This is a genomic window from Vibrio sp. RW (assembly GCF_027587105.1).
GTDB lineage: Bacteria > Pseudomonadota > Gammaproteobacteria > Enterobacterales > Vibrionaceae > Vibrio > Vibrio toranzoniae.
This window is the reverse complement of record NZ_JAPPTM010000003.1, coordinates 173015-230423: the sequence shown is the minus strand read 5'-3', so window position 1 is coordinate 230423 and position 57409 is coordinate 173015. Positions and strand designations below refer to the sequence as shown.

At 44.4% G+C, this 57409-nt stretch carries 58 protein-coding genes (1 of these 58 only partly in view); 29 read left to right on the top strand and 29 right to left on the bottom strand.

The window, feature by feature from the left end; translation table 11 throughout:
* Window positions 1-137: 137 nt before the first annotated feature.
* Window positions 138-905 carry an EAL domain-containing protein gene (locus tag OCT63_RS04040; protein ID WP_161685491.1) on the bottom strand — a complete coding sequence of 256 codons (768 nt, stop codon included), beginning with the start codon at window positions 903-905 and terminating at the stop codon, window positions 138-140.
* Window positions 906-1301: 396 nt separating this feature from the next.
* On the opposite strand from OCT63_RS04040, the gene OCT63_RS04035 reads away from it, so the two are divergent.
* The 12 genes from OCT63_RS04035 (at window position 1302) to rlmJ (ending at window position 15834) form a co-directional block, all read left to right on the top strand.
* Window positions 1302-1982 carry a hypothetical protein gene (locus OCT63_RS04035; protein WP_269983258.1) on the top strand — a complete coding sequence of 227 codons (681 nt, stop codon included), beginning with the start codon at window positions 1302-1304 and terminating at the stop codon, window positions 1980-1982.
* 67 nt (window positions 1983-2049) lie between these two features.
* Entirely contained in the window at window positions 2050-2748 is a 699-nt protein-coding gene (locus tag OCT63_RS04030; protein WP_269983257.1) for an ABC transporter ATP-binding protein, read from the top strand.
* Window positions 2736-4034, top strand: a complete 1299-nt coding sequence (locus OCT63_RS04025; protein WP_269983256.1) for an ABC transporter permease — start codon at window positions 2736-2738, stop codon at window positions 4032-4034. The genes OCT63_RS04030 and OCT63_RS04025 overlap by 13 nt, the downstream gene beginning before the upstream one ends.
* Window positions 4027-4809, top strand: a complete 783-nt coding sequence (locus OCT63_RS04020) for an outer membrane lipoprotein-sorting protein (protein WP_269983255.1) — start codon at window positions 4027-4029, stop codon at window positions 4807-4809. The genes OCT63_RS04025 and OCT63_RS04020 overlap by 8 nt, the downstream gene beginning before the upstream one ends.
* A 9-nt stretch (window positions 4810-4818) precedes the next feature.
* Window positions 4819-6111, top strand: coding sequence for a hypothetical protein (locus OCT63_RS04015; RefSeq protein WP_269983254.1), 1293 nt, complete (start codon window positions 4819-4821; stop codon window positions 6109-6111).
* Window positions 6111-7145: a sensor histidine kinase gene (locus OCT63_RS04010; protein ID WP_269983253.1), complete on the top strand. Its 1035-nt coding sequence runs from the start codon at window positions 6111-6113 to the stop codon at window positions 7143-7145. The genes OCT63_RS04015 and OCT63_RS04010 overlap by 1 nt, the downstream gene beginning before the upstream one ends.
* A gap of 72 nt (window positions 7146-7217) precedes the next feature.
* A complete protein-coding gene (locus tag OCT63_RS04005) occupies window positions 7218-8066 on the top strand; it encodes a LytR/AlgR family response regulator transcription factor (protein WP_269983252.1) in 849 nt (282 codons plus the stop codon).
* 181 nt (window positions 8067-8247) lie between these two features.
* On the top strand, window positions 8248-11010 hold the full coding sequence (locus tag OCT63_RS04000) for a M16 family metallopeptidase (protein WP_269983251.1): 2763 nt from the start codon (window positions 8248-8250) through the stop codon (window positions 11008-11010).
* A gap of 279 nt (window positions 11011-11289) precedes the next feature.
* Window positions 11290-11772 carry a hypothetical protein gene (locus OCT63_RS03995; RefSeq protein ID WP_269983250.1) on the top strand — a complete coding sequence of 161 codons (483 nt, stop codon included), beginning with the start codon at window positions 11290-11292 and terminating at the stop codon, window positions 11770-11772.
* 238 nt (window positions 11773-12010) lie between these two features.
* Window positions 12011-13810 (top strand): protein translocase subunit SecD, encoded by a 1800-nt coding sequence (gene secD / locus OCT63_RS03990; RefSeq protein ID WP_269983249.1) that lies wholly within the window; start codon window positions 12011-12013, stop codon window positions 13808-13810.
* A gap of 2 nt (window positions 13811-13812) precedes the next feature.
* Window positions 13813-14769 (top strand): protein translocase subunit SecF, encoded by a 957-nt coding sequence (gene secF / locus OCT63_RS03985; protein WP_269983248.1) that lies wholly within the window; start codon window positions 13813-13815, stop codon window positions 14767-14769.
* A gap of 198 nt (window positions 14770-14967) precedes the next feature.
* The gene (gene rlmJ, locus OCT63_RS03980) at window positions 14968-15834 is read left to right on the top strand and encodes a 23S rRNA (adenine(2030)-N(6))-methyltransferase RlmJ (protein WP_269983247.1); all 867 of its coding nucleotides are present in this window, start codon (window positions 14968-14970) and stop codon (window positions 15832-15834) included.
* Window positions 15835-16121: 287 nt separating this feature from the next.
* Here the strand turns inward: rlmJ and OCT63_RS03975 are convergent, their stop codons facing one another.
* From OCT63_RS03975 to OCT63_RS03965, 3 genes are all read right to left on the bottom strand, one after another.
* A complete protein-coding gene (locus OCT63_RS03975) occupies window positions 16122-17210 on the bottom strand; it encodes an alkene reductase (RefSeq protein ID WP_269983246.1) in 1089 nt (362 codons plus the stop codon).
* Between the two features lie 71 nt (window positions 17211-17281).
* Complete coding sequence (locus OCT63_RS03970; RefSeq protein ID WP_269983245.1) at window positions 17282-18490, bottom strand: MFS transporter; 1209 nt, start codon at window positions 18488-18490, stop codon at window positions 17282-17284.
* An 80-nt stretch (window positions 18491-18570) separates the two neighbouring features.
* Window positions 18571-19254 (bottom strand): SDR family oxidoreductase, encoded by a 684-nt coding sequence (locus OCT63_RS03965; RefSeq protein WP_269983244.1) that lies wholly within the window; start codon window positions 19252-19254, stop codon window positions 18571-18573.
* A gap of 125 nt (window positions 19255-19379) precedes the next feature.
* Here OCT63_RS03965 and OCT63_RS03960 point away from each other — a divergent pair, with 125 nt between their 5' ends.
* The 4 genes from OCT63_RS03960 to OCT63_RS03945 all read left to right on the top strand — a co-directional run bounded on the left by OCT63_RS03960 (window position 19380) and on the right by OCT63_RS03945 (window position 21821).
* Entirely contained in the window at window positions 19380-20315 is a 936-nt protein-coding gene (locus OCT63_RS03960; protein WP_060469092.1) for a LysR family transcriptional regulator, read from the top strand.
* 105 nt (window positions 20316-20420) lie between these two features.
* Window positions 20421-20813, top strand: coding sequence for a GFA family protein (locus OCT63_RS03955; RefSeq protein WP_050645917.1), 393 nt, complete (start codon window positions 20421-20423; stop codon window positions 20811-20813).
* 29 nt (window positions 20814-20842) lie between these two features.
* Complete coding sequence (locus OCT63_RS03950) at window positions 20843-21310, top strand: OsmC family protein (protein ID WP_269983243.1); 468 nt, start codon at window positions 20843-20845, stop codon at window positions 21308-21310.
* Between the two features lie 166 nt (window positions 21311-21476).
* Window positions 21477-21821, top strand: coding sequence for a ribosome recycling factor family protein (locus OCT63_RS03945; protein ID WP_269983242.1), 345 nt, complete (start codon window positions 21477-21479; stop codon window positions 21819-21821).
* Window positions 21822-21979: 158 nt separating this feature from the next.
* On the opposite strand, the gene OCT63_RS03940 is transcribed toward OCT63_RS03945, so the two are convergent.
* The 15 genes from OCT63_RS03940 to OCT63_RS03870 form a co-directional block, all read right to left on the bottom strand.
* A complete protein-coding gene (locus OCT63_RS03940; protein WP_017057644.1) occupies window positions 21980-22219 on the bottom strand; it encodes an RNA recognition motif domain-containing protein in 240 nt (79 codons plus the stop codon).
* 124 nt (window positions 22220-22343) lie between these two features.
* On the bottom strand, window positions 22344-22607 hold the full coding sequence (locus OCT63_RS03935) for a hypothetical protein (RefSeq protein WP_017057643.1): 264 nt from the start codon (window positions 22605-22607) through the stop codon (window positions 22344-22346).
* Window positions 22608-22835: 228 nt separating this feature from the next.
* Window positions 22836-23378 (bottom strand): DUF3833 domain-containing protein, encoded by a 543-nt coding sequence (locus OCT63_RS03930; RefSeq protein ID WP_269983241.1) that lies wholly within the window; start codon window positions 23376-23378, stop codon window positions 22836-22838.
* Entirely contained in the window at window positions 23375-23950 is a 576-nt protein-coding gene (locus OCT63_RS03925) for a chalcone isomerase family protein (protein WP_269983240.1), read from the bottom strand. The genes OCT63_RS03930 and OCT63_RS03925 overlap by 4 nt, the downstream gene beginning before the upstream one ends.
* Window positions 23951-23953: 3 nt before the next feature.
* Window positions 23954-24478, bottom strand: a complete 525-nt coding sequence (locus OCT63_RS03920; protein WP_269983239.1) for a DUF2878 domain-containing protein — start codon at window positions 24476-24478, stop codon at window positions 23954-23956.
* Entirely contained in the window at window positions 24456-25736 is a 1281-nt protein-coding gene (locus tag OCT63_RS03915) for an SAM-dependent methyltransferase (protein ID WP_060469086.1), read from the bottom strand. The genes OCT63_RS03920 and OCT63_RS03915 overlap by 23 nt, the downstream gene beginning before the upstream one ends.
* 119 nt (window positions 25737-25855) lie before the next feature.
* The gene (locus tag OCT63_RS03910) at window positions 25856-26662 is read right to left on the bottom strand and encodes a DUF1365 domain-containing protein (protein ID WP_269983238.1); all 807 of its coding nucleotides are present in this window, start codon (window positions 26660-26662) and stop codon (window positions 25856-25858) included.
* Window positions 26659-27930 (bottom strand): NAD(P)/FAD-dependent oxidoreductase, encoded by a 1272-nt coding sequence (locus OCT63_RS03905; protein WP_269983237.1) that lies wholly within the window; start codon window positions 27928-27930, stop codon window positions 26659-26661. The genes OCT63_RS03910 and OCT63_RS03905 overlap by 4 nt, the downstream gene beginning before the upstream one ends.
* A 2-nt stretch (window positions 27931-27932) precedes the next feature.
* Window positions 27933-28664 (bottom strand): SDR family NAD(P)-dependent oxidoreductase, encoded by a 732-nt coding sequence (locus tag OCT63_RS03900; protein ID WP_161748862.1) that lies wholly within the window; start codon window positions 28662-28664, stop codon window positions 27933-27935.
* A complete protein-coding gene (locus OCT63_RS03895) occupies window positions 28664-29095 on the bottom strand; it encodes a nuclear transport factor 2 family protein (RefSeq protein ID WP_161752618.1) in 432 nt (143 codons plus the stop codon). The genes OCT63_RS03900 and OCT63_RS03895 overlap by 1 nt, the downstream gene beginning before the upstream one ends.
* Before the next feature lie 14 nt (window positions 29096-29109).
* Window positions 29110-30525, bottom strand: coding sequence for a deoxyribodipyrimidine photo-lyase (gene phrB, locus OCT63_RS03890; RefSeq protein ID WP_269983236.1), 1416 nt, complete (start codon window positions 30523-30525; stop codon window positions 29110-29112).
* Window positions 30522-31469: a YbgA family protein gene (locus tag OCT63_RS03885; RefSeq protein WP_161671931.1), complete on the bottom strand. Its 948-nt coding sequence runs from the start codon at window positions 31467-31469 to the stop codon at window positions 30522-30524. The genes phrB and OCT63_RS03885 overlap by 4 nt, the downstream gene beginning before the upstream one ends.
* Window positions 31470-31646: 177 nt before the next feature.
* On the bottom strand, window positions 31647-32336 hold the full coding sequence (locus OCT63_RS03880; protein ID WP_269983235.1) for a ChrR family anti-sigma-E factor: 690 nt from the start codon (window positions 32334-32336) through the stop codon (window positions 31647-31649).
* Entirely contained in the window at window positions 32329-32976 is a 648-nt protein-coding gene (locus tag OCT63_RS03875; protein WP_161671932.1) for a sigma-70 family RNA polymerase sigma factor, read from the bottom strand. The genes OCT63_RS03880 and OCT63_RS03875 overlap by 8 nt, the downstream gene beginning before the upstream one ends.
* Before the next feature lie 110 nt (window positions 32977-33086).
* Window positions 33087-33698 carry an LON peptidase substrate-binding domain-containing protein gene (locus OCT63_RS03870; RefSeq protein WP_333482689.1) on the bottom strand — a complete coding sequence of 204 codons (612 nt, stop codon included), beginning with the start codon at window positions 33696-33698 and terminating at the stop codon, window positions 33087-33089.
* Between the two features lie 275 nt (window positions 33699-33973).
* Here OCT63_RS03870 and OCT63_RS03865 point away from each other — a divergent pair, with 275 nt between their 5' ends.
* The 3 genes from OCT63_RS03865 (at window position 33974) to gltS (ending at window position 36360) form a co-directional block, all read left to right on the top strand.
* Window positions 33974-34360, top strand: coding sequence for a tautomerase family protein (locus tag OCT63_RS03865; protein ID WP_161671934.1), 387 nt, complete (start codon window positions 33974-33976; stop codon window positions 34358-34360).
* A gap of 112 nt (window positions 34361-34472) precedes the next feature.
* Entirely contained in the window at window positions 34473-34829 is a 357-nt protein-coding gene (locus tag OCT63_RS03860; RefSeq protein ID WP_017057627.1) for a YibL family ribosome-associated protein, read from the top strand.
* A gap of 304 nt (window positions 34830-35133) precedes the next feature.
* Entirely contained in the window at window positions 35134-36360 is a 1227-nt protein-coding gene (gene gltS / locus OCT63_RS03855; RefSeq protein WP_060469077.1) for a sodium/glutamate symporter, read from the top strand.
* Window positions 36361-36445: 85 nt separating this feature from the next.
* Here the strand turns inward: gltS and norW are convergent, their stop codons facing one another.
* From norW to OCT63_RS03835, 4 genes are all read right to left on the bottom strand, one after another.
* Window positions 36446-37600, bottom strand: a complete 1155-nt coding sequence (norW, locus tag OCT63_RS03850; protein ID WP_269983234.1) for an NADH:flavorubredoxin reductase NorW — start codon at window positions 37598-37600, stop codon at window positions 36446-36448.
* Window positions 37593-39101 (bottom strand): anaerobic nitric oxide reductase flavorubredoxin, encoded by a 1509-nt coding sequence (norV, locus tag OCT63_RS03845; RefSeq protein WP_269983233.1) that lies wholly within the window; start codon window positions 39099-39101, stop codon window positions 37593-37595. Before norV ends, norW begins: the two co-directional genes overlap by 8 nt.
* Before the next feature lie 356 nt (window positions 39102-39457).
* Window positions 39458-40114 carry an NAD(P)H-dependent oxidoreductase gene (locus OCT63_RS03840; RefSeq protein ID WP_161685409.1) on the bottom strand — a complete coding sequence of 219 codons (657 nt, stop codon included), beginning with the start codon at window positions 40112-40114 and terminating at the stop codon, window positions 39458-39460.
* 291 nt (window positions 40115-40405) lie between these two features.
* Entirely contained in the window at window positions 40406-41272 is an 867-nt protein-coding gene (locus tag OCT63_RS03835) for a glycerol kinase (RefSeq protein WP_161685406.1), read from the bottom strand.
* Between the two features lie 617 nt (window positions 41273-41889).
* Between OCT63_RS03835 and OCT63_RS03830 the strand changes: the two genes are divergently transcribed.
* The 3 genes from OCT63_RS03830 (at window position 41890) to OCT63_RS03820 (ending at window position 45695) form a co-directional block, all read left to right on the top strand.
* Window positions 41890-43776, top strand: coding sequence for a PTS mannitol transporter subunit IICBA (locus tag OCT63_RS03830; protein ID WP_161685404.1), 1887 nt, complete (start codon window positions 41890-41892; stop codon window positions 43774-43776).
* 183 nt (window positions 43777-43959) lie between these two features.
* Window positions 43960-45108, top strand: a complete 1149-nt coding sequence (locus OCT63_RS03825) for a mannitol-1-phosphate 5-dehydrogenase (protein ID WP_161752632.1) — start codon at window positions 43960-43962, stop codon at window positions 45106-45108.
* Window positions 45109-45158: 50 nt separating this feature from the next.
* Complete coding sequence (locus OCT63_RS03820) at window positions 45159-45695, top strand: MltR family transcriptional regulator (RefSeq protein ID WP_333482691.1); 537 nt, start codon at window positions 45159-45161, stop codon at window positions 45693-45695.
* Window positions 45696-45979: 284 nt separating this feature from the next.
* Here OCT63_RS03820 and nagB read toward each other — a convergent pair whose 3' ends face one another.
* Together nagB and OCT63_RS03810 are read right to left on the bottom strand one after the other, a co-directional pair.
* Window positions 45980-46780, bottom strand: coding sequence for a glucosamine-6-phosphate deaminase (nagB, locus tag OCT63_RS03815; RefSeq protein ID WP_060469069.1), 801 nt, complete (start codon window positions 46778-46780; stop codon window positions 45980-45982).
* Window positions 46781-47360: 580 nt separating this feature from the next.
* Complete coding sequence (locus OCT63_RS03810) at window positions 47361-47714, bottom strand: DUF413 domain-containing protein (RefSeq protein ID WP_161671940.1); 354 nt, start codon at window positions 47712-47714, stop codon at window positions 47361-47363.
* Window positions 47715-47868: 154 nt separating this feature from the next.
* Between OCT63_RS03810 and OCT63_RS03805 the strand changes: the two genes are divergently transcribed.
* On the top strand, window positions 47869-48759 hold the full coding sequence (locus OCT63_RS03805; RefSeq protein ID WP_029405267.1) for a LysR family transcriptional regulator: 891 nt from the start codon (window positions 47869-47871) through the stop codon (window positions 48757-48759).
* 192 nt (window positions 48760-48951) lie between these two features.
* On the opposite strand, the gene OCT63_RS03800 is transcribed toward OCT63_RS03805, so the two are convergent.
* A complete protein-coding gene (locus OCT63_RS03800; protein ID WP_017057615.1) occupies window positions 48952-49155 on the bottom strand; it encodes a hypothetical protein in 204 nt (67 codons plus the stop codon).
* Between the two features lie 232 nt (window positions 49156-49387).
* On the opposite strand from OCT63_RS03800, the gene OCT63_RS03795 reads away from it, so the two are divergent.
* From OCT63_RS03795 to OCT63_RS03785, 3 genes are all read left to right on the top strand, one after another.
* Window positions 49388-50764: an AlkA N-terminal domain-containing protein gene (locus OCT63_RS03795; protein WP_269983231.1), complete on the top strand. Its 1377-nt coding sequence runs from the start codon at window positions 49388-49390 to the stop codon at window positions 50762-50764.
* Window positions 50765-50789: 25 nt separating this feature from the next.
* A complete protein-coding gene (locus OCT63_RS03790) occupies window positions 50790-51272 on the top strand; it encodes a methylated-DNA--[protein]-cysteine S-methyltransferase (RefSeq protein WP_060469065.1) in 483 nt (160 codons plus the stop codon).
* A 160-nt stretch (window positions 51273-51432) separates the two neighbouring features.
* Window positions 51433-51819, top strand: a complete 387-nt coding sequence (locus tag OCT63_RS03785; protein WP_060469064.1) for a hypothetical protein — start codon at window positions 51433-51435, stop codon at window positions 51817-51819.
* Here the strand turns inward: OCT63_RS03785 and nhaD are convergent.
* Window positions 51816-53255 carry a sodium:proton antiporter NhaD gene (gene nhaD / locus OCT63_RS03780; protein WP_060469063.1) on the bottom strand — a complete coding sequence of 480 codons (1440 nt, stop codon included), beginning with the start codon at window positions 53253-53255 and terminating at the stop codon, window positions 51816-51818. The two genes, OCT63_RS03785 and nhaD, sit on opposite strands and share 4 nt — an antisense overlap.
* A 392-nt stretch (window positions 53256-53647) precedes the next feature.
* Here nhaD and OCT63_RS03775 point away from each other — a divergent pair, with 392 nt between their 5' ends.
* The 3 genes from OCT63_RS03775 to OCT63_RS03765 all read left to right on the top strand — a co-directional run bounded on the left by OCT63_RS03775 (window position 53648) and on the right by OCT63_RS03765 (window position 55849).
* Window positions 53648-54385 carry a nucleoside recognition domain-containing protein gene (locus tag OCT63_RS03775; RefSeq protein ID WP_060469062.1) on the top strand — a complete coding sequence of 246 codons (738 nt, stop codon included), beginning with the start codon at window positions 53648-53650 and terminating at the stop codon, window positions 54383-54385.
* Window positions 54385-54852: a YjiG family protein gene (locus OCT63_RS03770; RefSeq protein ID WP_017057609.1), complete on the top strand. Its 468-nt coding sequence runs from the start codon at window positions 54385-54387 to the stop codon at window positions 54850-54852. The genes OCT63_RS03775 and OCT63_RS03770 overlap by 1 nt, the downstream gene beginning before the upstream one ends.
* A gap of 610 nt (window positions 54853-55462) precedes the next feature.
* Window positions 55463-55849 (top strand): MAPEG family protein, encoded by a 387-nt coding sequence (locus OCT63_RS03765; RefSeq protein WP_060469061.1) that lies wholly within the window; start codon window positions 55463-55465, stop codon window positions 55847-55849.
* 155 nt (window positions 55850-56004) lie between these two features.
* Here the strand turns inward: OCT63_RS03765 and OCT63_RS03760 are convergent, their stop codons facing one another.
* Window positions 56005-57045, bottom strand: coding sequence for an acyltransferase (locus OCT63_RS03760; RefSeq protein ID WP_269983230.1), 1041 nt, complete (start codon window positions 57043-57045; stop codon window positions 56005-56007).
* Window positions 57046-57167: 122 nt separating this feature from the next.
* On the bottom strand, window positions 57168-57409 hold the end of the coding sequence (locus tag OCT63_RS03755) for an AEC family transporter (protein WP_269983229.1). It continues 715 nt past the right edge of the window; only the last 242 of its 957 coding nucleotides appear in the window; the start codon falls outside the window, past its right edge — the gene reads right to left on this strand; its stop codon occupies window positions 57168-57170.

The window sequence follows — 57409 nt, the reverse complement described above, 5'->3', positions numbered from 1 at the left end:
CTATTATGAACTCGTTTAGGAAATTTTTAAATATAAAATTCCGTAGGTTAATATTACATACCGCGGAGCGGAACTGAGCAAACTTTTAGCACCCTTACTTGAATGACTTGTTATATTTACCGAATATATACACTAAATTAAAATTTACTGAAATCTACATTTGGCAGACTTTCAAAGCCTGGTTTAGCAAATAAATACCCTTGCATTAATTCAATGCCAAAATCTCGCAAGCAGGTGAATTCTTCTTTAGTTTCAACACCCTCAGCTAAAGGGGTTATTTTTAAATCACGAAATATATTTAAGCAGTTTTTTACTATTGATTGGCGAGCGTGATCTTTATCAATATTACGAATGAGTTCCATATCAAACTTTACTATACTGGTCTGAAATTCAGCTAACAATCCTAAGCCTGCGTAACCAGAGCCAAAATCATCAATTGCTGTCTTAAATCCTAATTTACTGTAATACTCAACTATACTTTCAATTAAATTAACATCTTCAATTTTTTCAACTTCTGTAAACTCAAACATTATTTTATTAATTGGGAAATTATATTTATTGGCCGCATCTAATGTTGTTCGAATACAACGTTCGGGTTTGTATATAGCATTTGGTAGAAAGTTAATACTAAGTATTGAATCCATTTTTAATTCGGATGCAAGTGCTATCGCCTTAACTCGACATAGTTGATCAAACAAATAACGATTATCATCATTTACTTTAGATATTATTGAAAATGCTGATTCATTGTTTAAACCTCGAACCAAAGCTTCATACCCATAAATTTTATTCGTTTTGCAGTTGATAATTGGCTGAAAAGCCATTGTGAAGTCGAAGTCAAGTTTACTTTTATCAGAACAATTATCACATGACAATCTGTCATAAATTATAGGTTCTTCTTTCATTTCTATATCCTTAACAAATATAACGCTAAATTAAGAGCAAATATAACATTTTAGTATCGAGCGAGCACGAGTTTATACATTCAGCATATCTCAAGTATTCTACCTAACCAACTGAAAAATTTACATATAATGCAATATGGGGGTCAATCGCCCTCTGGTTTACTTTGGCGCAGAAATGAGTCAGCTCTGATCAAAGCTTTAATTGTAAAATGTCATATTGTGTTTTGAGCCGTCCATTTTATCCTCTCCTACTCGTACTTTTTGTTTGCAGCTCCTACGACTCACACCTCCACTCAACCATCCACTCCTCATTATTACCATTCGTCGCATTGATAAAACTGCATGACAAATTCTAGTTAACCTTTCAACGTCAACATTTGAAAGGGATTAGAAATCATGACTACTTCATACTCATTTACTTCAAGCTCTACCAATTCTCTGCTTAAGCGTTCGTTACTGATTGCGCTTGTTTCGTTTGCACCGTCGTTAGCTTTGGCGAACCCGAGTTCAGATGTGCTTGATATCTATAACCAAGCGGTGCAAGGCAATGAAGACATGGTCGACGTGGCTTATGAACGTCTTAACGACACGCTGCAACAAGACGGCGCGACGCCACTGACTTTGGTTTACTTAGGAAGTACAGAGACTTTAATGGGCCGTGATGCGTTCTTGCCTTGGAACAAGATGAAGTATGTCGAAAAAGGCTTATCGACCATTGATAAATCATTGGTGCTGCTGAAAGACGAAGACCAACCAATTCATGAGCAACCTCGCGTTCAAGGGCTGCCAGATTCTTACCTGACTCGCGCCATGGCTGCGGTGACTTACACCTCTCTACCCGACATGTTTAACCATTTCGATCGTGGTTATGACCTGTTCCTTTCGCTACTGGCGGAAGACGCTTTCCAACAACAACATTTCGCTGCGACTTCGTGGATTTACCGTTATGCCATTACCGCATCGATTCGTGCTGAAGACTTCAATCAAGCACAAGCGTGGCTAGAACAAATGGAAACGGCCGATGCTGGCAATATCGAAACTATGACGGCGAAGGCCCTAATAGCGAAAGCCAAGTAACAGCAGCGAAAATTCAATTGCGGCTTGCGAGAGCTTGAGAGTGGATGGGTAATCAGAGGACAACGGAATGATTGAATTTAAAGATATCGGCAAAGCATATGTCACGGGCGGTCAACGTGTTGATGCACTAAACGGAGTCGATGGCCAAATCAAACGCGGTGAAATGGTCGCTTTGTGTGGCCCGTCGGGTTCAGGGAAAAGCACACTGTTGAACATCCTTGGTTTGTTGGATATGGACTATCAAGGCGAGATAAACATTGATGGCAAAGCGTATCCAACAGAGCAGATTGCCGCTGCGCGCTTTCGTCGTCAGTCGTTGGGTTTTGTATTTCAGCGTTTCAATCTGGTTCCTGTGATGACAGCGCTTGAGAACGTCGCTTATCCATTGATGTTGAACCTATGTTCGAAACAAGAGCAACAGAGTAGAGCGCAAGATATGTTAGAGCGTGTTGGGCTAGGAGATTACGTTCATCACCGCCCAGACAATCTTTCAGGTGGCCAGCAACAACGTGTCGCGATTGCCAGAGCGTTAATCCATAACCCAAGCCTAGTGATTGCCGATGAGCCGACTGCCAGCTTAGACAGCCATACTGCCAACCTTGTGATCGACATTATGAAAGAGCTCGGTCATGAGATGGGCACCACCTTTATTGTCGCAACGCATGACCCAAGAATGGCTCAGCGTTGTGATCGCGTAATTGAACTTATCGATGGACAACTGGCACCACAAGCCACAGCAACGGAGGCTATATCATGGGCAAGTTAACACAAAGAATGAGCACGTTTTTGCTTCCAACCTCGGTACGTTTGGCGTGGCTTAATCTATTAAGAAATGGTCGACGCAGTTTGTTGTCGGTGTTGATCATCGCGATTGCCGTATTTGCACTCACCAGTGCGGGTGGTTATGGGCTTTACACCTACGAATCCTTAAGGGAATCGACCGCGCGCGATACTGGTCATCTCACCTTGAGCACGCCGGGTTATTTTGAACAAGATGAAGACATGCCGCTGAGCAATGGTCTGGATAACGTTCAAGCGCTCACAAAGAGCATCATTGGCGACAGTGATGTGCGTGGTGTGCAGCCGCGAGTCTACTTCAGCGGCTTGGTGTCTAACGGCAGTAAGTCGACCATTTTTATGGGAACGGGCGTGAATGAGCGTGAGTTCGATATGAAAGGTCCTTTCCTTGATGTGCGCAACGGTCAGACTCTTTCAGATGTGAAATCACCAAGATACGACAGCCAAGAACCACAAGTGATGCTGGGAACTGACCTTGCTCGTAACCTTAAAGTTGCGGTTGGTGATTGGGTGACACTGCTCGCGACCACAAGTGATGGCGCATTGAATGCTTTTGATTTTAAGGTGCAGGGTATTTACTCGACAGGCGTGCCTGAGTTGGACAAGCGTCAGCTGTATGTACACATCACTACAGCGCAAGAGCTTCTAGCTTCAGACAAAGTGAGCACCTTGTCGGTATTTCTTTTCGAAACTAGCAAGACCTCGACCGTTCAACAGCGTATCCAAACTGCTTTAGATCGAAATAGCGCGAGCCAAAGTGATCAAGGTACAGAGATCGAGATCACCCCATGGCAAGATCGCGCGTTTTTCTACACCAAGGTTAAAGACCTTTACGACCGTATCTTCGGCATCATGGGCGCGGTGATGGCATTGGTGGTTTTCGTATCGCTGTTCAACACCATGACCATGTCGGTTACGGAACGCACTCGTGAAATCGGCACTTTATCGGCACTCGGCAGTTACCCCTCTGAAATCGTTGCAGGCTTTTTAAAAGAGGCGGGCTTACTGGCTGTGATTGGCAGTGCGATAGGTGTGCTAGTGAGTGGCTTAGTGTCGGTGTTATTGCTAGTGATTGATGTGCAAATGCCACCACCTCCGGGAAGAACCGAAGGTTATCCACTCAATATTTATTTCTCATTGGAATTGGTTGGTTACGCCACCTTAGGTGTGCTGACGATATGTTTGCTGGCTGCTTACTTCTCTGCTCGCAAAGGCGTAAATAAGCCAATCACGGAGGCGCTAGTTTATGTGTAAATTTACTCGTTCACTCACTATTTTAGGCTCTATTTGGGCTTTGGCTCTAGCATCGTCGCCAAGCTGGGCCATCGATTCACAGCAAGTTACTGAGATGATTGCTAAGGCAGATAGCTACCGCTTGAACAGTGCACAAGCGTCGAAAGTGGTCTCTCTGGTCGCTCTATATCAAGACGAGCAACTCGACAAAACCCGTGAATACAACGTCTACACAAGACCAAATCGAGAGTCATTAGTGGTCTTTAAATCAGCTGTTGAAGCAGGTCAAAAGATGCTGATGATTGAAGATAATTATTGGCTACTGATGCCGAAATCTCGTCGACCAATTCGTATCACCCCGATGCAAAAACTGTTGGGTGAAGCTTCGGTAGGGGATATCTCGACGCTGACATGGAGCGAAGATTACCAAGGTGAGTGGGTTGCCGAACAACACGTTGAGATGCCGACTGGCGAGACAATCGATACTCACCACCTAAAGCTAGCAGCGAAAACCAAGGGCGCGAGTTATCAATCGATTGATCTGTGGTTAACAGCTGACCGTGCATTTCCAGTTAAAGCGGATTTGTATTTGCGTTCAGGAAAACTAGCCAAGCAAGCGTGGTTTACTGAAGGCGTGCGAGATGGCTTACCAACAGTAGTGTCGATGACCTTGTTCGATAAGATTCAACCAAGTAAAAAAACTGTAATTGAGTACCGCGAAGTGAGCGAACAAAGCTTGGCAGAGAAGTACTACAACCCTGCTTACTTATCACGTAATAGTGTGTCTGGGCTTTAGGTGGGTGCCATGAACGTTTTCAATCGCCGATTCCACATCAAGTCTTCAATCGCTACTTTACTTGCCTTGTCTTGTGTGAGTAACACGATTCAAGCGGATGACCTGAGCTTGGCGTGGGACTGGCAACTGAGTGCAGAAGCCGTTGAATCGAGAGAGTCGCCATTCAGCCCGTTACCCTCTGATAATCGTCAGTCATTCAATGGCTTGCTGGATCTAGAGGTTGGATATAACAATTGGCTTGGTCTGTTCGCAGTGAAAGCCAACGATATTCTAAGCAACAACCCCCAAGAACAAGACGCGAGCTTTGAATCGGAATTCATTGTGCGTGAGTTGTTCTGGCAAGGTGGGATTGAACTGTCCAATTCACTCGTTGGTGATCACTACCTCGATGTCACGCTCGGTAAGGTTCGCCTTGATTGGGGCGTGGGTTATGGTTACCGACCGTTAGACATCATCAAGCCTTATCGACAAAACCCGGTGGGCATTGTCGCAGAAGAGGGCGCGGGAGTGGCCTCGGCGTCGCTGTTCGATATGACAGGAGAATGGACACTGCTTTACAGTGATTCTTCGTGGACTTCTCAGGACGTGAATGGATTCGAAAAGCAGAATCAGCAACAAGGGTTTGGGGTACGTCGTTACAATCTAGTGGGCGATCACGAATATCAATGGGTCGCTTATTATGACGATGTACGCCACGGCTTACTTGGGGCGAGTTTGGTTTCGGTATTAAACCTCGCGTGGGAGTTTCATGGTTCGGTGGTCTATCAACGACAAAGCCTTGGCTACAGCCAGCCTGATTCAATGCTTAAACCTGTTTACCTCGAAGAGCAGGGCGAGGCCTATCAAGCGTTAGCCGGATTAACATGGGCGAATGATACCGGGCATAATCTGGTATTGGAATACTGGCTTGATAGTCGCGCTTGGAGCAATTCAGAGTGGCAAAGCGCGATAGAAAGTGCAGAGTCTTTGTCGGTTAATCCGATGACAGCTTCGTTGGCAGGTTCTTATGCGCAAGGCTATCAGCACGCTAATTTGGTTCGACACAACATCATGTTCCACTGGTCTTTGGATTCGACATATGGCTGGTTTGAAGATATCACGCCGACATTCGATGTGATGTTATCGCCACAAGATGGCGGTTTTATTGCGACTCAGTGGATCAATTACCAGGCTTTAGATAATGGTGATTCATCGTTGAATTTGGAACTTGCTGCACGCTTTCTTGCTGGTAAAAGTGATTCTGCTTATGCCAACTTACCTGATAGTCATATGATTATTTTAAATATCAAAGGACGCTTTTAATGAACACTTTTTCAAATAGTCAGTTTCCATGGATTAAAAGCTTCATGATAACCACTCTGTTTTGTTTCGTCATCGCCATTACCACACAGACAATTTGGGGCGGTGACCTTGTGGTCAATCTCGCGATCAGTTTTGGTTTCGGTTATAGCGCGGTGGGATCCTCTTTTATTTTGGTTGAGGTGTTGAAGAGGAAATCTAAGGTGTTTGATGTAGGTATCTCTATGGTGGTCGCGATGACTTTTGGTACCTTGAATGCATACTATTGGTTGAATGGATTCTTTGGCTCTAATATCTCTGATCTTAAATCTGTGGTGCTATTGGGCGTTATCTTCTGCTCGGTTTGCTTTTACTATTTCTACTCAAGAGAGCAGCAGTTACGTGCCGATAATGAGCTGGAAGTAGCCAAGCGTCGCCAGGCCGATCAAGAGAAGGTGGTGGTATTGAGTCAGCTTAAGCAGCTACAAAGCCAAATTGAACCGCACTTCTTGTTTAACACGCTGGCGACCATCAATGTGCTGATTGAGAGTGATAGCACTAAAGCCAAACTGATGCTCGAAAAGCTGACTGACTTGTTGCGTGTGACTCTGAAAAACAGCCGCACTGAGCAATCGACCATCGCACAAGAGGTCGATTTGTTGGACGCTTATCTTAATATTCAAAAGATACGCTTGGATGAGCGCTTAGCGTTCTCGATTGAGACACACGACATCAGCGAGCAGCAAGTGATTCCGCCATTCTTGATTCAACCTTTGGTGGAGAATGCGCTCACACACGGTATCGAACCAAAAGCCGCAGGTGGCCAAGTGAATATCCGTATTACCCAACAAGCCGAACAGTTGAAGATTGAAGTGGCTGATAACGGCGCTGGGCTGAAAACGACTTCTGCGAATACTGGTCACGGTGTTGGGTTAAGCAATATTCGTCAAAGGATCGAAACCCTGTATGGTGATAAGGCGAGCCTAACGATCACTGAACAAGCTGAAGGCGGGGTAGTCTCGACGATCTTATTACCGTTGACTGACGCAACTGCCTAGAATTACAAATCAGAAAGCATAGACCAATGACGAAAGACAGACGATTTACAGTGTGAATTTAAAGGACTAACCATGAACAACCCAGTATTAAAGCCAAGCGTAACGGCGATTATCGCAGACGATGAAGCACTGTTAAGACACCACTTAGACAACAGCTTGGCTGAAGTTTGGCCGGAACTTGAGATCGTCAGCAAGGCACAAAACGGTTTGGAGGCGATGCAGAGCATTCAGCAGCTTAAGCCTGATGTGGCCTTTCTCGATATTCGTATGCCAGAGCTCGATGGTATCTCGTTGGCGAAAAAACTGAACAAGTTAGTTTCGCCGCCATTGGTGGTTTTCATTACGGCTTACGACGAATACGCGGTTAAAGCCTTTGAGCACAATGCGATGGATTACCTGCTTAAACCGATCAATGAAGAGCGTTTACTTGCCACATGTCAGAAGGTTCAAGCGCGCTTGTCGAGCAACCAAGCGACATCAGATAACACATCATTACAGCCCGATATCGCGGCATTAATGAATCAGCTTCAGCAGTTATCCCAATCGACGTCACAGCAAACGCAGCCTCCTTATCTATCGCAGAAAAAGTACCTCACATGGCTCAAAGCCAGTATTGGGGAAGACATTCATCTGATTTCTGTTGATGATGTCGCTTACTTCAAAGCTGAAGACAAGTACGTCTCGATATTTAAGAAAGGCCAAGGCGGTTCGCTAGAAGAATTTATTCTTCGTGTGTCACTAAAAGAGCTGATTGCCCAACTCAACCCAGATGAGTTTTGGCAAATCCACCGTTCAGTAGTGGTGAAAGTGTCCGCCATTGATAAGGTAAAAAAAGGCATCTCCGGTCAGATGTCGGCGTATGTGTCGGGCGAGAAGCTACCTATTAGTCGCGCCTCTCAAGTCCGGTTTAAAGGGATGTGATAAACGAGTTTTAAATGACACCTTACCTTTTACTTACTCTTACTCATTCGTGTAATTTATAAATTAAACATTTTCATGCCAATATCGATTGCCTCTCAAATCTTAATTGTTTGATTTAATAAGAAAATATTACATTTTATCGATCGGATATATTGAAGGAAATCACTTTAGAGAGATCGTTATGAAAGCATACTATTTAGTCGTCGTATTAAGTACCGCGTTGCTAGGTTGCAGCTCAACGCCTCAGCAGCAAACGTTATTGAAATCCGATCCGTACTGGGTCAAAGGAGAGTTAGATAACGGACTAACCTATCACGTGTACCCTGACCGAGAACAACCCGTATCAGTACGCCTGCTTGTTCACGCCGGATCTTTTCAAGAGAGCGAACAACAAAAAGGTTACGCCCATTTTGTTGAGCATATGGCGTTTAATGGCAGCAAAAATTTTTCAGGTAATGATGTAGTAGAACTATTTGAGCAATCTGGTGCTAGCTTTGGCGCTGACTTAAATGCTTATACTTCTTACCAAGAAACGCTCTATAAGTTGGATTTACCCGACAATGAAAACCTGGACAGAGCGCTGGCATGGTTTAGAGATATTGGTGATGGTTTACTGCTCTCCGAAAGTGAGACCAAAAAAGAGAAAGGAGTGATACTTGGGGAGTTTCGACACTCGCGAGTTAAAGATAAGCCTCTTTCGTTTCAGTTCTATAATCATATGGTTGAGGGTACGAATTACCAAAGCCACGATCCCATGGGCAATAAAAAATCCGTTTCTAATGTGAGTGCCAAAGAATTAGAGAACTTTTATCAAACCTGGTATCAACCTCAACTAACCGAGGTGATTGTTTCAGGTGATATTACACTGGCAGAAGTGATTCCGTTGATCGAAAAAAGCTTCTCTAGTTGGCAAAGAGGCACGACACCGGTTCCCGTGAAGAAAACATCAACGGACTACAATACTCAAGATTTTGTAGCGTACGTAGCAGGGAGTGAGTCACCAAGTATCGGGATTGTCATTGATCGTGGGGAAAGAGTGACACACAGCCATGAGCAGCAACATCAACTTTGGTTAGACGAAATAGCCCAGCAACTTATCCAACAAAGATTGAATTCTGATTTTGTTGACGCTGCGCTACCAGTGCAATGGGTTGCTTCGATTCCTTACTTATTAGAGTACCAACGCTATTCCATTACAACGGTAGGTTTTCCTGTCGATAGTCGAGATCAAAGTCAGCAGCAGTTTATTTCTACTCTCGCCTCTTTACGTGATCATGGCGTGAGTGAGAATGAGTTTATGAGTGTAATACAGGCCTACCAAGCGAATCTTGATGACATTCAAGTGAACTGGGAAAAAATGGATGCAGTGGCTCATGCGGATGGTAAGTCGACGGCACTGGTGATTAACCAGACGGTTCAATCACAGCTTGATTATAAATCGAGTTTGAAAGAGTTTCTTTCGAGTACGGATCTCAAAGCCGTAAATGATAATTTAGATGATTTACTTTCTAGCCCATATATTTTGGGACTAGGTTTATCGTCTAAAGAAGATTTGCAGGCAATGAATGACGAGCTAGAAGATGTCAGGAGAGTCTATAAGAAAACTGGCAACAAACCATTGCTCGTTACTGCAAGCTCTGCGTTTAGTGTGCCAGCGTCTCAAGGAGAAATTGTCAAGCAAGTTCAGGTGAGTGACGATCCTAATTTGAAGCAATGGACATTAAGCAACAGCATTGAAGTGTGGTACTTACGTAACTCTGAGGCGGGTAATAATGTTGGGGTGTACTATGCGAGTGAGGGTGGAAAAGCGGCGTTGGATCCTTCGCTGTTTCCTGCTGTGGAGATTGCGCTGCAAGCTTCGATTCGTAGTGGTGTTGGTAAATTTAGTGGTTCGGAGCTAACTGCTCACTTGAGACGTGAAGACATTGAGATCTATCCCTTCATCAACTTTACTCATCATGGCTTAGAAATAAGCGCCAAGAAAAAGACGCTTGCAGAAGGTTTAGCTGCGCTACACACCATTGTAACTGAACCCAAAATAGACAGTGACCAGCTTGAGGCCGTGAAATCTGAATTTTCTCAATCTCGTACTGCATATCTAGAAACACCTGTGGGGCAATTTATTCAGGTGGTTAACCGCAATAGCTATCAAACAAGCAGCCGTCATATCATGCTTGAAAGTGACGATATTAAGGCTGTCACGTCACAAGATATACTTAACGTGCAGCATCAACTCTTTCAAAAATTAAGAGACAATACGTTGGTTATTGTTGCTGATATTAATCCAGCTGAAATCAAGCCTCTTGTGCGTCAATATGTTGCTTCATTGCCACTAGAAGCCGTTGTGTCTCCTGACTATCAGGTGGCTTATAGTACTGATTCGAAAGAACGAATGGATATATCCATCAATAATGAAGACAGCAGCCAGTATTTATTGCGTGTCATTTCCCAGCAAGCTCGGGATAAAACCGCAAAAGATGTGTTTATGGACGACATGCTTCAGCGTGTATTGTCGAGCCGTCTAACCGCTTATGTTCGTGAAGAGTTAGGTTTGGATTATGCGCCTTATGTGTACTCGGTTGCACAAGACAGTGAGCCTAGTTATGACTGGCTAATCGGCTCTTTAACGGCTCCAGAAAATTCAGATAAAATTGAACAGGCGATTGATAAGGTCATTGTTGAAGCGGCAAAAGGGATTTCTGAAGATGAGACTCGAACGGCAGCTAAGCAGCTGGTGGCAGATCTCACTCCACTCCAAACTAAGCCGACTGAACAAGCTTGGTTTATTTCGCGTTACTTAATTCATGACTATGGTGTTGAAGCATTGTTTGATCTACAGGGAATGACGGATTCTATTTCTAGTAAAGACATGACGGAGTATGCGAAAGAGATTTTTGGCGATAACAGTTATAAATTGAAGAACTTGTTAAGACCACAAAGCTAAGCCGATTAAGCTCAATCGCTTTTCAGGTAAGTAATCTATCAGTCCTGTATCTGCGGGTTTGGATCGAAGCCAAATGTTAAGTCATTTGGCTTTTTGTTTTCTCGCGACGCAGGATGCGCAAACACAGCGCAATTAGGTGAACAATTGTCAGCGTAGTGTCAAATGTCGGCGGTTGTGATTTCAAATCAATTGTAACTTTCATAGCTGTTCTATATTGTCGCTGTTTCTACCATTCAGGATTGTTGTTCATTGCTTAAACTAGGTACCCGATTAGTCTTAATGTTATTTTTACTGAGCTTTGGCTTAGTGAATTCTAACGGCTATTCGTTTCCTTCTAAGCCATTTCAAATCGACTCTGTTCAAGCGCAGTCCTTTGCGAATAAACAATCTTCTCCGGAAAAACAATGTAAGCAAGCCGCGGTTGATGATCCATCAGCCTATTTAGAGTGCGATAAAATTCAGTTGGGCGCCACGTCCGTCGGTGATAGCTCCAACTACCACGATACTGAATCGAGCCTTCAAGCGACCACTTACCGACGCATATTAACCAGTGAGCAAGAAAATTCGGCTGATCTTGAGCCGGTTTATCACCTGCTGATTGACTTCGCACCTCCTTCTTTACTGGCCTCTCTGTTGGTCAACACACCTCTGTTGGATCAAAAACAACACTGGACCAGTATTGTGAGATCTCCGTCCTCCCGGCTTTCTGGTTGGAAAGAGGGCAATATTCAATACTCGCATTTCCGAGAACTTCTTAGCTAATCGTTTGGCCCCAAATTGGTCGTATCGATGGACACTTGTGCCCGTTGAACTCGCCAGTTAATCAAATATAGCGACACATAATTTTAGCCTCACTATCGTTCAATCAGCTTGTTCTGGTTGTCGCTAGTCGTCGCTCATGTTCGCTAAACATTAGTTATACCAATCGTAGTAAATAACTGGTCACCCTAGCTGGTTAAAATGCTCGAACATTTACTGTGATTGGTAAAAAGAAGAGATCTTGACTGTGAAAAAACGCATTCCAAGAAAACAAATCAACCACTACGCAAAGTGGAAATACGTGGTGCTTATTGCCACCATCATCATCATGGTTCTAAGTGCTCTGCCTTCTTGGTATGGCGAGAACGCTTCGGTTCAAATCAGTAATCGTTCTGAGCAAACTATCGATGCTACTCAGGTAACTCAATACCTTGCGAGTGAAGGCATCCAAGCCAAATCAGCCTTTCAAAAAGACAAACGTTTAGTGGTTATCCTAGAAGATGCCGAGCAACAAGCGAAAGCCAAAGAAGTGCTTAATGAGCGCTTATTAGACAACGCAACCGTTGCTCTAGCGATGGAGCCAGCAGCACCGAAATGGCTGACTGACATGGGCTTCGCACCAATTCAGCTAGGCCTTGATTTACGTGGTGGTGTGCAGTTCCTGCTAGAAGTAGACATGGAACCGGTTTACCACGCACAAGCGCAATCTGTGGTCGACGAGATCACCAGCAAAGTGCTTTATGCACGCGGTAAAGTGGTCAACAACCAAGTTCAGTTTGATTTCCGTACCGACGCCGATTTCGAAAAAGCACAAAAGCTGATTCGTGAAGAGTTCCCACATTGGCTGCGTGATCGTTCAGATAAGTCACTGACGTTAACGCAATCTGAAGATGAACAAAGAACGCTACGCAACCTAACCGTTCAACAAAATCTGCAAATCATGCGTAGCCGTATTGAAGAGCTAGGCATCACGGAAGCATCGATTCAACGCCAAGGTGAAAGTCGTATCCGTATCGAGTTGCCGGGTGTACAAGACCCAGCAGCCGCGAAAGACGTGATTGGTGCAACGGCATCATTGGCGTTCTACTCTGTTTACGACAACGCGACGCGCAATACTCAAACGCTAAAAGATACAGATGGCAACCGTGTCGTGGTCGCTCGCAAAGCGGTACTGAGCGGAGAACACATTATCGATGCTCGTAGCGGCATTGGTGAGATGGGCAGCGCAGAAGTAAACATCACGCTGGATTCTGCGGGGGGTAAGAAAATGTCTGAGTTTTCTCGCCATAACATCGGCAAGCCAATGGCGACTGTTTACAGCGAATACAGCCGTGACAAAGCCGGTAACAGCGAGAAAACCAGTGAAGTGATCAGTGTGGCGAACATCCAATCTCAATTGGGTAGCCGCTTTAGAATCACAGGTGCAGGCAGCATGGCTGAAGCACAAGAGCTGGCTCTATTGCTTCGTGCAGGTTCATTGACTGCGCCAGTAACCATCATTGAAGAGCGTACTATTGGCCCATCTCTGGGTGCTGAAAACGTGACTAACGGCTTTGCTGCTTTGGCACTTGGCCTTGGTCTCACTCTCACGTTTATGGCGCTATGGTATCGCCGCCTTGGTTGGGTTGCGAACGCTGCATTGGTCGTCAACATGACCACTCTATTTGGTTTGATTGCGATGCTACCGGGGGCGGTATTAACCCTGCCAGGCATTGCGGGTTTGGTATTAACAGTCGGTATGGCGGTGGATACTAACGTGCTTATCTTTGAGCGTATTCGAGACAAGATGAAAGAAGGACGCAGCTTTGCGAGTGCCATCGATCGTGGCTTTGATAGCGCGTTCTCTTCAATCTTCGATGCCAACGTCACTACCATGATTGTTGCCGTGGCTCTGTACACCATTGGTAATGGACCGATTCAAGGGTTTGCATTGACCCTAGGTTTGGGTCTTCTAACCAGTATGTTTACAGGTATTTTTGCGTCACGCGCGATCATCAATTTGGCTTGGGGGCGTGACCAACGCCACGATGTAAGGATTTAAGCATGAGAACTTCAACAAAAGTGACTAATTCAGACCGCTATATTTCAGAACGCTATTTTTCAGATAAAAAGATGACTCGCCTTCGTAAGGTGATGTCTGTGATTTCTATTGTGCTGTTCATGATCTCTGTGATGCTGGTGGCAGTTAAAGGTTTTAACTGGGGCTTGGACTTTACTGGCGGTGTGGTTGCCGAAGTTCAGCTTTCTGACCAAGTAACCAAAGACGCGTTAAAAACAAAACTCGATACGGCTTTCCAACAAGACGTGCAAGTGGTTGGCATGGCAGAACAAGACCGCTGGACACTGCGTTACAGCCAATTGACGGATGCGCCACAACCGAACCTAGTGGATGTTTTGTCATCGGTGAGCGACCAAGTACAAGTGCTTAACAGCAGCGTGGTTGGCCCTCAAGTGGGTCAAGACATGGTTGACCAAGGCGGCTTGGCAGTATTGGTGTGTTTCCTAATGATCATGCTGTACCTGAGTGTACGATTTGAATGGCGTTTGGCACTGGGGGCGCTTACCGCGATCATCTATGACGTGACGCTTATCTTAGGCTTATTCGCCTTTACTCAGTTCGAATTCAACCTAACGGTATTGGCGGCGGTGTTAGCAATTTTGGGTTACTCACTCAATGACTCAATCATCATCGCCGACCGTGTCCGTGAGATGTTGCGTGGCAACCCTAACGGTGACACTGATAACTTGCTTAACGAATCGGTGAAAGCGACTTTCTCGCGCACCATGGTGACGTCAGGCACCACGCTAATCACTGTATCAGCGCTTTGGTTGCTTGGTGGCGCGGCACTGCAAGGATTCGCAATTGCATTGGTTGTCGGTATTGTCAGCGGTACGTGGTCTTCCGTTTCAGTCGGTATTACACTACCTAAGTTGCTTGGTTTGCAACCTTGTCACTACCAAGTAAAAGCACCGGTAGAAGTTGAGGGTGAGTATCCTTAGGTTGTCTATGCTCTAGCAGTACAAGTTAGCAAGTAACGTCAGTAAAGCCCTTCGTTGTAAAAAGACGAAGGGCTTTATTTTTTATAAGAGTCAAACAGTTAGTCAAAAGAGGCTATTTCAAAAAACAATAGATTGAGCAAGCAAGCCCTCAAGATATGAAGTATGTTTATATGACGTTAGTAGAGATGAGGCAAGGGAATGGAATATCGACATCAGTGTCATGTAGGCGATCATGGAGATGCACTCAAGCACCCCGTATTGAGTGCTCTGGTTAAATCATTAATGCAGCAACACTCACGCCTCAATGTTATCGACACACACTCAGGAACAGGGTCTTATGATCTAACCACCGCGCCAAGTAATCATGCGGGCGAGTTTGCCGAAGGGGTTGGGTACTTATGGCGAAATAAGGCTTATCTTCCAGAATCATTCGCGTCTTTTATGTCGGTGCTGGAATACTACAATCCTAATCAGCTTCTCACGCTGTATCCCGGCTCTGCGGCCATTACCTATCAACAAGGGCGTAGCCAAGATAGCTTCTATTTTTCAGATATTCAGCAAGATGAAGCCGATTTACTTCAAACCAATATTGAGAAGTTGCAACGCGAGTTGGATGTTTCAAGCAAGCTCACCATTACCGCGGGTGACGGCCTTAAATCGCTGCCTGATGATGTAGCTAAGCATGATAACCATCACCTGATTGTTATCGACCCACCCTATGAAACCGATGCTGAATATCTCGCAGTGATTGATGCCTTGGTTAAGGCGTATCAGCAGTCGGAGAAAGTGTCTGCTCTGATCTGGTATCCGCTTTACACCGATGATAAAAGCTCACTGATTTTGAACCACTGCGTGACAGCGGTGAAAGATGGTTTGCTACCAAGCCCTATAAAATCGGAATTGCGACTGCGCGCTCCTAAGGGGGATGACCGCCTTGTCGGCAGTGGTTTGTTGCTGTTTAATCCGCCACAAGGCATGGCCGGAAAGGTGGCTGATACGCTCGATTACTTACATAGTCAGCTCGCAACCAATGGTGAGGGTTATTGGCAAATGAGAAGTCTATAAATGGGATTTATGATGAATTTCTAGACGCCGTTCACTAAACTGCCACTATTTTTGTGGTTAAAATTGACCAAACGCTAACTTTTATTGATTGATTAATTGCAGTGAATCATTTAAAAATAGAGTACCAATGCGCAAAGGTGCATAAAGGCTCATAAGTTAAATAATTAATCTTAAGATTAAACTCGATTGCGGTTTACCCCCTAAACTGCATTAGGCTCGCACTAGTCATGCGAGCCTTTCTTTTACCTGAAGAAAAATCTAAGGCAGTTCTATCAATTTAAAATCCACTACAACGCTGGATAATCGGTGTAGCCTTTTTCGTTGCCGCCGAATAGGGTCGCGCCGTCGAGTTCTGCTAGTTCACTGCCGTTTTGTAGACGTGATACGAGATCTGGGTTTGCCACGAATGGGCGACCAAATGCGACGAGATCCGCGTAGCCTTTATTTAGCACTTCTTCGGCGCGTTCTGGTGTGTAGCTGCCAGCGACTACGATGGTGTTGGAGAACAGTTCTCTTAGCTCTATACGGAAGCTTTCAGGGATAACAGGTGCGTCATCCCAGTCGGCTTCTGATAGGTGAAGATAAGCGATGTCACGCGCTTGCAGCGCCTTTGATGCTTCTAAAATTGTTGGCACGATGTCTGGGCAGTTCATGTCTTTGAAGGTGATGAACGGGGCTAAACGTACGCCTACTTTGTCAGCACCAATCGCTTCAATGACTGCATCCACGACTTCAATTAGAAAGCGAAGTCGGTTTTCACGACTGCCACCGTAGTTGTCGGTGCGCTTGTTTGAGTTGGTTCTTAGGAACTGGTCAATTAGGTAGCCATTGCCGCCGTGGATCTCGACGCCATTAAACCCTGCTTCTACCGCTTTTTTCGCCGAGTTCGCAAAATCTTGAACGACACGATCGATGTCTGCTTGGGTCATCGCTCTTGGTTGGATGCAATCCACCATGTTGCCGTTTCCATTCTCATCAGAAATCCAAACCTGAGTTTCTACTGGTGCCAATGCTGAAGGTGCAATTGGCAGTTCGCCCTTTTGAAAGGTTGGGTGAGACACGCGGCCGACATGCCATAGCTGGCAGAATATCGCAGCGCCTTGTTCTTTTGCGGATGTTGTTACTGATTTCCAACCTTCAATTTGAGCATCGGTATAAACGCCGGGTGTGAATGAGTAGCCTTGAGAGTCATCCGAAATTTGCGTTGCTTCGGTGATGATTAGCCCTGCACTTGCTCGTTGTTGGTAATAAGTCGCCATCATATCGTTAGGTACGTTTCCGGGCTGGCTAGTACGTGCGCGAGTCATGGGAGCCATAACCACACGGTTTTGCAGTTCTAGGCCTTTCAGTTCTGATGTTTCGAATAATTTTTTCATGGTGTTTACCTTGTTGGAGTCATGTGGTCTTAAAGTTTTTGGTTTTGGTCTAGTGCTGGTGGCAAGCGGAGTTACCTGCTTTCCCCAGGGCAAAAAATTGAGTGGCTATGTGGCTTGTTAGCTCGGTTGGCTTTAGCGATAAGCAGCAAGCCGATTACAGGCACAACAACGGCTGCGAACGGAATCATTCCTGCGCCTAGTTGGCTGTCGAGAACCATGCCGCCAAGGAATCCCCCAAAAGCATTAGCCAAGTTGAATGCCGAGATGTTGGCTGTGGCGGCAAGCTCTTGTCCTTCACCACCATGGCTCATTACTCGAAGTTGCATTGCTGGAACGTTGGCGAATGAAGCAATACCGAAGATGAATACGGCAGCAACAAATAGGATCTTGTCGTCTAGGACTAGGCCAACCACAACCAATGAAACGATCATCGCGACAGCCCAAAACATTGAAGCTTTACCAAGGTTTTTATCTGAAGAGCGTCCGCCCAAAGTGTTACCGATGATTAAGCCAATACCCACAATGACTAAGATCCAAGTTACTGATTCTTGACCGTAGCCCGTGATGTGCATGGCGATAGGCGCTAGGTAGCCGTAAAGCGTCATAAAGCCAGACCAAGCAAACGCGGTGATCGCCAAGCTGATCAGAAGCATTGGATTTTTGAACGCCAGAAGCTGAGTTTTGATGTCTTTCGCTTCACTGTGCCCCGTTGATTTGATTGAGATTAGGATAGAGATCATCGCAATCGTGCCAAGCGCCGCTACGGTAAAGAAGGTGGTATGCCAACCGAATTGCAAGCTCACCCAAGTCCCTGCGGGAACCCCAAGAACGTTAGCGAGCGTTAAGCCTGCGAACATTTGGCCAACGGCGCGACCTGCCATTTTTTCCGACACTAAGTTGGTTGCGACAACCGCACCGATGCCGTAGAAAGGACCTTGCACTAAGCCAGCGATAACACGGCTCGCGAGTAGTAATGGGTAGCTTGGCGCTAGGGCTGACAAGACATTACCAATGATGAACAGTGCCATTAAGCCAATGAGTACCCTCTTCTTATTAAAGCGTGCAAGATAGATGGTTAAGATCGGCCCACCAATAACGATAGCTAACGCGTAAGCACTGATTAGATAGCCTGCTTGGCCTTCTGTTATCGAAAGGGATGTCGCAATTTGTGGAAGAATGCCGGCGATAACGAATTCAGCTGTGCCGATAGCAAAAGCTGCGAGTGTCAGTATCCAAACTTGGAATGGAATCTTCTCTTTATGGATGGCTTCTTGTTTCATGATGAGCTACCTATATTAATTTTTGTTTGTTAGGGCGTTATATACATGCCCTAACAATTGCATTTTGTGTCGTTAAGGGGTTAGCCGAGCAGAGCGCCGCCGTCGATGTCGATGATTGACCCAGTTACGTATGGGTTGTTAATCGCGAATAGGTAGCCCATTGCGATATCTTCAGCCTCTCCGACTTTGCCTGCTGGTAAGTTGTTTCTCGCGTTGTCGTACATGGTTGAACGAGCTGAGTTATCCATGTTTTTGTAGGCAGTTGTCATGGTTAGGCCTGGGCTGACGGCGTTGACTCGAATCGGTGATAGCTCTTTCGCCAGTATCTTAGTCACGCTTTCTAGTGCGGCGTTGATTGCCGTTTTTACGTAAGTGCCAGCGACCACTTTGCGCGATAGCATGCCCGTCGTGAGCGTGATCGAACCGTTAGGTTTCATGTAACGTGCTGCATGCTTAGCAACGTTTAGGCTGCCCCAAAACTTGGTATCGAATGCCGACTTTGCGTCGTCGATAGTAACGTCTGTCACTTTTCCAGCCGGAGCGGATGAGCCTGCCGTGACCACCAAGTGATCGAATGGACCAATTGATTCGAAGTATTCACAAATCGATTTTTCATTGCTGATATCAACACCAGTGTGACGGCTGGCAATGTGTACTGTGTTGTCTTCGTTTCTCAATTGCATTGCTAATGCTTTACCAATACCTGACGTGCCACCAATGATGACGAAGGTGTTTTTTTCTTGGTTTGCTAGTTCGTTGTTCATGTCTTGAATTCCTAAGTGTTCTGCTGATGGTTGTTATTATATTTATTCGAATAAATTTGATAATTGGCTAAAATATAAATTCATTATTCGGTTTTAATGAACAATGGGGCGAGGGCACGAATAGCATGGATAAGTTTTCAGACATGGCGATGTTCGTCAGTATTGTGAAACATCAAGGTTTGGCTGCCGCGGGGCGAGAGTTGGGTTTATCACCCGCGACCATGACAGCAAGGCTGCAGGCACTTGAAGAACGATATGGCGTGAAGTTGTTGAATCGAAGCACGCGACATGTGTCTTTGACTGACTCAGGCGAGCTGTATTACAAGGCATGTCTGGAGATATTAGATAATGTCAGCGAGGCTGAAAATCTGATTCAGAATGGTGTCAAAGAGGTTAAAGGCCCATTAAAGATCGCTGCGCCGAAAGACATCGGTAAGCAGTACATCCTGCCTATCTTGTCGGAATTTTGTCAGCAGTATCCAGATGTGATTCCTTACCTGTATTTGAACGATAACCTATCGAATATTGCGGAATCGGGCATGGATATCGTGATCCGTTATGGGGAGTTGGTCGACAGCAGTTTGATATCCAGACGTTTGTCGCCAAGCCGACGTGTGCTGTGTGCCTCGCCTGAATATCTTGCCAAGTATGGAACACCGTTGACGCCACAAGATTTGGTCGAACACGATTGTTTAGCGATGCTGCGCAGCAATGAAGAACTCAAGACATGGCACTTCCAAGATCACGACATGAAGAAGTCGATTACCGTTGTGCCAAAGCGATTCTCAGACGACGGTGAAGTGATTCGCTACTGGGCATTAAAAGGCGAGGGCATTGCCCTTAAATCGGTGCTGGATGTGCAAGATGACATTAATAACCAGCGTCTTGTGACTCTGCTCAATGGTTACATGAAGAACTTTAACACCTCGACTTCTGTATCAAGCGCCGACTTGAATGTGGTGTACATCAGTAAGAAATATCAGCCGAAGCGTATCCGACTCTTCTTAGATTATCTTCTTGAGAATTTTAGTGGTTTGGTCGAGCGATCAGACAAAGAGTAGACGACCTACGTATGACGGATCTCTCGAACTCAGCACCAGCTTACGGACAGGGATCATTGAACTGGTTATCATACGAGCAACATAAGGATGTGATTGGAGAGAAAAATGAAAGTCGTCGGAGATACGGTTATCCAACCTTTTCACAAAGCCACCTGCCATTGTGGCGCAGTGGAACTAGAGCTCAGCCTACCTAACGGAATAGAGAAGCCGCGTCGATGTGATTGTTCTATCTGTCGTCGCAGAGGCGCGATCGTTGGTTCTGTCGCGCTTGATGGTATCAAGATCATCAAAGGTGCTGAGCATCTCAAGCTCTATCAATTTAACACCAATACCGCTAAGCATTACTTCTGCTCAAACTGCGGTATCTATACCCATCATCAACGCCGCTCAAGCCCAAATGAATATGGCTTTAATATCGGTTGTTTGGAAGGGGTGAACCCTTTTGATATTGGTGATGTGGTCACCAACGATGGTGTTAATCACCCCGCTGATCGTTAATTTATTGAGCACTATAAAGGGAAGGGATTATGTCTGAATACGGAGCTGTCATTCGTTGGAAAAAAGCGGAAGATGAAGCCTTTAGCGACAATCAATACAGCCGTGGGCATACATGGGAGTTCGATGGTGGTGTCACCGTACATGCTTCCTCTTCGCCTCATGTGGTGCCATTGCCACTTTCGGTGGCCGAGAATGTTGATCCAGAAGAAGCCTATATTGCAGCACTTTCTAGTTGTCATATGCTGACGTTTTTGGGCATCGCGGCTAAACAGAAGTATGTGATCGGCTCTTATGTGGACGATGCAGTCGGTGTGCTTGAAGAAGATGAATCAGGTCGTTTGTCCGTTACTACCGTGACTCTACGCCCTAAGATTGTGTTTATTGGTAGCAAGGTTCCAACCCGTGCTCAACTCGATAAGCTGCACCATTTAGCGCACAAGAATTGCTTTATCGCGAACTCGGTAAAAACGGACATTGTGGTAGAAACTAAAGCGTAAACAACACACGTTAACATAGAACAACCGCGAGTCTATTTGGCGCATGACTGGCGGTTTTTGTGTGTCTGTGTAATCCTACACATAGTTTTATTGAGTTGTGATTGAAGTGCTGAGTTGCTGGTAGAAAGCACTTCAGTGATCGGCAAAAGTTGGTTGACAGAGAGTTATGTTTAGCGTCCCACTGAATAGTTTTGTACATCGTGTGAGTGATAAAAGCCAAGTGATGGCGAATGCTGCTGAGTGTGGATGTCAGTTGAAACGAGTTCGCCGTTCACGCAATTGGTTATTGGTCGCTCAAGAACATCAACTCATTGAATTTAAAGCCCTGCTCACCGATGAAAAAGACGGTTGGATTGCCATTGCGATAGACAAAGTACTGCCTAAACCTGTGGTGTGTTTGGCTTCTCTGTTAGCGGCGACACCCTCGATGACGGTCGTTCAGTTGGTGATGGAATCTGGATGTTCAATGGCAGAAGCAAGGCGTGCGATTGATGAACATGAAGGGTTATAAACGCGAGCTTTAAGTAAGCTGGCTGTGTTGTGAAAAGAGAATCGCGAGCAGCAAAAAGCCCGTAACGATATTGCGTTTTTCAGCGGAATATCGTTACGGGCTTTATCATCTGTGCTACCGTTAAGCTAAGCCATGTGGCTTATGAAGCATTGACTCGATTAAGAGTTCGCTACTTTTACACGAATCGTGTTTTTGCCAAGCTTAGTCATGTTCAGCTTGTTTAGTGCTGCTTTAGCTTCTTCGTGCTCTGGCATTTCAACAAAAGCAAAGCCTTTTGAGTCGCCAGTTTCTTGGTCTAAAACTAGGCTGCACTCTTTTACTGAGCCAAACTCAGAAAATAGCACACGGATGTCTTGCTCAGAAGTAGAGCGCGATAGGTTACGAACTAGAAGTTTCATAATAAACCTTGAATATGAATTTACGCCGAGCATTGTCGCACATTTTCATGCTCACCCTGACAAATAATTTAAGTTCATGCTTGCTTGGGTTTGTTAAGTCATGCCAGCGGTTTTTAGAATCAGGTTACTCTTCGTCGAACTGTTTGATCGTGAACGCGTCTTCGATTCGGTTAAGCTCTTCTTGCTCTTTAACTCGCTTCTCTTCTTGAAGAGTCGCTTTCGTTTCGTTGAAACGTTTTTTCTCGGACTTAGTTAGGAATTTTACAGCTTTTTTGTTGGTCAGTGCGTAAGCAACGACGTCTTCACCTTTTTCTCTGCGGTCGTTTACGCGTTGTGAGAAACGTTCATTGTCGCGAGCTTTACGCTCCGCTGAGGTCAACTTGCTCATGCTTTAAAGCCTTTTCAATTAATCATGTTAGGAAATCTACGCTAGCGAAACAAATAGGAACTGCTATGTGTGAGCCTAGCCCATTTGTGTGCTGGTGGCGCATCTTAGCACAGAGCGTTGAGCTTGCAGGTATGCAATTCGCGAGATCAAACAAAACAGCCCACAACATATCTTTGTGGGCTGAAATTTCGCGCTAAACGAACAATATTAAATCTAAGGTTCGCTTAATCAGATTTTCTCGATGTATAAGATGACCTCACCGACCTTAAAGCCAAACTTCGACATTTCGGTTTTGTTGAATAGTCGTTTGTCGTCCATTAAGAACATCCAATCATCTAGTACGACTTCATAGGTGCTGCCGTCTACTTCAATTTCGAGGTCATACTTCCAGTACAGGGCGGAGCCTTGAGTCTCACCATAAGCGGTTCCAACGACATCGTTGGCAGTCCCAGAATAGGTGTTTTCGCCAGTTTTTATCAGGTTCCAAACTCGTGTTGAGCGCTCACCATCGGCGAAAGAGAACCACTCTTTGATCTCTCCATTGTCACCGTCCCACGTGGCGATTAGCTTGGCGTCAAAACGTCGCAGTAAATTGCCAGAACGGTCGAGCACGATGCCGTAGGCCATTAACTCGCCATTGAAGAAGGTTTCAAGTTTGAGCTCGGGAGTGGTGTCTACGTGGTTATCTAAACTTGCAGAGCCACAACCCGCTAGCCAAGTAAGAGAAAGCAGTGCCAGAGCGAATTTTATTATTTTTATTTTTGGACTCATTTATTTAAACCTAATAGTTGTTTGCGAAGGCCGGGCTCGGATGTGTTTTCAGATAACCAGATTGCTAAGAAGGCTTCACCAAATTGTTTGTCTTGGATTGTCCCGATTGGTTGCTCATCGAAGTAAAAGCGGCTGACATTATCCTCCGCGACGCGAATGGTGAGAGTGCTTCCTTCTTCAACGTTAGGCCACATCGCGTACAAGGGTTTCAACCAACGTTGAATGTTGCTGTTAGAGTAGCCAAGCTTGTTCCACTGATCTTCGGTAGCGTCTACGAGGTCTTTGCTATCGATAGAGCGGTAATATTCAAGCTTTAAGGCTCGTTCAGAGTTGGTTGGAGTCGCGTAGAATTCAGCGGAGTAGAGAGTCCAGAACAGATAACTCATTTCGCCTTGGCCACGTTTGCTTAAATCATCGACAGCAGAGGCTTTGGCGTTTCCGGCAAATAACAGCGCAGCAAAAATCAGCGAGAGGGTAATAAAGCTTAGAAGTGTGTTTTTTGCTTGCTGATGAGTGCGAACAATACCTCGCTCAGATTTGAACGTTTGTGTCGGGTTGCGTGAATAAGCCATAAGTCACCTCGTTGTCCTTGCCATTTCAGTTTGTATTAAGTTGGAGTAGGTGGCCACCAGTAAGGGCAACAAAATCCCCCAACTCACTGCAAGGGCAGCAACTACCGATGCATCTGGCCAAGTAGTAAGAAGGGCGCCTGCTTTGATGCCTCCCCAATAACTACTAGTACCTGCTACGAACCCTATGGCGAACAAGATCACTTTCGAGCATTTTAAAAGCCAGTTAAGGCTGTGGTTGAAGCTGATCAAAAACATGATCCACAGGCAGATGAGCCACACGGGAAACCATGATTGATTGGCAATTTCAGAATCGACGGCAAACACGCCGAAGTAAAGCATAAGGCTATCAAGCAATAGCCCCAATGGAAGTAAACAGAGGATTTTCAGGTCACGACTGCGAGTCGGAGAGAGAAGGAAATGAACAACCACAATCAGTGGCGCGATGAACGGGGCTTGCGCGGTAAAGAAGGCGCTGCAAACCCAGGTCGCTTGAAACAGGACCAGATTAATAATCCAAAACTGTTTCATCTTTTGCTCCAAAGTAACGAGGTTTTCTGGCCACTAGGTGATGTGTGCTGATCACGCGCTCTTTGAATGCACCTTCACAGTAGCAGAAGTAGAAAATCCATAAGCGCTTAAACTCTTCTGAATAACCGAGAGACTCTAACTCTTGCCAGCTGTTTTCAAAGGCGATGTTCCAGTCGTTAAGCGTGCGAGCGTAGTGCAGGCCTATGTCATTAATTTCTTGGACGACAAGGTCTGTGCTGGTCGCAAGGTGTTGAGTCATCACTGAAACCGAAGGTAGACAACCGCCCGGGAAAATGTACTTCTGAATAAAGTCGACGCCTTTGCGGTATTTATCGTAACGACTGTCGGCGATGGTGATTGCTTGAATCAACATCTTGCCTGAAGGTTTCAGTAGCGAAGAACATTTCTCAAAGAAGGTTTGTAGATATTCATGGCCGACTGCTTCTATCATCTCGATAGAGACCAATTTGTCATACTCGCCATCGAGGTTACGGTAATCTTCTTTAAGGAGGGTGATTTTGTCGGTTAAGCCAAGTGCTTTTACTCTTTGTTCTGCAAGCGCGTGTTGGGCATCTGAGATTGTGGTTGTGGTGACATGGCAACCATAGTGTTGCGCCATGAATATAGCCAAGCCACCCCAGCCTGTGCCTATCTCGACCACGTTATCGTTTTCTGACAACTCTAAGCGCTCACAGATGGTTTTCATTTTGTTTTGCTGAGCTTTGGATAGGGTTTCTGCTTCTTCGCTGTAGATAGCGGAAGAGTATTGCATAGAGCTATCTAAGAAGCGCTCATACAGTTCGTTGCCAATATCGTAGTGAGCGAGAATATTTCGCTTAGAGCCCTGCTCGGTGTTGGCATTCTTTCGACGCAACAATAGGTTTTTGATGCGAGAAATCCACTGTGTTTTATCGTCCAATTCGTCTAGCTGCGATTGGTTGCGCGCCATGATCTGGATAACGCGAGTCAGATCTGGGCTGGTCCATTTGCCATCAATGTAGGCTTCGGATGCACCAATACTGCCGTTGATGACAACATCTCTAAAAAAGGTCGCATCGTGAATCACAATTCGACCTTTCAAGTCTGCTTCTCGATCACCAAACACTGAATTTTGGTCTCGCTCGATGATTTCAAGCGTCGCAAATTGCAGGCGTTCTAACACCTTGAATATTAAAGCTCGATATTTACAGTTGCTTGAAACAGCAACGGCTTTAGCTTGTTGTTTAATGTTGTTGTTTTGTTTTGCAAGCTGTTCCATGTAAACCTCGCTGAGAACTCATTTTAATTTTTTAGGTCAACTAAGGTTGGGTGTTGTTCGTTGGTTTGAGACGCCCAAATCGTTAATTGAGTTGTACTATTTAGTTACTGTAAAGGCGCTTAAGACGTTGAGTCTGGATGCGCCACGAACGGTACTTTTTTCAGGAATAATTTGAGAGCCTGATAATAAATCCCCATCACGACTTTTATCGTCATCGCCGGAATTTTGAGTACTGTTCGTCGAATGTTTTGCTTGGTTACTGACTGCTTGGTCAGTGCCAGCGTTGCATCGAAAAGCTTTTCGTCTCGTCGGCTTTCGATGTGGACTAATGTTCGTTTCGCTGGTGGCTTAATCTTCCAAAAGTAGGTCATGTTTAAGTCCATAAAAGGCGATACGTGGAACTCCTTCTTAACCTTTAATTCTTGTTGCATGTCGATCAGGTAGTAATGTCGTTGTCGCCAAGGTGTGTTACTCACTTCAGCCAACATATAGCGACACTCTCCGGTTTCGTCGTAGCAGAAAAAACAGTTGATTGGGCTGAAATAAATACCTAAACAACGGCACTGTGCCAACATTGTCACTCTATTTGACTCAGACCAAACCCCACCAAGTTGTTGCACTTTGGAAGCTATACGTTGCTTAAGTGATTTTGGTTCATTGTTAATGCTATTTTCTTTTTTTTCAGCGAGATAATCCGATTCGACAAAGCGAATCGGGTTATACCATTGAGTTCCGAACAGCGCACTACGCGCTGTGGTTTGGGGCAGTTCATCAAGATCCAGCCCCATCATATATAGTTGATAGCTGAACTCGTGGGTGATGTCGCCGAAACGGCGATGTCTGACGTTACCCCAATAGATCCCGCTGAGTTCTTCACTCTTTTCGGGAGCGCTCCCCATGTCGGGTGTCAGGGCGTGAGTGTTCATAGCGCTGAACTCGTATTCAAATCTAAGCCGAAGCGTTTGGTTACATCAAGTGCGCTGTGGACACCATCTTCATGGAACCCGTTGTACCAGTAAGCGCCTGCGAAGTGAGTTTGGTTTTTGCCACAAATCTGTTCACGCTTGTGCTGAGCTTCAACTGTGTTCGAGTTAAGAACCGGGTGATGATAAACAAAGCTGCGAATGATTTTCTCAGGTGCTATCGCGTCACTTTGATTTAGGGTTACACAGAAGGTGTCTTGGCTTTCAATGCCCTGAAGGATGTTCATGTTGTAAGTGACACAGGCCGGTCGTTTGCTGTCGCCATCGAGCATGTAGTTCCAACTCGCCCAAGCCAGCTTTCTGTCTGGTAGTAAGCGAGTATCCGTGTGGAGTACCACTTCGTTGCGGCTGTATGGAATCTCTCCCAGAACCTGCTGCTCTTGTTCGGTCGCATCACCAAGTAGGCGCAGGGCTTGGTCTGAGTGACAGGCGAATATCACTTCATCGAAGTCTTGTGTGCCACCATCTTCAAATTCAATGGTAATACCAACCTCTTGGCGGGTGACCTGTTTGATTGATGTATTCAACGCAACCGGTTTGTTCAAACGCGAAAGGATGATCTCAACATAAGAGCGAGACCCTTTAGGAATCACGTACCACTGAGGTCGGTTGGCGATGTCGAGCAGGCCATGGTTATAGAAGAACTGGATAAAGAACTTGAGCTCAAACTCTTCCATCTCTTCTAAGCTTGTCGACCAAATAGCGGCACCCATCGGCAGAATGTAGTGCTGACTAAAGAAGTCAGAAAACTGGTTATCACGCAAGAAACTGCCAAGGGTAACGTCTGGAGTAAACTCATTGCTTTCAAACTGAGCCTTACACAATTTGTTGAACTTGAGAATGTCAGAAACCAAAGACCAGAATTGAGGTTTGAAGATGTTACTTCGTTGAGCAAACAGAGAATTAATGCTGTGGCCGTTGTATTCAAACTTGGTGGTAGTGTTGTGAACACTGAAGCTCATCTCTGTGGGTTGTCTTTCGACGTCCAGTTGCTCGAGGAGTTGATTGAAATTTGGATAGGTTCGATCGTTGAATACGATAAAGCCAGTGTCGATAGAAAACGCCGAGCCTTGATGTTCAATATCAACGGTGGCGGTGTGCCCCCCAGCGTAATCATTTTTTTCGAATACTGTTACGTCGTGGTGCTTATCTAATATGTGCGCGCAAGTGAGTCCAGAGATGCCTGAACCAATAATGGCGATTTTCTTCATTGTTATACCATCCTTGAAGCGAGTTTTTGCCAAACTGAAGTTGGAAGCATTCTTAATAGCTTCATCAACATGATGAATCGTCTTGGGAAATCGATCTCACTCTTTCCTTGAGCAATACCGTTTACGATTCGCTGAGTTGCGGCCTCACTACTAATAATCATAGGCATAGAGAACGTATTTCGCTCGGTTAATGGTGTTTCTACGAAGCCAGGGTGCACAATTGAGACATGAATATCGTGCTGTGCTAGGTCAACCGAAAGCGTTCTGCCTAAATACGTGAGTGCCGCCTTAGAAGCGCCATAAGCCTCAGCTCTAGGCAAAGGCAAAAAGCTGGCGCTTGAACTCACCAAAACCAAGCGACCGCCGGGCTTGATGTTTTTGAGCCATGCTTTTAAGGCGTAGCCAATAGAGATCAGGTTGATATTAATGACGCGCTCGAAAAGCTCCGCATCAAAATTCAATGGATCGTCGATATACTCACAATCACCTGCATTCAAAATTAGCAGGTCGAGTGGCTTGTTGTGGTCAAGCTCAGGGAAATTGTGGTAATCGGTTAGATCAAAACAGAGTGGCTCAATGGATGAGTGTGATAGGTCTGTTTTGTGGGAATCGACTAAAGCCTGCAGTTTGTCTGGGTTGCGGCCGCAAGCAATAACTTCATGCCCTTGTTGAGCATAATCGAGTGAGAGTGATTGGCCGATACCTGAGGTTGCCCCTGTGATCATAATACGCATTATCGACTCGCTCTCTTTTTGATGGATTTGATAGCACAACCTAACACTGGGATGTGTTCGTACAGCATCGAGCCAACGTCGAGATAGTCTCTGTGATAGACCACTTGACCATCAAGCATTTTAAGGTGGCTGTGTCCTTGCACTTCGATCGGTTTTTGACCATTCAACTGCTTGTGAGCAAACTGCATTGTCCAATATATAGACGCCTCATCTTTCACCTCAAACTTGTGCTCTATGTGAAAGTAGCAGCTGGTTACTTGGGAATATAGGTTCTCAAAATAGTGCGTCAGTGCTTCGATCCCACTGACTTGATGCAGTGGGTCTTGGAATTCAATTTTTGGATGATACACCGTTTTCAGCACATCAAAATTCTCGGTACCAAGTTCTCGATACATGTTGAGAAAGTTATCAAGCCATAGAGAGTTATCCATAATACTCACTCTAATTATTTGAAAAAGGCTAAGGCTCTCAATCGTGCTTCTTTATGTTCGACGATGGGTTGCCAGTATTCGCTGTCTATTCCGTTTTTAGCGATAAAGTCATGTGGGAAATGTACATGCTTATCAGGGATATTTTGCAGCTCTGGTATGTACTTACGAATAAAAATGCCTTTTGGATCAAACTTTTCACTTTGAGTGATTGGATTGAAAATTCTAAAGTAAGGTTGAGCGTCACAGCCCGTACTTGACGCCCATTGCCAGCCACCATTGTTGGCACTAAAATCACCATCGATAAGGTGCGACATAAAGAATCGCTCGCCCCAACGCCAGTCAATGAGTAGATGCTTGGTCAGGAAACTCGCCACCACCATTCTTAACCGGTTGTGCATCCAGCCAGTCTCAACTAATTGACGCATTGCGGCATCAACCAATGGATAACCCGTTTTACCTTCACACCATGCTTTGAAGCTTGTGTGGTCTTGATGCCAATCTAAGCCGTTGTACTTGGACTGGAAATTAGAGCCTTTCACTAAATCAGGGTGGTGAAACATCAGATGTTTATAGAAATCTCGCCATATCAATTCATTAAGCCAAGAAAAGGCAGGTAATTGAGTGTCAAATAATAGGTCAGGTTGCTGCTGAATCAATTGAATCGCTAGCCACCTCGGACTGACCGCTCCTATTGCTAAATAGGGTGACAACCCTGACGTGCCTTTAATCGAAGGAATATCCCTAAACGCCGCGTAGTCGTTGACTTTGTTTGCTAGGAAGTTGGGAATCACGCTTTTTAATACATATTGGCTTAATGGCCAGCGACTTGAATCAACACGAGGAAAGTCGAAATCATAGTCAGCGGAGATTCTTAAGGCTTTTAAGTCGTCAGGAAGTTGTTCTTGTGAAAGCTCAGTAGGCACGAAAGGAGCAGGGTTACAGATGATGCCTTTTACCTGAACTTCTTTTAGCCAAGCGTTCTTAAATGGCGTAAAGACTTTGAACATCTCGCCTTGTTTATTGAGAACGCTACCTAGTGGCAGCATTACATCGCAGTCGCTTATCTTTAGGTTTAGGCCGTTTGAAATCAGCTTTTGATCGCGAGCTTGTTCATCGACCTCAGGTTCTGAGTTGGCGTAGACACATGTCGCATCGAGCTGTTTACATAAGTCGACTAGTTTTGTGGCTTGGTCGTTAAAATCAGTGGCTTTGAGGTGCAGCAGAGTGATACCGAACTCCGAAAGCTGTGATTCTAGCTGCTTGAGGTGACGGTAGATAAAATCTGCTTTGATTGGTGCTAGGTGATGTCGTTGCCATTGCTGCGGGGTAGAGATAAAAACGGCGATAGTTACGCCGCTTTCAATTGCAGCGACGAGAGCGGGATTATCGTGAATCCTTAGGTCTCGTCGTATCCATAAAATATCGCTCAATATCCGTACCTCAGTTTAAGTTCTTGTGGGTGAGGGTTGAGATACACTTGTGATTCAAGGTATTCATTTGGGTATTCCATTAGATAGTGGTTGATCAGTGTTAATGGTACTAACAGAGGAATGACACCTTCGCGGAATGAGGTTATCTGATTGGCAAGCTCTTGCTTATGCGCGCTGCTCAGTTGCTTTTTAAAGTAACCCTGAAGGTGTTGCAAGGTGTTAGCATGACTACCACGGTTCGCGTGGTGAGATAATGCCGTCATCAAGCCTTCAATGTATTGATTTGCTAGTTCATCTATCTCTAAATCATTACTTGCCAGTAGCTTGCCTAGGCTCTTATAGCCTTCTACGTGATGACACATTACTAGGTACTTATGTGCACTGTGGAACTGAATTAACTTGTGTTTAGTCACTCCCTCATCGACAAGGTCTAACCACTTTTGATAGGTGAATACTCGTGTCATGAAGTTTTCACGCAAAATCGGATCGTTAAGGCGGCCGTTCTCTTCAACTGGAAGTAACGGGTTCCCATCCATAATTTGTTGGGTGAACATGCCCACGCCTGTCGATTCAGAACCGCGGCCATGATGGTGGTAAACTTTTACTCGTTCCATACCGCAGGTCGGGCTTTTTTGGCAAACAATGAAACCAGCAATGTGCTGATTGTTTTTTGAATAGTTTTGTCCAAACTCAATAAGCTCATTGGTTACATCACCGGAACCATCTGGTCGAGAGACATGGATGATGTCATCGAGTTGACGAGTTTGACGAATGGTTGGTCTTGGTGTCGGTAGACCAATTGCCATTTCTGGGCAAACTGGCTCTAATTCAACATATTCTGCAAGGTCGTCTGTGCAGAAGCGAGAACGTTTGTGTCCTGTATCAAACCGAACTTTGTGACCAGCAACACATGCACTGATGCCTATTTTGATTTTTTTGTCCATTGGCCAACTCCTTCGCTCTGTGCTGTTTAATTTAGTCTAGGCTATTTAACAAGTTCAGAGCTGTACATAGCAGCTCTGTAACTTTATGATTTTAAAAAGCCGATATTAATTTTAGACTATTTATTTATTTATTTATTGGTCTCTATACCGTTCTGTATACCTGAATCACACTTATTTTTAGTAAATGTACTTACCCAATGGGTTGAATAACTGACTGACGCCTTTAGTGAAGTGCATGGCGTCGCTTGAAACCGTTAAACACACACAGCCTTCTTTCGTTTCTGGTTGATGAGTGTGTTTACCGTCTAACCAGATGAAATCGCCTTTGTTATAGACTCCCATTTCGTCCTCGAAGCTTCCCTCTAACAATAGGGTTATTTCAAAACCTTTATGTGTGTGGCAAGGTACTTGTCCGTTTTTGTCTATATGCAATAAACTGGTGTGGTGCGACTCATCATCGAAGTCGAGTCTTGCTCTTGATATTTTCCCTAAACTTATCCAGTCTTTTAGTGCGACTGAGTTAAGCGCTCTAGGAAGCGTAAAAGTGGTTTTAGCTACTGTTACTTTCTGTATTTCTGGCTCCATTTCAACGGATTGAGATAAGTCAGCGGTGATTGATTCAATTGCATCTAAATCAAACTCTACGTCATCAGAAAGAAAGGTATCGATTTCTCTATGACCCAGAGGGAATTCTAAATTGTCAGTGTCAAATACACTATTGGCAGCTTCGGCTGTTAACTGATTAACTTGTTGTTGGCAGTGTTCACAGAGCTCAACATGGCTCGCTACAATCAAAGAAACGGAATCAGCGAGAGAACCCCCAACAAAGCTTTTCAACATATTTAAATTTGGGTGATGTTTAATCATGGTTTTGTTCTCCCATGTGGACCTTAAGTTTGGCTAAAGCGAGTCTTAGACGTGATTTGACGGTTCCTAGCGGGACATCAAGTTGTTGAGCGAGTTGTTCTTGTGACAGCTCTTGAAAGTAAACCCCTTTCACAATCGTTTTCTGGGCGAGAGGTAGTTTCTCTATCTGAGTCATTACATGACGGCTCATTAGATGGTCACCAAATGGAAGCTCGTCGTTTTGAGACTCCGCTATCATTGAATCGATTGGCCAGATATCGTCTGCAATGGTTTGTTCCGCTTTCGCTTTCACTTTTCTCAACATATCGAAAGCAGCGTTTCGCATCACGGTGTACACCCAAGTCGTCGCCGCGCCTTTCTCTTCGTTATAGAGGTGTGCTTTTTTCCAAACATTAGCCATTGAGTCTTGAACAAGTTCATTAGCCGCTGCTTCGCTACCCAACTTGCTGATACCGAAACGCTTTATCTTGGGAGCAAAAAACTTAAATAAATTAGTAAAAGCCTGCTTGTCTCGTTCTGTACCAACCAAAATCAACCAGCTTGAAAGCTCTGCTGGTACTTTGGTTTCGGTAGGTAATTTGTTATCGGGAATAATGACATGCTCCTTGCCTTTCCCTGAACTTCTCATTTCCACTTGCATAGTATCTGACCATCATGCGAATTTGGTTAACACTACGCAGAAAGTAAAGCTCGGGATCACTTCTATTTAAACTAATTTCTATTATACGAAATTATAGTGAATAAAAATGTCTATTGCCCCGTAATGATTTGATTAAGAAAAGGAACGAGAGAAGGAAAGCTCGCGGGTTTGGTAAATTCGGCTTTTTTTTCTAGAGGGATAGGCAACATTTCCAAGAGTCTTGCACAAGTCCATTGAGAATTTTCGAAGTCAGGTGCTGGATAAAGCGTTCTGATCGATTCATTTTCTCTGAAAAGCTGAACAAGAAACGAGTTCATGATATTTGGGGTTTTGGCATTTAACTCCGGCCAGTGAGGCAAGTTTTGAAAGCGACTGGTGATCAGAGTGTCTTGTTGACGCATTGCGTCCTTAAGCTTAACTAATTGAACGCCTTCAACGTCGATTTCAAGAATATTGTCGTCAGAAATATTGAAGTCCACGATCGTTACTCTGGTTCCCCATGAGCTGAGTGTCTTGGGTTTTGCTGCATCTTGGGGGGCGATGATAAACCCACTTCCTTGAGACGCACTGGAGACCATTTTCAAATATTTCTGTTCGAAAATGCGTAGTCTCTGTCTACCGTTTGGTAAAATAAACAAAGGAAGCGGGAATACTGGCAGTCTGTCAGGTACTTCTGATTCGGTGTTATCTAACGGCTGTATTTTTTTAGCTGATTTAGGCACATAGTACTCCTTAAACATAAAATTCATTTTAGGGATATACGTTCCTAGTTTGGTGTACGATCAATTTGATGAGTCAATGGTTTATCGGGGAGTGGCCGAGTGTAAATCGGTGGTCTGCATTTTTTGTTGCACCTGTTCATAAATTCATTGTTTATCCCTTCTTTCATGATTGCCATTAGGTTATATGATTAAATAGTAGGCGAATGGATAGGTGAGATAGCGAGCGTCTATCTGACGGAGATTTCTTTATCCGACATCACATCAAAGGAATGGTCATGATCGTTATTTATGGTATCAAAGAGCGTTTAAATCCTATTAAGTTACCGCTCTCTAATGTTTTACAGCAATGTTTGAACAGTGAGATGGGTTTACCTGATGACAAGCGGGCACATCGATTTGTTCCATTAGAAAGAGATGACTTTTTTTATCCTGAAGGGCGATCTGAAGCCTACACCGTTATTGAAATCAACATGATGGAAGGTCGAGCTGTTAACACTAAAAAACGGCTGATTAAGAAGATTTTCTCAGAAATAGAAAAACAGTTAGGTATCTCCCCTTTAGATATCGAAATTACGATAAAAGAGCAGCCATCCCACTGTTGGGGTTTTAGAGGCATGACGGGGGATGAAGCTCAAGACCTCCAGTACAAAGTGAAGGTTTAGCTTATATTTGGTTCTGCTGGCGATTTATCAGATAAATTTCGGTTCGCGTAAACCCTTGTGCTATACTCCGCGCCCCAATCCAAGTTGGCTTGCTTAATCTTAGGAAATTATTATGAGTGCTAAAAACGAACTTCAACAAATTAACAACCGTCTAGACAAGTGTCGCCACAAGTTAGCGGCTGCTAAAACTCGTAATGATCGTCCTGTTGTTCGTCAATTTGAAGACGAGATTAAGAAACTTACGAAGAAAATTGCCCAGCTTAAACACAAAGAAAGCTTCGATGTGAATCAAGAGCGTAAATCGCTGATTGATATGCCATTTAGCCGAGAAATTACCAAAGCTGAGCAAGCGGATATGGGGAAACTGAAAAAGTCTGTAAAAGGATTAGTGATTGTTCACCCAATGACGAAGATTGGTAAAGAGCTTCGTATTGAGGTTATGACAGGTTATGCCCCGAAAAAATTCTAATTACCTGTAATGGTAATAAAAAAGGAGCTAGCAGTAGCTCCTTTTTGCTTTATTAGGCATTTAGAAAGGTATTGAGCGGCGATATTATTTCTGTCGGCTTGTATTTCTTTGAGGTGATTGTTGTTAAAAAACCTTCGATAAAGGTTAACACGTTACATACATAGCACAGAGCGAACACGGTAATGTGCTCGTTTTTCTAATCTACAACTTCTCATCTATTTACATAAATATAAGCGGAGCAACACATAATTACAGGTCACTAGACTCATTAGGGAATATGAGAACGTAAAAATATAGAGGTTATATGAATCAATTAATTTCAATAGGGCCACTAGAATCTTTCCTAATCGCGATTAGTGTTTTGTTTCTAGGCAATTTTGTAAATGTAAAGCTACCGGTTCTCAAAAAGTACAATATCCCAGAGCCCATCGTGGGCGGCTTGATCGTCGCTTTTGCTATTACAGCCCTACACTTTAATGGCGTTGATCTAGAGTTCTCTTTGCCATTACAGAATACATTCATGCTGATGTTTTTTGCTACCGTCGGCCTTGCCGCTAACTACACACAGTTGATAAAAGGGGGGGCAAAGGTATTTCTGTTCCTAGGAGTCGCCTCTGTTTATATCATCATCCAGAATGGTGTGGGTGTAACTCTCGCCACGGCACTTGGTCTCGAACCTTTAATGGGGCTGATTGCCGGGTCAATTACGCTATCTGGTGGTCACGGAACTGGCGCCGCTTGGGCACAAACTTTTTCAGAGACCTATGGCATTGCCAACACCTTAGAAATTGCGATGGCGTCAGCGACTTTCGGTCTTATCATCGGTGGTATTATTGGTAGCCCGGTGGCACAAAAGCTGATTGATAAAAACAACCTAGAGTCTGAATACGGTACTGGCACACAAACTCACGAACGTTTCCCTGAGTTGGTGACTTACAACGAATATGAAGAAGACAAAGTAACGGCGAAGAAGGTCATTGAGGTTCTTTTCATTCTTCTTATCTGTATCACTGGTGCGAGATACCTAGAACAATGGGTCGCTACTTTTGAAGTTTCGTGGTTGATGATTCCTGACTTTGTGTATGCGCTATTCATTGGTGTGTTCATTACTAATGTTTTTGAAGTGACTAAACTGCACAAAACCGACAGTGAAACGGTCGATATTCTTGGCACCGTGTCATTATCGCTGTTCTTAGCCATGGCACTAATGAGCCTGAAGCTTTGGAATATTTTTGATCTTGCGATTCCATTCTTGGTTATCCTTAGTGTTCAAGCGGTGGTGTTGGGACTTTTCTCTTACTTTGTGACCTTTAAGGTGATGGGGGCGAACTATGAAGCAGCAGTTATGTCGGGTGGCCACTGTGGTTTCGGTTTAGGAGCAACGCCAACAGCAGTAATGAACATGGGGTCTTTGGTGAGTCGATTCGGTCCATCGCCACAGGCGTTCATGGTAGTGCCAATTGTCGGTGCTTTCTTTATCGATATTGTTAATCTGATCATCCTACAAGGGTACATCTCGTTTATAGGCTAGTGGTAATACAGAGAATTGATACAAAGAAAACCAGTCGATTGACTGGTTTTTTTTATTGTTCTACTTTGCCTTTTCTTAACTGCGTTTATGCTTGTGGCGGTGAACTTATTTGTAATTCCTTTAGCAGAGAAAACGCAGATTGGGTGTGCTCACCTGTGACAATGAATCCTACAAGCTGGTTAGACTCATTAAAGCCTTTGGCAATAATCCCTTTCGGGTCAAACTTCGCTTCCCAACTCTGAACGGTTTGAATATTTCTACCTGCCAGTTGAATAGGATAACGGGGTGTTTTTACCTTAGTAATAATATGCGGCAGCCTTAGCTTGCCTTCTCCTGTGGTGAGTTGTTTAGCTAATATGCTGGCCGACAATACGGCGGGTTGTAGGTAAGCCATTACTTGGCCTTGAATCTCAGTACAATCACCAATCGCATAGACATTTTGTATGCTGGTTCTCATTGCTTCGTCAACGATGATACCTCTGTTCACCTCAATGCCCGCTTGTTTCGCTAGTGTGGTGTTTGGCATTAACCCAGCAGCAGCGATGACCACGTCGGTCTTGATTAATCGAGAAGACGCTGTTTGCAGCCTGACGCCATCAGTAAGGTAAGTCGCATGGCTTACCATTGTATCTGTCTCAACGGTTACTCCTGCCTTGCGCAGCTCATTTTCTAATTCTAGAGAAACAAAAGGCGGCACTAGGTTACTCAACAGGTAACTCGCAGGCTCAATGATGGTGACATCTTTGCCTGCGGTTTGAAGGTCGAAGGTGAGCTCAACGCCAATGAGCCCGCCACCAATGACTGTGATTTGTTGAGCAGCGTCGATCTGAGCTTTGTGTTTTTCGAACTCTTCCAAGCTATTGAGAGTAATCGTTGCCTGAGGAAGCAGCCCTTCTGCTGGCGGTATAAAGGGTGTAGCGCCTGTCGCTAGTACAAGTTTTGAGTAGGGGATGACATCATCGCCAGCGACAATAAACTGCTGCTCGGTGTTAATCTCGTTTACCCAAACGTTGGTTTTAATGACAACGTTATATTGCTTTGCTAATTGCTGAGCATTATTCATCACGAGCTGTTGAGGTGTTTGCTCATTACTGAATACGTGCGAAAGGTTCGGCTTGCTGTATTCAATACCAGAGTCCGCCGTGACCATAGTAATAGCAATGTTTTGGTCAGCTTTACGAAGCATCTTTATGGTTTGTAGGGCGGCGAAACCACCACCCACAATCACAATGTTATCCATATGACTTCTCCACAAACACTTCTTTACCTAAATGGCATTCAGGGCAAAGGAAATCATCCGGCACTTGTGCCCATGGTGTTCCCGGCTCAACGCCTTGGTACGGTTCACCTAACTGTGGGTCGTACATCCATTCACACACAGTACAGCGCCAGCAAGTGCAGTCTGCGCTGCGTGCTGACTTGTCTTGCGATTCTTCTGGCTTCTGCTCTGTCGTGTCTTTGAGCTCGGTTGGGGTGCTTGTCGGTGCTGATTCAATACGTTGAATGTTGCGCTCAACTTGTTTAGGCTCACTAACCTCGTTCGTATCGGTGCGCCACACCTCAGCCAGTGTCATGCCGTAATCGATGCATTGACTAAGGGCGTCTGTGTCTGGTTTCCAATAGATGTGTTGTGGTGCACTGACTTCGAAATTGGCTTCACGTAGGCGAGCATCGATGCGTTTAACTGCGCCACCTGTCCAACCTGAAGACCCGAAGGCTGCGGCTCTTTTTTCTGCAAAGCGTAAGCCGTGTATCTCTTCGAGCAGCGCTGCGATCTGCGGCATCATCACATTGTTCATGGTCGATGAACCAACGAGTACGCCCTTTGAGCGAAAGATGTTGGCAAGGATGTCATTCTTGTCGTGCTTGGAGATGTTGAACACCTTGATTGCCGTCTCTGGGCTGCCTTTACGTATTCCCTTAGCGATAGCATCGGCCATCATGCGAGTATTATTCGACATGGTATCGTAGACAATCGTAATACGATCTTCTTTGTAGGCCTTAGACCACTCGTAATACTGCTCAACGATTTGCGTTGCGTTATCACGCCAAATACAGCCATGAGAAGTAGCGATAACATCGATAGGCACACCCAAGCTCAACACTTCTTCTATCTTCGCTTTCACCAAAGGCGCGAAAGGCGTCAGGATGTTCGAAAAGTAGCGCAGACATTGGTCATGAAGTTCTACTTGGTCTAGCTGGTCGTTGAATAGGTTCTCATCGCAGTAGTGTTGGCCGAATGCATCATTACTAAACAGGATTTCATCACCGGTTAAGTAAGTCGCCATTGAGTCTGGCCAGTGCAGCATCTTCATCTCTACGAAGATCAGTTGTTTTCCATTACCGACATCGAGTGTGTCGCCAGTTTTAACGGTTCTGAAGTTCCAGTTAGGTTGATGGTGATGGCCAACAATCGAGTTCACTCCTGCTTCCGTACAGTAAACAGGTGTATTTGGGATTTTGGCTAATAATGCTGAAAGTGCACCTGAATGGTCTTCTTCGGCGTGCTGACAAATGATGTAGTCGATGTCGTTGATATCGATTTTCATCTCAAGGTTTGCAAGGAATTGCTCAGTAAAGCGATGATCAACGGTATCGACCAGCACCGTTTTCTCTTCACGGATCAGGTATGAGTTATAGCTGGTACCTTTGTTCATGTGGTATTCCTTGCCATGAAAGTGCTCGGTTTCCCAGTCGTGGACGCCAACCCAGTGAACATTTGATTTAACGTGAATAGTCATAATGGTAATACCTTATTTAAATATCTAAGGTCATCACTGCACTAGTTGTGCCATGTTTTTAATATATTGTTTTTCATTGATTTTTTTTGGATTTACCTATTTAAATGTGTCTTTATGACTGTATAATTTGTGTAATCAAAATGATTCTTAAGTGTCTTTATGACTAATTTTATTCGGGCAACGTTAGGTCGTTAAATAGCAGGAATAAAAAAGGCCAGACGAGTGTCTGGCCAAAACAAGGCAGTGTTATTTAACAGTCTACGGTTCTGTTAAAATATATTTTGTAAAACGAAAAAGCGTTTTAAAGAGTAAAGCGCTGTAGCTATTGGTACATGATGCATAGCGCATGGGAGCTATTACAGCGTAGTAACCACTTCATCAAGAGCTAGACGTGCTTTTGGTTTACCGTGGTTGTAGTCTTCGCCGTCTTTGTGGTAGCCGATAGCGAGTGCGACATCAACAACGTGACCTTCTAGTTCTTCAGCAAATTCTTCGCCGATCATAGCAGCGTCTACGCCTTCCATCGGAGTTGAAGCGATGCCTAGACGAGCTAGTGTGTGCAGTGTGTTACCTAGTGCGATGTAAACTTGAGACTTAGTCCAGTTACCGTTGAAACCTGTTTCGTCTGTGTTCATTTCTGCGAATGCGTAAGCACCTAAGAATTGCTCGTACATTTCAGCGGGTAGGTGACCAGAGCTTACTTCTGTATCAGCACGCTTAGCGAATTTCTCTTTAGTGTACTTAGGATCGTGAGCAAACAGGATCGTGTGTGACGCTTCTTTCGCATGTGGCTGGTTAAACTGGAACATGTTCTCGAAAGTGTTGTGGAAGCGCTGTTTAGCTGCGTCGCTCTCAATGATGATGAATTTCCAAGGCTGAGAGTTAATTGAAGAAGCAGACAAACGAAGTGCTTCTTTGATTACTTCCATGTCTTCCGCAGAGATGCGTTTTTCTGCATCGTATTTTTTAGCTGTGTAACGAGTGTTTAGATCAGTAATGATTGGATGAGTCATGTTGAATCCTAATATCTATCAATAATAAATGTTGTAGGGTGTTATGTTCGGTAACGTCAACAATAAGCAGATAACGCATTTAAACGAATCTCAATAGATTGAACGTCTAAATAGTTATCGAACATGCCCCAATAAATCGAGTATCTGCGGTAGCTCAAGTCGATGGGTGTAAGATAATAGAAGATGGGTTGGGGAAAAATAGCGAACATATCAAATCACTATGGAGAATAATGTCCATAATAAGTAATTAAGTGTGATCTTGATGTGTTGTGGCGCGCTAAGATCAGTCGCTTAGTACGCCTTTATGCCATATTGACGCAATAATGGTGGAAGTACGCTGTCTAGGTTTGGGATATCTTCTGGGGTGAGTTCAATTAAGCTGAAGCCGTGTTCTGCGTATGTTTCTCTCGTTGCAATGCGTTTGTCTTCAGCGACAGGGGCAGAATCGGTTCCCCAAAACTGGATGTACACCTTGCCGTTTGGCAGGTAAAAGTCGCTGATCACTTCTTTTGATATTGGCAGCGGACGCTCATACGCATGCACCACTCCTGCCATATAAAGCCAATTATCGATGATCAGCTCTCCCTTTGAACGAACATAGTGCCCATCTAAGGTTCGGTGTTTGGCCTCAAACTTCTGACGGAAGCTAGAAAACGATACATCGGTCGAGTGGCTTTCTGCATCGTGGCCTAAGAACTCGACAACAGATTGCTTTAATCGTTTATTGCGGACCAACGAGTCGTGCCACACCACAAATAAATTCTCAGTCGCTTTGTCTTCTCTTTGTTCACCTCCGGCTTTTAAGCCTGTGGAGGTGACGTGCCAGCCATCTTCTTCTTTCTTTATCCACCCAAGTTCATTGAGTAATAAGTTGATCTTCTTGGCGCTGAGCTCAAAGGCGTGACCAAGTTGCGTCGCGGTTAATGTTTTGCCAGAGAATGACTCTAAGTCGATAAGCAGTTTTTCTGGCCATACGATAAAGACACCAAACTTTTTGTGCTCCACATACTCCCCACCAAAACTTTCCCCTCGCTCTGTCAGTACCCAACGCTCTTGTGAACGCACAATATAGCCAGCGGCTTTTAGATCACTAAATAGCGCTTTGGCTTCTACGCCTTTCTGTTTCGCGAGTGCTGATGTGGAAATTTTGTCTGACATAGTCTTTTCTCAAAGCAGAACGATCTGCGGATTCAGGTTGAGGCGGTGGTGAATATGAATAGGTAAATACAATAACACATCTCTTGCCGCTGACAGCAGTGTGTTGTGCTCAGCTTTTGCTGAAAGAGTGTGGTGAAGGTGCGCATGATGCACAAGCCGATGGTGTAATCGAGAAGATGCGATAGGGTAATTTTGAGTGTGATCTACATCTCATTGATTTTGTAATTAAATTACACAATGCAAATTCATACTCAAGAGTGTGTGTATATTTCACGCTTTGTATGGCGTTCTTTTATACGTGGTTTATAGTCTTATGGAGTGAGTTTTTATTAAGTGTGATATAGATCACTATTTATTTTTTATAGTCACGAGTTAAAGTGTGATATTGATCGTGCGTTGATGAGAGTTATTCTCAATAATTTTGCTTTGTAATTTAAATTCATGACATTTTTGTGATCTAAAGCGCTGCTGTTAACCCTAAGGTGTTTTTTGTGTGTGATGTTTATCACGAAAGTTGGGCTGAGGTGCATTTTGGAAATGTTGTGATACATTTTAATCAACTTTTGAGCACACACTTTCGGTCATTTGACCAACCAATACACTACGGGGTTCTACCTATGTTATCACCAGAAGCAAAGATCAAGGTTCAAAACTTTGGTCGTTTCTTATCTAATATGGTAATGCCAAACATCGGCGCATTCATTGCGTGGGGTTTCATTACTGCACTATTCATCCCAACAGGTTGGTGGCCTAACGAAACGTTAGCATCAATGGTTGGCCCTATGATTACATACCTTCTACCACTATTGATCGGTTACACCGGTGGTAAAATGGTTGGTGGTGACCGCGGTGCGGTAGTCGGCGCTATCACAACAATGGGTGTTATCGTTGGTACTGATATCCCAATGTTCATGGGTGCAATGATTGTAGGTCCACTAGGTGGTATCGCAATTAAGAAATTCGATGAAGCTGTTCACGGTAAAGTGAAGAGTGGCTTCGAAATGCTAGTGAATAACTTCTCTGCTGGTATCATCGGTATGATCTGCGCAATCATCGCGTTCATCGTGATTGGTCCTGCAGTTAAAGTTCTGTCTTCTGGTTTAGCGGCTGGCGTTAACGTGATGGTTGAAGCAGGTGCACTACCTCTTGCATCTATCTTTGTTGAACCTGCGAAAATCCTATTCCTAAACAACGCAATCAACCACGGTATCTTCTCTCCACTAGGTATCCAGCAATCTGAAGAGATTGGTCGTTCAATCTTCTTCCTAATCGAAGCGAACCCAGGTCCTGGTTTTGGTCTTCTACTTGCTTACATGGTGTTTGGTAAAGGTAGCGCGAAGCAATCTGCTGCTGGTGCTTCTATCATCCACTTCTTAGGTGGTATCCACGAAATTTACTTCCCTTACGTTCTAATGAACCCGCGTCTAATACTTGCTGTAATCGCAGGTGGTATGACGGGTGTATTCACTAACGTAGTGTTCGATTCTGGCCTTATCTCTCCAGCATCTCCAGGCTCTATCTTCGCAGTATTGTTGATGACACCTAAAGGCTCTTACATCGGTGTGGTTCTTTCTGTTATCGCTGCAACGGCTGTGTCTTTCATCGTAGCTTCAATCCTACTTAAGACTTCAGCTCAAGGTGACGACGAAGATTCACTAGAAAAAGCCTCTGCTCAAATGAAAGACATGAAAGCCTCCTCTAAAGGTGCAGCAGCAGAAGCAAACGTCAACCTAGCGGATGTAAAAGCAGTCTACGTAGCCTGTGATGCGGGTATGGGTTCAAGTGCGATGGGTGCAGGCCTTCTACGCAAGAAAATAGAAACAGCTGGCCTAGACATTGTGGTAACCAACTACGCAATCAACAATCTACCGGCTGATTCGAAAATCGTTATTACACATAAAGACTTAACAGACCGTGCTCGTAACACCGTTCCTGGTGCAATGCACATGTCTCTGAACAACTTCTTAGATGCAGCAGTATACGACCAACTAGTCGCTGAACTTGTAGAAGCACAAAGTGGGGACGTAAAAGCTCCAGCTCCTGCAGCGGCTCCAACACAAGAAGGTAACAAGTTAGCACTGACTGACGACAGCATCTTCCTTGGTCTAAAAGCGACTCAAAAAGAAGACGCAATCAAGTTCGCTGGTGAGCAGCTGGTAAAACTTGGCAACGTATCGCCTGAATATGTAGCTGGCATGTTTGCTCGTGAAGAGCTTGTGTCTACCTACCTAGGTGAGTCTATCGCAGTACCACACGGCACAATCGAAGCGAAACAATACGTACAAAAAACCGGTATCGTTTTCTGTCAGTACCCTGAAGGTATTCAGTGGGGCGAAGATGAAGATGATATCGCTAAGATGGTTATCGGCATTGCTGCACAAGGCGATGAGCACAACATGGTGCTGATGGCTATTACCAATTCACTCGATGATGAAGAAGCTGTGGAATGTCTACAGAACACAACAAACCCTGCTGATGTTCTACGTATTCTCAACGGAAACTAAAAAGCTCTAGTCAAGCTCCTGAGTGAAGGAGGCCGGTATCCCCCTACTGGCCTCATTTTCGGTCTTAATCTCTCTAAGAAGATTCAGTCTGAATAGCTTACTGCTTAATGCCTAGGGCACATCGTCAAGGCATGTTGTTGAGCAGTTAGCTATCTAGATTCAAATATTTATAAGGTCAAAATTATGAAAGCGTTACATTTTGGTGCAGGTAATATCGGTCGTGGTTTCATTGGTAAGCTTCTTTCTGACGCTGGTATGAAGGTTACGTTTGCTGACGTAAATGAAACGGTTGTAAATGCGTTAATTGAACGCCAAGAATACCCAGTTAAGATTGTTGGCGAAGAGTGTGTTGTTGAAGTTGTTAAGAACGTAACAGCAGTAAACTCAGCAACAAGCGCAGTGGTAGATTGCATTGCTGAGTCTGACATTGTGACGACTGCAGTAGGTCCTACGGTTCTTAAAATCATCTCTAAGTCTATCGCTCAAGGCATTGAAAAGCGTGCAGCAGCAAACAACACTGCGCCAATGAACATCATCGCGGCAGAGAACATGGTTCGCGGTACTAGCCAACTAAAAGCAGCGGTTCTAGAGCACCTTTCTGATGAAATGAAAGCCTTCACTGAACAGCACATTGGCTTTGTTGATTCAGCGGTTGACCGTATTGTTCCACCGGCAGAAGCGGGCGAAACAGACCCTCTAGCAGTGACGGTTGAAACGTTCAGCGAGTGGATCGTAGACCAAACACAATTTAAAGGTGAGATTCCAAACATCCCAGGAATGGAATGCACGGATAACCTAATGGCTTTCGTTGAGCGTAAACTGTTCACGCTAAACACAGGTCACTTGGTAACGGCATACCTTGGTGTGCTTGCGGGCCACGAGACTATCAAAGACTCTATCGAAGACGGCAAAATCCGCGCTGAAGTAACAGCAACGATGGAAGAGAGCGGTGCCGTTCTGATCAAGCGTTACGGCTTCGATCCAAAAGCGCACGCGGCATACATCCAAAAAATTCTTGGTCGTTTTGCGAACCCGTTCCTGCGTGATGAAGTAGACCGTGTTGGCCGTCAACCAATTCGTAAGCTGAGCCCACAAGATCGTCTAGTCAAACCATTGAACGGTACGCTAGAATACGGCCTTCCTAATGCGCACCTAGTAAAAGCGATCGCAGCTGCGTTCCATTACAAGAATGAAGACGACCCACAAGCGGTTGAACTTCAGGCAATGTTCGCAGAAAAAGGTTTTGCTGAGACATTAGCGCATTATTCTGAGCTGAATAGTGACTCAGAAGTTGTTAAACTAGCGGAACAAGCTTATCTAGCATTGAAATGATCAACCATCAAAGTGCCACACCTGTGGCACTTTCTTATTACCGAGCCGTTATGCCAATACATCCTAGCCACGAAACTGAATTACTCGAAGCCCTATCAGAAGCTGAGAGCGCTGGCGCCTGCCTAATGGCAGCTTATGATGCATTGGATGACACGGTAGATGCGGTATTAAAAAACATTTTCAAGAAAGACGATACAGCGATCAAATTCGTTGTCGAGCCCCTTCTCAATAGTGGCGGGCCTTTAGGCGAGATTATGATTCGCGGCAAGCTTCTATTAGGGCTTGGTGTGATCAGCAAAGAGCTTTATGACGATTTAGAGGTTTTCGTAACCTTGAAAGAGTGGGCTAAAATACAAGGTGAAGACACCAGCTTCACAGAAGTTGATGTGATATTTGAACTCAACAAGGTGCACGCGATTCAGCGTATTATGCCTATCGAATATGACGCGAAGATGGTGGAAACCATGTCTGGCCCTATGCTTCAAATGTTCTTGGGCAGGCACCATCAGAAAGTGAAGTCGACGATCGTTTTGGCTATCACAGACATCATCAACACCTTGTGCCGTGATAACGCTTTGAGTTCTTAGTTTGCGTTATTAAGCGCTTTCTTTACAATTCGGCTCTCTACAACTTGTTTTACCCATCCTAGAATTTACAGTTATTGCGATTTCTCTTGTTAGAGGCGTCGCTTTTTTATAGGCGCTTTAGTCTTTATTTCTGCCTTTTATCCAACCTTTTTATCTATCAGCCCCTTCGACTATCATCTCTATTTCTTAATCATAATCTTTTGGTTGCTCGGTTTTACATCCGTGAATTTCAGGCACAAAAAAAGCCACATACAGTGGCTTTTTTGCTCAACAAAACCTTCAGATTATAGGTCTTGGATGTTTTCTGCTTCTAGCTCTCGGAAGTAGCGTAGAGTCTTAACTTTTAGCTCTTGTTGAGCAGGCTCATCAGCAACGATGATCGCTTTACGGTGCATCTGTAGAGCGGTAACCGTCCACATGTGGTTTACAGAACCTTCGATAGCCATTTGAAGCGCTTGTGCTTTGTTGTGGCCTAGAGAAAGGATCATTACTTCTTCAGCGTCTAGAAGAGTAGCAACACCGATAGTTAGTGCGTATTTAGGCACTTGGTTGATGTCGCCATCGAAGAAACGAGAGTTTGCGATACGAGTGTCTTCAGTTAACGTCTTGATACGAGTGCGTGAAGATAGAGAAGAACCAGGTTCGTTGAATGCGATGTGACCGTCAATGCCTACGCCGCCCATGAACAGGTTGATTTTGCCGTATGAACGGATTTTCTCTTCGTATGCTGCACAGTGAGCATCGATGTCTTCAGCTTGACCGTCTAGCAGATTGATGTTTTCTGCTTGGATATCAACGTGGTTGAAGAAGTTCTCATGCATGAATGTGCGGTAAGACTCAGAGTGGTTTGGGTCAATACCAACGTACTCATCCATGTTGAATGTTACAACGTGCTTGAAGCTCACTTCGCCAGCTTTGTAAAGTTCAATTAACTCAGCGTAAGTAGTTAGAGGTGTGCTACCAGTAGGAAGACCTAGTACAAATGGACGCTCAGCAGTTGGAGCGAACTTGTTGATAGAATCTGCGATATGACGAGCAGCCCATTTACCTACTTTAGCTTTGTTGCTTAATGGAATAAGTCTCATTGATTTTGCCCCTAGAAATTAAATTTTACAGTGTTCTGAAACATTAATTCGCATTATAAAATAAGTTATCAAGTTCTGCTATTGTTTTAGGTCAAGTTTTTACTTTTTTCCTCGTATCTGTGACTAGAACGCTCAAAATTACACAATTACTGTATGGATATTTGGTGGCGTTAAACAAGATTAATACGCTTGTCATATACAGGAATGTTGATTTGATTCAGTGCCTGAAAGGGTCAGTGCGTTTTTGCGGATTTATAAGCTTTGCCGCATTAAAGAGCTTCTGCGTGCTCACAAGCTTTGAGAGTATAGTTGAGACGTGAAAAATAATGATGGCAATGTGCCACTATCGTGATAAAAGGAAGTTATTAAACGAGGTTAGAAGAATTCTGCTGGGTTAGATACCCGTCTGAATGGCTGGGAATAGATGCTTAATCACGCTATCACTATGAATTATCTATAAATATTGGCAAAACCAAGCAGGTTAGCTAAACTGACCAACTACGAAGAAAATCGTGTTTGAAGTTAAAAATAGAAGGTAAAAAAAGCCCAAAGTGATGAGGTATCACCTTGAGCGTTTTTACTAATCTTCTAACACTAACTCACTTTCGTATTCTTCTTTAGGCACTTCGCCACGTTTGCAGCCGTTTAGGGTATGAAAGCGACGGCGTCCACGAGCCAGTTGAATGTATTTCAACCAAACACGCTCTAACTTTGACTTAGCCTTATGAGGGTGAGACAACACTTTTAAGAAATGTTTTTCTTCAGCATTGGTTGGCGTTAACTCACCAGTCTCAAGTGCTAGCATTGTGTCACCAAATAAGGTCAGGACTTCCTCTTCTGAAAGAGTAAAATTACCTGATTTAGCGAAACCTCGTGGGAATTTAGTGGTGTCATAAAAACGTTTTTTTCCGTGTCGGAATTCGGTCTCAGACATATCAGCCTCAGTAATGTGGTTAGATAGATATTAGTGTTTATTGTTCACGCGAACATATTGTTAAAAGGCTACAATGGGAAACAAAATGTTTTTGCCTTTACGATAAACAATTCTAGATCGGCTAGTTAGCAGATTTATTACAGAGATGCATTTGATGGATGTGAAAGTATTTAGAACCTTTCTTGAGGTTGCAAGAGTACGCCATTTTGGGCGTGCAGCAGAAAACTTGTATTTAACGCAAGCCGCAGTGAGTGCGAGAATTAAACAACTAGAAGGCTATTTTGATACTCAGCTCTTTATTCGTGACCGCAACAATATCAAGCTTACCTCTTCCGGTGAACGTTTGATTGGTTATGCTGAAGTGATGGTGTCTACCTTACAACAAGCTAAATTTGAGCTGTCGTTAGAGAGTGGAAAAGCCTTACAGCTAACACTCGGCGGCACACCTAATATTTGGGATGCGTATTTGCAAAACTGTTTGAGCGTGGTGACTGATTCTTTTGGTGGTTACGGCTTCATGGCAGAGGTGATGGGGCGAGAGCAACTGAACCGTAATTTGCTAGAGCGAACCTTAGATATGGCTTTCGCTTTCGATCAGATCAAAGCAGAAGAGCTGAACTGTAAAAAAGTCGCTGATCTGGTCTTGGTGCTGGTATCAACGCAACAGGATGATCTGGAATCTGTATTTCAACATAAATACGTTTATGTCGACTGGGGAACGCGTTTTGGTTCTGAACACGCAGAGCGTCACCCTAAAGTGCCGGCACCGTATCTACGTACCTCGACAGCCCGTATAGCCCTGGATTTCATTTTAGAGAAAGGCGGCAGTGCATATTTGCCAGTATCTCTAGTTGAGCCTTTTATCGATTCTGGCCAGCTGCACAAGGTGAAAGGGGTTGAAGACTGGTATCGCCCAATTTATCTGAGTTACCGTAAAAGTAGCACTTCGGTTGACGCGATCATGCAGGTTGAGAAATTGGTTAATGAGATTGACCCATCGACTGCATATACGTTGCAACAAGCCGCTGAACAAGCACCTGAATAGTAGTATTTACTTGTCACTATATTGATGAAATAAAAAGCTTATTCTATAAAAAATGGCTCTCTTGAGAGCCATTTTTGTTTTTAAACCAGTTTAAGCCTGGTATCTGTAACCTATTCCAAGGCACCTAGTTATTACGGTGCCAAGTTTTCAAAAGCATCATGTTTTAAAATTGCTATGCTTTCTTTCCAGGAGCTACAGGTTCATTAAGTTCTCAATGGACTCTTCAAGAGAGTGGGACAGATATGAATGAATCTGATTTCCATCGGTTGCGTCTATTTCAATCTTAGAAATCCCGTTGCTCGCTTTATCTTCAAGAAAGCTGAGAGATTGTTCAACTGATTGACTGGTGAGAACTTGTTGGTTTGATAAAACAATACGACACGTGTGCAGAACCATAGCCTTTTTCCTTTTATTCGATAAGCCTCTGCATCTTGGCGTGCTAAGTACTTATCGTTGACGTTGTGAGAAGAATACCTTCTCTAGGTTAAATTTAGTCTAATTGAATAAAATTAAAACTTTTTTTGTGATTTATCTGACCTTAGCTTCCGAAAATGGCTAGCGACAATGTAAGTTAACGGTAAACTTTTAGTTATCAGAATGAAGGTTATGATTAACAGGGAAATACGACATGTCGAAAACTATTCATCACAACAGTACATTAACGAGTGAGCAATGCCATTTAGCTCGTTATGCACGAGACGCTCGTTTTGATGGGATGTTTTTTACTGCGGTGAAAACCACGGGTATTTTTTGTCGACCTATTTGCCCTGCAAGCCCACCCAAAGAAGAAAATGTCGAATACTTTTCTCATCAAGCTCAGGCTTTGAAGGCGGGGTATCGCCCTTGCTTACGTTGTCGCCCAGACAGCGCGCCTTTCTCTCCAGCATGGAAAGGGGTTGAGACGACCTTTCTGCGAGCTATGCAATTAATTGATAACGGTGCACTGAATTCAGGCTCGATTGTCGACCTTGCTACTCGATTGGGTATTTCAGATCGTTATCTACGAACCTTATTTGACAATTACATCGGGGTGTCACCGAAGCAATATAGCCTTTATAGCCAATTGATGTTTGCCAAGCAGTTACTGCATACCAGCAGCATGAGCATTACCGATGTCGGCTTTGCGAGTGGTTTTAATAGCACGCGCCGCTTCAATGATGCCTTTCTTAAAGAGCTGAAGCTTTCGCCAAGTCAAATCCGAAGAGCCAAGCCAAATAACAGCCTAAGTAATCATATCCAGTTAAGTTTTCACGGCCCGCTGGACTGGAATCATTTGTTGGCTTTTTATCGACGACGAATGATTGAAGGCTTAGAAGAAGTGGGCGAGGACTATTACCAGCGCACGTTGGATGTGAACGGTTCGAGGGGCTGGTTCAAGGCCACGTTAGTGACAGAGAGCCGATTAGGTATTGAATTTGATTTGGACGATATAAGCCAATTAAGAAGCTTGATCGCTAACATTCGACGTATGTTTGACTTAGATGTCGACATAGCAAAGGTCGAAGCCTTCTTTACAACTATCGATTCTAACTTAGTCGCTAAAAGTGGCATTCGTATCCCTGGGGTATGGAGTGCTTGGGAAGCCGGAGTTAGGGCTATTCTAGGGCAGCAAGTGTCGGTCATTGCGGCGATTGGTCAGCTTAACCTGTTGGTAAGAGAGCTTTCTGGTGAAGATGAGAAAACTTACTTTCCGACACCAAAGCAGATCGCTGAGGCAGATGTGAGCTTCTTAAGAATGCCGGGAAGTCGCAAAGAAACACTAAAGCGTTTTGCCGAGTACATGGTCGACAACGAAGCCGAGCATCCTTCGAAGTGGATTGACCTAAAAGGCATTGGACCTTGGACGATTCAATATGCGTTGCTTCGAGGCTTAAGTGAACCAAACCATTTGCTAGTCGGCGATTTGGTGGTCAGGAAATTCATCGAGAATCGTCCTGCCATTAATGCACAAAGCGTGTCGCCATGGGGCAGTTACGCCACATTCCATTGTTGGAATCAATCTTAATCGGAATACTAAGCTAGGAGATATCATGGCTAATCGTTTTACTTATTATGAGAGCCCGTTAGGCATCATTACTTTGCAGGCTAATGAGCAAGGTTTGCTTGGCGCTTGGTTTGAAATCCATACCACAAAGCCAGATCAGTTGGGCATTCAAGATGATAGCTTTCCGATCTTCGAATTGGTTGCTGAGCAACTTAATCGCTATTTTGCTGGTGAGGTCATTCAGTTTGATGTGCCGATTGCCGCGAAGGGAACTCCGTTCCAGCAATCGGTTTGGCAAGCTCTCACGACAATCCCTTATGGAGAAACATGGAGTTATGCCCAATTGGCTGACGCGATTGGTAACCCAAAAGCGGTGCGTGCGGTTGGTTTGGCGAATGGCAAAAATCCAGTGTCAGTGATTGTGCCGTGTCATCGAGTGATTGGCAAAAATGGTAAGCTGACAGGTTATGCGGGCGGTGTGGAACGCAAACAGCGCTTGTTGGTGATTGAAGGAAGGGAAGAAGATTAGAGAATTCTTCTATAGGGATTTTTGTTGACGAAACCCTGTCAATCAAAGCAGCAGAACAAGGGTTATTTAAGTGTAACTTCGCAATAAAATCGTCGTCTTCTGGAAAATGCTTGTTTGGTTGCATATCCTTTTATCATGTGTTTTAGGCAAGGATGCCCAAATGAATCGCTATCAATCACTTATGTTCAGCTGCAGTAGCGTGTTATTACTGACAGGTTGCTTAACGGATACCACTCGCCCTTTCGAAGTACCACAGTTGGTTTTGTTCACAGGTATGTATGAAAATGCTGACAGCGGCAGCTATCTGCTTTTTGAGTCGGGGAAAGTGACCTATCAAACCACGGATAATACGGTTACCCGCAGTTATAGCGTCGACGATGATTTGATCATCATTGAATTAAACTCCGGAAGCAGCCGAACTGATTCAGACTTGGTGATGCGAGTTCAGCATCAAGGTGAAGTACTTACCTGCAATATGTGCCCAGCAATGCAGTTAAGCAATGTCTGGACACGAGTTGAGAAGCCGAAGAAAGGTTCATTGAATTAGAAAAGGCCACCATTCAACCACAAATGAGCAGCAATACTGACCACGTAGCCAATCATGATCACTGGCATCCACTTCAAATGACCAAAGAAGGTATATTTTCCGTGTGCCGCCCCCATCAATGCCACGCCCGCCGCGCTACCAATCGACAATAAACTACCGCCAACTCCTGCCGTTAAGGTAATCAATAACCAGTTACCTATCGACATTTGAGGCTCCATTGATAATACCGCAAACATAACCGGAATGTTGTCGACAATCGCGGACAAGATCCCCACCATGATATTGGCCCAAATTGGATCCCATTGGCTGTACATTACTCCAGAAGCAAGTTCCAAATAACCAAGCAGACTTAAACCACCGACACACATTACGACGCCGTAGAAGAACAATAATGTGTCCCACTCGGCATGAGATACTCTTCTAAATACATCAAATGGTACGACTGAGCCTAATCGCTTGAGTGCGCCTTCGTCGTTGTTGGCAATCGCCATCGCTTTTTTCTGGGCGAGTGAGTTGGGTAAGGTTTTACGCAAGTAATAACCAAAGAACTGAAGATAGGCGAGGCCCATCATCATACCCATGACAGGAGGAAAGTGAATCACGGCGTGGAAAGCGACAGCTGTGGCAATCGTCATGATGAACAAAAATACGATCCTTCTTGCTCCACGTTTTAACTCGATATGTTGGTGCACGGTATCGGGCTGAGATGTCGGAACAAAGTAAGACATGATCAAGGCTGGAACAACATAGTTCATGACTGAAGGAATAAATAGGGGAACAAACTCGCTAAAACTCACGTAGCCTGCCTGCCATACCATCAGCGTTGTAATATCCCCAAACGGACTGAATGCGCCGCCAGCATTGGCTGCTATTACGATATTCACACAGGCAAGGTTAACGAATTTTGGATTTGATCCTGCAACCTTTAGAACGACGGCACACATTAATAAAGCGGTGGTAAGGTTGTCGGCAATCGGGGAGATAAAGAAGGCCAGAATACCGGTTAACCAAAATAGAGAGCGGAAGTTAAAGCCTTTACCTACCATCCATGCCTGAAGTGCATCAAACAGCCTTCTTTCTTCCATTGCGCTGATGTACGTCATCGCGACCAACAGGAAAAGCAGTAATTCGGCGTATTCGAGTAAGTTATGTTCGAGTGCTTGTTTAGCCACCTCGGTGAGGTTGTGTTCTTGGTAGGTGAAGCCAATGATGATCCAGATGAGACCTGCAGCAAGTAAAACGGGTTTCGATTTCCGCAGTTTTAAATACTCTTCCATCATCACAACTATGTAGGCGACAACGAAAATGGTCAGGGATAGGTAACCAACAAATGAGCTGGTGAGCTTGAGAGGTTCTCCTAACTGAGCAGTAGCAGCGCCTGCCACAGTAGAAAAAAACAAAAAAGAGAGAACAACTGAAAGCTGGATACCTAGCATGGATTACGCTCCGAAGTTAATGAGTTATTAACACGCGTAAAAGCGTAGACCTAAATAAGTTCGTGGGGTGTGATAGATATCTTAATAATTCAATAGATTATGATTAAAAGATTGCCTTAGCTAATCTATCGATAGGGCTTCGTTATTTATGTACAGCTAGGTTATTGGTGCGGTTTTATATTGGTTTTTTATATTGGTTTTTTATGTTGAATTATTAATTTATTTTGGTTTTTGAGTCTGGCTTTAAATTTAAATCACAGTTTTATGTTTTGTTATTGGTGTTTGGTGTGAATTTATATGCTATTTGATTTTAGTCATTAATCGTCGGATTATTAACTTGCACTATCTATATGTGTTTTGTTCCACATAAACGAAGGCATATAGAGGTTCCTATGACTAATCCAACACAAAACCATCGTCCAACTACGGTTGGTAGTTACATCGCACTCGCTTTTGCGATTGTGTTCTTTTCTGGATTCATGCAGTCAAATGAATGGTATGGGGTGTTCGATTTTACAACGCTCAACGGTTCATTCGGTAAGGTCGCTTACGATGTGAGTGAATCGGCTGATGGTATTCAAGCGGCAACGACGTCACTGCGAGGCAAAGGCGGAAATGGTGCTCGTGACGGTTTTATTTTTGCTTTGACACTTATTCCGACCGTGATGTTTGCACTGGGTATGATCAACGTACTTGAGCACTATGGTGCACTGGATGCGGCTCGCAAACTATTGACACCTCTGCTTCGCCCTCTGATGGGAATTCCGGGCAACTCAGGCTTGGCACTGATCGCTTCGCTGCAAAGTACCGATGCTGGTGCTGCGATGACGAGGCAGCTGAAAGACGAAGGGCATCTGACTAAGCGTGAAACCGATGTGTTCACCATGTTCCAGTTTACGGCGGGTGCGGCGATCGTTAACTTTTTCTCTTCAGGTGCAGTGCTGTTCACGTTGACGGCAATGGACGGCTCTCTTGCTGTCACTTCATCAATTGGTTTAGCTGTTGTCGTGATATTTATCTTTAAGTTTGTTGGTGCGAACCTATTCCGAATTTATCTCAACATTACTGAAGGCAAAGAAGACAAACCAAAATCAGACAAAGAACAAAAACTGGAAGAGGAAGTAGCATAATGAGCGAAGTTAAAGCAAAGAAACCAATGGTTACTGATATTTTCGTTGAAGGCGCTAAGAAAGGCTGGGTAATTGCCACTACTTCTACGGTACCGAATGTTCTAATGGCATTCGTCATCATCAAGGCATTACAGATCACAGGTGCACTGGATCTGATGGGCACTGTGTTTGCGCCTATCATGGCGGTATTTGGTTTACCTGGCGAAGCGGCAGCGGTACTGATTGGCGCGTGGATGTCGATGGGCGGCGCTGTTGGTGTGGTTATCACGCTGTTTGACCAAGGTATCTTGAACGGCAACCATATCGCTATTTTGGCGCCTGCTATCTACTTGATGGGCTCTCAGGTGCAGTACATGGGCCGTATCATGGGACCAATTGGTACTGAAGGTCGTTACATTCCAGTGATGATCGCGATTTCGGTATTGAATGCTTTTGGTGCAATGTTCTTGATGAACATTATTTTGTAACGTGATTTCTAAATCTTTTTAGACGTAACAAAAAGGAAACCCCGTTTGGCTTTCACCAAACGGGGTCTATTCTTTTTGTAGCCATCCTGCTACTGCGCGTTACTTATCTTTCAATAGGTAACCAATGCTCCCTGCATCGTTCCTTGATCTGGTTAAATCCTTTAACCTATCCAATTCATCGCCTTCCTAGCGGTGTCCTTGCTAACTCATCATCCCGACAAGTGACTCTATCCTAGAGTATAACTTCCTTGCTGATAACTCATCCTAAGTCATCAAATCTTCATCCTGAAGATACCTAATCCGTTAGGCTTTTTCCTGTTCCTGCCAACTCCCTGTCGACACGTACATTAAACACTCTTGAGGCTTTGTTCGCAATTGAGTTGAAGAAGTAAATGAAGACGTTAACTGAAAGAAATATGCGTCGACTCATACAAAACAAGGAGTTGGGGTTGTTTTTTAGGAAACTTCTGCGAAGCTTAGTTGTGATATCTTACTTCTATGTAAGATATCTCTCACAGGTGTTAGGGCATAAATACCACGACGTGTTTACCTCAGCAGTGAATCTATGGGTAAAACACGCCTAATAAACTCCAATTTATAGGGATAGATGATGATTACAGCACTTTACGCAGCTTTGCTAACAGTATTAATGATATGGCTGGCGATCGAAGTTATTAAGCAAAGGCGTATTAATCTTATCGCTCATGCTGATGGCGGTGTTGAGTCGTTGCAGGTAGTACGTTCAGCACAAAGTAACGCAATGGATTACATTCCAATTACGGTAATCTTGATGGGCTTCCTAGAGATGAATGGTGCCAGTGTATGGTTTATTCATGTGCTTGGCGTCGCGTTTTTATTAGGGCGAGTGATTCATGCAAAAGGGATTTTGACGAAGAACTTGAAAGGTCGAAAAGTGGGGATGGTGCTAACGCTTATCTGCATGATTTCTTTGATTGTCCTAAACTTAGTTTACCTACCTTTTGATAAAATGTTCTAGGGAGCATTATGGCATTGCGCCTTCCTCCTGCTTGGGCGATTGTCCTCGCAGGCTTGATACTGAACGTCTTGGTGCCTATCTTAGCTTAGATAATGATTTGCTTTAGCTTAACCTCAGCCTCGAAGCTGCCATTTGAATTGACGTGAAAACAAGCATTAACGTAATAGCCATCGTTTTAGTGGTGTTTGTTCGATACCAACGACCAGCATAAAACTAAGCATAAAGGTACCGAAGAATACGAGGCTATCTTTGGCTAACCCCGTGATACCTAATATTCCACAAACATTGAACAGTAAGATAATGATCAGTAGATGGCTTACATAGATACCCAGCATACGGTTTGAGATCGCGCGAACCCACGCATAGTCGCCGATGTTTGGATTAGCCAAAAGCCACATAAACATGCCCATTCCCCATAGCGCTGTACCAAACAAGAAATCATTCATGTTGAATCCGACGTCGAATGTGGTTAGCCATACCGCCTCAGCAAAGTGAATGAACATGCCTAACGCTAATAATACCAACGCTTTAGTTGATGACACCTTCCATTGATTCTGACGAATGAGGAAGCCTAAGGTCACCATTAACGTGCTAAAGAACGGGCCGTTACGAGTAAAGAAAGGTGCGCTGAGTTCGGTCAAGCTCGCGTAGCTGCCCGCTAAAACACCATAGACGTAAAGTACAATAGCCGTTGGTAATAACAGTTTGTCGAGTTTCATTTCGACTATTAGAGCGATGATCAAAATGGCACAAACCAGAGCAGGAATAAACCATAAGTGCACCAATCCACCCTCTAAGAAAGAGTTGAGCGGGGTGTTCATTAAAAAGCCCCAATAGCCTTGGCGTTCGCCTAAGTAACCGAACTCTTCCACCTTCGCGAGGTTGAATGGCATGACTAGACAAATGATGCTCCAAACCAACCAAACCTTGAGTAGTGGTTTAGAGTAGTTGACCACGGTTGTCCAAGGTGATGCAGTGAGCTTAGGTTGAATCAGATAACCTGAAATAAGGAAGAACAGAGGCACAGCGAAGCGAGCGGTTTGGTTAAGCACATAGCCAATCCAAGGCACTTCATCGATTTGCCAATAAGTAAGTGCCATTTGGCCGTGTAAGCCAATGATCGCCAAGATAGCAATCACTCGACCCAACTCAATACTGGCGATGCGTTGTGAAGGCGTATGTTGAACGGAAGACATATCAGATCTCTAAGAAAATTTTCGTAGAATCTAACAGCCTTTTTATGGAACCAGTTAGCGCTAAATCAAGGGTTGCGACCTTTATTTTAAGGCTTGTATTGATTATTTGAAGCCTGTCGCAGCTATATTAAATCCATTGCAGTAAGTACGAAAATGCCAAGCGTGCAAGTGATAAGTGAAACGACGGTGGTGAGTGCGATAATGTTGGCTGCCAATGTTGAATTCCCGCCCATCGCACGTGCCATAACATAGCTCGCCGCAGCTGTCGGTGCGGCGCTCATCAAGAAGATAAGGCCAAGATCTAATCCTCTAAAACCAAAGAACAGGGCAGCTAGCGTGATCAGTAACGGAGCCAAAACCAGTT

Coding starts and splice junctions, on each gene's coding strand:
- OCT63_RS04040 (WP_161685491.1), bottom strand. CDS start 905: ATGAAAGAAGAACCTATAATTTATGACAGATTGTCATGTGATAATTGT.
- OCT63_RS04035 (WP_269983258.1), top strand. CDS start 1,302: ATGACTACTTCATACTCATTTACTTCAAGCTCTACCAATTCTCTGCTT.
- OCT63_RS04030 (WP_269983257.1), top strand. CDS start 2,050: ATGATTGAATTTAAAGATATCGGCAAAGCATATGTCACGGGCGGTCAA.
- OCT63_RS04025 (WP_269983256.1), top strand. CDS start 2,736: ATGGGCAAGTTAACACAAAGAATGAGCACGTTTTTGCTTCCAACCTCG.
- OCT63_RS04020 (WP_269983255.1), top strand. CDS start 4,027: ATGTGTAAATTTACTCGTTCACTCACTATTTTAGGCTCTATTTGGGCT.
- OCT63_RS04015 (WP_269983254.1), top strand. CDS start 4,819: ATGAACGTTTTCAATCGCCGATTCCACATCAAGTCTTCAATCGCTACT.
- OCT63_RS04010 (WP_269983253.1), top strand. CDS start 6,111: ATGAACACTTTTTCAAATAGTCAGTTTCCATGGATTAAAAGCTTCATG.
- OCT63_RS04005 (WP_269983252.1), top strand. CDS start 7,218: ATGAACAACCCAGTATTAAAGCCAAGCGTAACGGCGATTATCGCAGAC.
- OCT63_RS04000 (WP_269983251.1), top strand. CDS start 8,248: ATGAAAGCATACTATTTAGTCGTCGTATTAAGTACCGCGTTGCTAGGT.
- OCT63_RS03995 (WP_269983250.1), top strand. CDS start 11,290: ATGTTATTTTTACTGAGCTTTGGCTTAGTGAATTCTAACGGCTATTCG.
- secF (WP_269983248.1), top strand. CDS start 13,813: ATGAGAACTTCAACAAAAGTGACTAATTCAGACCGCTATATTTCAGAA.
- rlmJ (WP_269983247.1), top strand. CDS start 14,968: ATGGAATATCGACATCAGTGTCATGTAGGCGATCATGGAGATGCACTC.
- OCT63_RS03975 (WP_269983246.1), bottom strand. CDS start 17,210: ATGAAAAAATTATTCGAAACATCAGAACTGAAAGGCCTAGAACTGCAA.
- OCT63_RS03970 (WP_269983245.1), bottom strand. CDS start 18,490: ATGAAACAAGAAGCCATCCATAAAGAGAAGATTCCATTCCAAGTTTGG.
- OCT63_RS03965 (WP_269983244.1), bottom strand. CDS start 19,254: ATGAACAACGAACTAGCAAACCAAGAAAAAAACACCTTCGTCATCATT.
- OCT63_RS03960 (WP_060469092.1), top strand. CDS start 19,380: ATGGATAAGTTTTCAGACATGGCGATGTTCGTCAGTATTGTGAAACAT.
- OCT63_RS03955 (WP_050645917.1), top strand. CDS start 20,421: ATGAAAGTCGTCGGAGATACGGTTATCCAACCTTTTCACAAAGCCACC.
- OCT63_RS03950 (WP_269983243.1), top strand. CDS start 20,843: ATGTCTGAATACGGAGCTGTCATTCGTTGGAAAAAAGCGGAAGATGAA.
- OCT63_RS03945 (WP_269983242.1), top strand. CDS start 21,477: ATGTTTAGCGTCCCACTGAATAGTTTTGTACATCGTGTGAGTGATAAA.
- OCT63_RS03940 (WP_017057644.1), bottom strand. CDS start 22,219: ATGAAACTTCTAGTTCGTAACCTATCGCGCTCTACTTCTGAGCAAGAC.
- OCT63_RS03935 (WP_017057643.1), bottom strand. CDS start 22,607: ATGAGCAAGTTGACCTCAGCGGAGCGTAAAGCTCGCGACAATGAACGT.
- OCT63_RS03930 (WP_269983241.1), bottom strand. CDS start 23,378: ATGAGTCCAAAAATAAAAATAATAAAATTCGCTCTGGCACTGCTTTCT.
- OCT63_RS03925 (WP_269983240.1), bottom strand. CDS start 23,950: ATGGCTTATTCACGCAACCCGACACAAACGTTCAAATCTGAGCGAGGT.
- OCT63_RS03920 (WP_269983239.1), bottom strand. CDS start 24,478: ATGAAACAGTTTTGGATTATTAATCTGGTCCTGTTTCAAGCGACCTGG.
- OCT63_RS03915 (WP_060469086.1), bottom strand. CDS start 25,736: ATGGAACAGCTTGCAAAACAAAACAACAACATTAAACAACAAGCTAAA.
- OCT63_RS03910 (WP_269983238.1), bottom strand. CDS start 26,662: ATGAACACTCACGCCCTGACACCCGACATGGGGAGCGCTCCCGAAAAG.
- OCT63_RS03905 (WP_269983237.1), bottom strand. CDS start 27,930: ATGAAGAAAATCGCCATTATTGGTTCAGGCATCTCTGGACTCACTTGC.
- OCT63_RS03900 (WP_161748862.1), bottom strand. CDS start 28,664: ATGCGTATTATGATCACAGGGGCAACCTCAGGTATCGGCCAATCACTC.
- OCT63_RS03895 (WP_161752618.1), bottom strand. CDS start 29,095: ATGGATAACTCTCTATGGCTTGATAACTTTCTCAACATGTATCGAGAA.
- OCT63_RS03885 (WP_161671931.1), bottom strand. CDS start 31,469: ATGGACAAAAAAATCAAAATAGGCATCAGTGCATGTGTTGCTGGTCAC.
- OCT63_RS03880 (WP_269983235.1), bottom strand. CDS start 32,336: ATGATTAAACATCACCCAAATTTAAATATGTTGAAAAGCTTTGTTGGG.
- OCT63_RS03875 (WP_161671932.1), bottom strand. CDS start 32,976: ATGCAAGTGGAAATGAGAAGTTCAGGGAAAGGCAAGGAGCATGTCATT.
- OCT63_RS03865 (WP_161671934.1), top strand. CDS start 33,974: ATGATCGTTATTTATGGTATCAAAGAGCGTTTAAATCCTATTAAGTTA.
- OCT63_RS03860 (WP_017057627.1), top strand. CDS start 34,473: ATGAGTGCTAAAAACGAACTTCAACAAATTAACAACCGTCTAGACAAG.
- gltS (WP_060469077.1), top strand. CDS start 35,134: ATGAATCAATTAATTTCAATAGGGCCACTAGAATCTTTCCTAATCGCG.
- norW (WP_269983234.1), bottom strand. CDS start 37,600: ATGGATAACATTGTGATTGTGGGTGGTGGTTTCGCCGCCCTACAAACC.
- norV (WP_269983233.1), bottom strand. CDS start 39,101: ATGACTATTCACGTTAAATCAAATGTTCACTGGGTTGGCGTCCACGAC.
- OCT63_RS03840 (WP_161685409.1), bottom strand. CDS start 40,114: ATGACTCATCCAATCATTACTGATCTAAACACTCGTTACACAGCTAAA.
- OCT63_RS03835 (WP_161685406.1), bottom strand. CDS start 41,272: ATGTCAGACAAAATTTCCACATCAGCACTCGCGAAACAGAAAGGCGTA.
- OCT63_RS03830 (WP_161685404.1), top strand. CDS start 41,890: ATGTTATCACCAGAAGCAAAGATCAAGGTTCAAAACTTTGGTCGTTTC.
- OCT63_RS03825 (WP_161752632.1), top strand. CDS start 43,960: ATGAAAGCGTTACATTTTGGTGCAGGTAATATCGGTCGTGGTTTCATT.
- OCT63_RS03820 (WP_333482691.1), top strand. CDS start 45,159: ATGCCAATACATCCTAGCCACGAAACTGAATTACTCGAAGCCCTATCA.
- nagB (WP_060469069.1), bottom strand. CDS start 46,780: ATGAGACTTATTCCATTAAGCAACAAAGCTAAAGTAGGTAAATGGGCT.
- OCT63_RS03810 (WP_161671940.1), bottom strand. CDS start 47,714: ATGTCTGAGACCGAATTCCGACACGGAAAAAAACGTTTTTATGACACC.
- OCT63_RS03805 (WP_029405267.1), top strand. CDS start 47,869: ATGGATGTGAAAGTATTTAGAACCTTTCTTGAGGTTGCAAGAGTACGC.
- OCT63_RS03800 (WP_017057615.1), bottom strand. CDS start 49,155: ATGGTTCTGCACACGTGTCGTATTGTTTTATCAAACCAACAAGTTCTC.
- OCT63_RS03795 (WP_269983231.1), top strand. CDS start 49,388: ATGTCGAAAACTATTCATCACAACAGTACATTAACGAGTGAGCAATGC.
- OCT63_RS03790 (WP_060469065.1), top strand. CDS start 50,790: ATGGCTAATCGTTTTACTTATTATGAGAGCCCGTTAGGCATCATTACT.
- OCT63_RS03785 (WP_060469064.1), top strand. CDS start 51,433: ATGAATCGCTATCAATCACTTATGTTCAGCTGCAGTAGCGTGTTATTA.
- nhaD (WP_060469063.1), bottom strand. CDS start 53,255: ATGCTAGGTATCCAGCTTTCAGTTGTTCTCTCTTTTTTGTTTTTTTCT.
- OCT63_RS03775 (WP_060469062.1), top strand. CDS start 53,648: ATGACTAATCCAACACAAAACCATCGTCCAACTACGGTTGGTAGTTAC.
- OCT63_RS03770 (WP_017057609.1), top strand. CDS start 54,385: ATGAGCGAAGTTAAAGCAAAGAAACCAATGGTTACTGATATTTTCGTT.
- OCT63_RS03765 (WP_060469061.1), top strand. CDS start 55,463: ATGATTACAGCACTTTACGCAGCTTTGCTAACAGTATTAATGATATGG.
- OCT63_RS03760 (WP_269983230.1), bottom strand. CDS start 57,045: ATGTCTTCCGTTCAACATACGCCTTCACAACGCATCGCCAGTATTGAG.